46 protein-coding genes (1 of these 46 only partly in view) are annotated in these 57,671 nt (G+C 38.2%); 23 read left to right on the top strand and 23 right to left on the bottom strand.

The window, feature by feature from the left end:
* Nucleotides 1-972, top strand: partial view of a response regulator gene (locus ATS74_RS07820; RefSeq protein WP_058548355.1) — the final stretch only. It extends 1,788 nt beyond the left edge of the window; only the last 972 of its 2,760 coding nucleotides appear in the window; its start codon lies beyond the left edge, outside the window; it ends in the stop codon at nt 970-972.
* 26 nt (nt 973-998) lie between these two features.
* Here the strand turns inward: ATS74_RS07820 and ATS74_RS07815 are convergent, their stop codons facing one another.
* Entirely contained in the window at nt 999-1,688 is a 690-nt protein-coding gene (locus tag ATS74_RS07815; protein WP_058548354.1) for a DUF1826 domain-containing protein, read from the bottom strand.
* A complete protein-coding gene (zigA, locus tag ATS74_RS07810; protein ID WP_058548353.1) occupies nt 1,688-2,887 on the bottom strand; it encodes a zinc metallochaperone GTPase ZigA in 1,200 nt (399 codons plus the stop codon). The genes ATS74_RS07815 and zigA overlap by 1 nt, the downstream gene beginning before the upstream one ends.
* 223 nt (nt 2,888-3,110) lie before the next feature.
* Between zigA and ATS74_RS07805 the strand changes: the two genes are divergently transcribed.
* Nucleotides 3,111-5,246, top strand: a complete 2,136-nt coding sequence (locus tag ATS74_RS07805; RefSeq protein ID WP_058548352.1) for a TonB-dependent siderophore receptor — start codon at nt 3,111-3,113, stop codon at nt 5,244-5,246.
* Between the two features lie 109 nt (nt 5,247-5,355).
* Here the strand turns inward: ATS74_RS07805 and ATS74_RS07800 are convergent, their stop codons facing one another.
* Together ATS74_RS07800 and ATS74_RS07795 are read right to left on the bottom strand one after the other, a co-directional pair.
* Nucleotides 5,356-6,435, bottom strand: a complete 1,080-nt coding sequence (locus tag ATS74_RS07800) for a mechanosensitive ion channel family protein (RefSeq protein WP_058548351.1) — start codon at nt 6,433-6,435, stop codon at nt 5,356-5,358.
* Between the two features lie 164 nt (nt 6,436-6,599).
* Nucleotides 6,600-8,024 carry a sugar porter family MFS transporter gene (locus ATS74_RS07795; protein ID WP_058548350.1) on the bottom strand — a complete coding sequence of 475 codons (1,425 nt, stop codon included), beginning with the start codon at nt 8,022-8,024 and terminating at the stop codon, nt 6,600-6,602.
* Nucleotides 8,025-8,586: 562 nt separating this feature from the next.
* Between ATS74_RS07795 and ATS74_RS07790 the strand changes: the two genes are divergently transcribed.
* Together ATS74_RS07790 and ATS74_RS07785 are read left to right on the top strand one after the other, a co-directional pair.
* The gene (locus tag ATS74_RS07790) at nt 8,587-9,141 is read left to right on the top strand and encodes a DUF2971 domain-containing protein (protein ID WP_235591996.1); all 555 of its coding nucleotides are present in this window, start codon (nt 8,587-8,589) and stop codon (nt 9,139-9,141) included.
* A 111-nt stretch (nt 9,142-9,252) separates the two neighbouring features.
* The gene (locus ATS74_RS07785) at nt 9,253-9,654 is read left to right on the top strand and encodes a hypothetical protein (protein WP_152996112.1); all 402 of its coding nucleotides are present in this window, start codon (nt 9,253-9,255) and stop codon (nt 9,652-9,654) included.
* Between the two features lie 105 nt (nt 9,655-9,759).
* On the opposite strand, the gene ATS74_RS07780 is transcribed toward ATS74_RS07785, so the two are convergent.
* Nucleotides 9,760-10,254 carry a phosphatase domain-containing protein gene (locus ATS74_RS07780; protein ID WP_058548347.1) on the bottom strand — a complete coding sequence of 165 codons (495 nt, stop codon included), beginning with the start codon at nt 10,252-10,254 and terminating at the stop codon, nt 9,760-9,762.
* Between the two features lie 89 nt (nt 10,255-10,343).
* On the opposite strand from ATS74_RS07780, the gene ATS74_RS07775 reads away from it, so the two are divergent.
* The 3 genes from ATS74_RS07775 (at nt 10,344) to ATS74_RS07765 (ending at nt 14,881) form a co-directional block, all read left to right on the top strand.
* On the top strand, nt 10,344-12,581 hold the full coding sequence (locus ATS74_RS07775; RefSeq protein WP_058548346.1) for an exonuclease domain-containing protein: 2,238 nt from the start codon (nt 10,344-10,346) through the stop codon (nt 12,579-12,581).
* 136 nt (nt 12,582-12,717) lie between these two features.
* Nucleotides 12,718-13,599, top strand: a complete 882-nt coding sequence (locus ATS74_RS07770) for a hypothetical protein (protein WP_058548345.1) — start codon at nt 12,718-12,720, stop codon at nt 13,597-13,599.
* A gap of 328 nt (nt 13,600-13,927) precedes the next feature.
* A complete protein-coding gene (locus ATS74_RS07765) occupies nt 13,928-14,881 on the top strand; it encodes a hypothetical protein (RefSeq protein WP_058548344.1) in 954 nt (317 codons plus the stop codon).
* Here ATS74_RS07765 and ATS74_RS07760 read toward each other — a convergent pair.
* A complete protein-coding gene (locus tag ATS74_RS07760) occupies nt 14,865-16,211 on the bottom strand; it encodes a S8 family serine peptidase (RefSeq protein ID WP_058548343.1) in 1,347 nt (448 codons plus the stop codon). The genes ATS74_RS07765 and ATS74_RS07760 overlap by 17 nt on opposite strands.
* 140 nt (nt 16,212-16,351) lie before the next feature.
* Here ATS74_RS07760 and ATS74_RS07755 point away from each other — a divergent pair, with 140 nt between their 5' ends.
* The 3 genes from ATS74_RS07755 to ATS74_RS07745 are packed head-to-tail and all read left to right on the top strand — an operon-like array spanning nt 16,352 to nt 18,118.
* Nucleotides 16,352-16,843, top strand: coding sequence for an RNA polymerase sigma factor (locus tag ATS74_RS07755; protein ID WP_058548342.1), 492 nt, complete (start codon nt 16,352-16,354; stop codon nt 16,841-16,843).
* Entirely contained in the window at nt 16,840-17,580 is a 741-nt protein-coding gene (locus ATS74_RS07750) for an anti-sigma factor family protein (protein WP_058548341.1), read from the top strand. Before ATS74_RS07755 ends, ATS74_RS07750 begins: the two co-directional genes overlap by 4 nt.
* Nucleotides 17,581-17,605: 25 nt before the next feature.
* A complete protein-coding gene (locus ATS74_RS07745; RefSeq protein ID WP_058548340.1) occupies nt 17,606-18,118 on the top strand; it encodes a CC0125/CC1285 family lipoprotein in 513 nt (170 codons plus the stop codon).
* A gap of 17 nt (nt 18,119-18,135) precedes the next feature.
* On the opposite strand, the gene ATS74_RS07740 is transcribed toward ATS74_RS07745, so the two are convergent.
* Nucleotides 18,136-19,020 (bottom strand): DMT family transporter, encoded by an 885-nt coding sequence (locus tag ATS74_RS07740; protein ID WP_058548339.1) that lies wholly within the window; start codon nt 19,018-19,020, stop codon nt 18,136-18,138.
* A 103-nt stretch (nt 19,021-19,123) separates the two neighbouring features.
* Here ATS74_RS07740 and ATS74_RS07735 point away from each other — a divergent pair, with 103 nt between their 5' ends.
* Nucleotides 19,124-19,648 carry a sel1 repeat family protein gene (locus tag ATS74_RS07735; RefSeq protein WP_058548338.1) on the top strand — a complete coding sequence of 175 codons (525 nt, stop codon included), beginning with the start codon at nt 19,124-19,126 and terminating at the stop codon, nt 19,646-19,648.
* 2 nt (nt 19,649-19,650) lie between these two features.
* On the opposite strand, the gene rsmS is transcribed toward ATS74_RS07735, so the two are convergent.
* The 7 genes from rsmS to ATS74_RS07705 form a co-directional block, all read right to left on the bottom strand.
* Nucleotides 19,651-19,803 carry a pleiotropic regulatory protein RsmS gene (gene rsmS / locus ATS74_RS19670; protein WP_082660570.1) on the bottom strand — a complete coding sequence of 51 codons (153 nt, stop codon included), beginning with the start codon at nt 19,801-19,803 and terminating at the stop codon, nt 19,651-19,653.
* A complete protein-coding gene (locus tag ATS74_RS07730) occupies nt 19,787-20,068 on the bottom strand; it encodes a late competence development ComFB family protein (RefSeq protein ID WP_058548337.1) in 282 nt (93 codons plus the stop codon). The genes rsmS and ATS74_RS07730 overlap by 17 nt, the downstream gene beginning before the upstream one ends.
* A 35-nt stretch (nt 20,069-20,103) precedes the next feature.
* On the bottom strand, nt 20,104-21,012 hold the full coding sequence (locus ATS74_RS07725; protein ID WP_058548336.1) for a histone deacetylase family protein: 909 nt from the start codon (nt 21,010-21,012) through the stop codon (nt 20,104-20,106).
* Nucleotides 21,012-21,620, bottom strand: a complete 609-nt coding sequence (locus ATS74_RS07720) for a primosomal replication protein (RefSeq protein WP_058548335.1) — start codon at nt 21,618-21,620, stop codon at nt 21,012-21,014. Before ATS74_RS07720 ends, ATS74_RS07725 begins: the two co-directional genes overlap by 1 nt.
* A gap of 1 nt (nt 21,621) precedes the next feature.
* On the bottom strand, nt 21,622-22,398 hold the full coding sequence (locus ATS74_RS07715) for a TSUP family transporter (RefSeq protein ID WP_058548334.1): 777 nt from the start codon (nt 22,396-22,398) through the stop codon (nt 21,622-21,624).
* Nucleotides 22,398-24,473 (bottom strand): ATP-dependent DNA helicase DinG, encoded by a 2,076-nt coding sequence (gene dinG, locus ATS74_RS07710; RefSeq protein WP_058548333.1) that lies wholly within the window; start codon nt 24,471-24,473, stop codon nt 22,398-22,400. The genes ATS74_RS07715 and dinG overlap by 1 nt, the downstream gene beginning before the upstream one ends.
* A gap of 84 nt (nt 24,474-24,557) precedes the next feature.
* Entirely contained in the window at nt 24,558-26,285 is a 1,728-nt protein-coding gene (locus tag ATS74_RS07705; RefSeq protein WP_058548332.1) for a sulfotransferase family protein, read from the bottom strand.
* Between the two features lie 60 nt (nt 26,286-26,345).
* On the opposite strand from ATS74_RS07705, the gene ATS74_RS07700 reads away from it, so the two are divergent.
* The 3 genes from ATS74_RS07700 (at nt 26,346) to ATS74_RS07690 (ending at nt 33,500) form a co-directional block, all read left to right on the top strand.
* The gene (locus ATS74_RS07700; protein WP_058548331.1) at nt 26,346-28,688 is read left to right on the top strand and encodes a DNA polymerase II; all 2,343 of its coding nucleotides are present in this window, start codon (nt 26,346-26,348) and stop codon (nt 28,686-28,688) included.
* A gap of 244 nt (nt 28,689-28,932) precedes the next feature.
* Nucleotides 28,933-31,791, top strand: a complete 2,859-nt coding sequence (locus tag ATS74_RS07695) for a TonB-dependent receptor domain-containing protein (RefSeq protein ID WP_058548330.1) — start codon at nt 28,933-28,935, stop codon at nt 31,789-31,791.
* A gap of 59 nt (nt 31,792-31,850) precedes the next feature.
* The gene (locus ATS74_RS07690) at nt 31,851-33,500 is read left to right on the top strand and encodes a tetratricopeptide repeat-containing sulfotransferase family protein (RefSeq protein ID WP_058548329.1); all 1,650 of its coding nucleotides are present in this window, start codon (nt 31,851-31,853) and stop codon (nt 33,498-33,500) included.
* Between the two features lie 617 nt (nt 33,501-34,117).
* Here the strand turns inward: ATS74_RS07690 and ATS74_RS07685 are convergent.
* Complete coding sequence (locus ATS74_RS07685; RefSeq protein ID WP_058548328.1) at nt 34,118-35,905, bottom strand: putative 2OG-Fe(II) oxygenase; 1,788 nt, start codon at nt 35,903-35,905, stop codon at nt 34,118-34,120.
* A gap of 55 nt (nt 35,906-35,960) precedes the next feature.
* Complete coding sequence (locus ATS74_RS07680; protein WP_058548327.1) at nt 35,961-37,139, bottom strand: DUF547 domain-containing protein; 1,179 nt, start codon at nt 37,137-37,139, stop codon at nt 35,961-35,963.
* Between the two features lie 382 nt (nt 37,140-37,521).
* Here ATS74_RS07680 and ATS74_RS07675 point away from each other — a divergent pair, with 382 nt between their 5' ends.
* From ATS74_RS07675 to ATS74_RS07660, 4 genes are all read left to right on the top strand, one after another.
* Complete coding sequence (locus ATS74_RS07675) at nt 37,522-40,176, top strand: TonB-dependent receptor (protein WP_058548326.1); 2,655 nt, start codon at nt 37,522-37,524, stop codon at nt 40,174-40,176.
* A 316-nt stretch (nt 40,177-40,492) separates the two neighbouring features.
* Complete coding sequence (locus ATS74_RS07670) at nt 40,493-42,433, top strand: alpha/beta hydrolase family protein (protein WP_058548325.1); 1,941 nt, start codon at nt 40,493-40,495, stop codon at nt 42,431-42,433.
* Nucleotides 42,434-42,614: 181 nt separating this feature from the next.
* Nucleotides 42,615-42,917 (top strand): H-NS histone family protein, encoded by a 303-nt coding sequence (locus ATS74_RS07665; protein WP_058548324.1) that lies wholly within the window; start codon nt 42,615-42,617, stop codon nt 42,915-42,917.
* 120 nt (nt 42,918-43,037) lie between these two features.
* Nucleotides 43,038-44,789: a DEAD/DEAH box helicase gene (locus tag ATS74_RS07660; protein WP_058548323.1), complete on the top strand. Its 1,752-nt coding sequence runs from the start codon at nt 43,038-43,040 to the stop codon at nt 44,787-44,789.
* A gap of 20 nt (nt 44,790-44,809) precedes the next feature.
* Here ATS74_RS07660 and ATS74_RS07655 read toward each other — a convergent pair whose 3' ends face one another.
* Nucleotides 44,810-45,145, bottom strand: a complete 336-nt coding sequence (locus ATS74_RS07655; RefSeq protein ID WP_058548719.1) for a ribonuclease E inhibitor RraB — start codon at nt 45,143-45,145, stop codon at nt 44,810-44,812.
* Between the two features lie 213 nt (nt 45,146-45,358).
* Here ATS74_RS07655 and ATS74_RS07650 point away from each other — a divergent pair, with 213 nt between their 5' ends.
* Genes ATS74_RS07650 through ATS74_RS07640 form a run of 3 tightly spaced genes read left to right on the top strand, consistent with a single transcriptional unit; the run spans nt 45,359 to nt 51,669 of the window.
* Nucleotides 45,359-47,086 carry an autotransporter assembly complex protein TamA gene (locus ATS74_RS07650; RefSeq protein ID WP_058548322.1) on the top strand — a complete coding sequence of 576 codons (1,728 nt, stop codon included), beginning with the start codon at nt 45,359-45,361 and terminating at the stop codon, nt 47,084-47,086.
* Complete coding sequence (gene tamB, locus ATS74_RS07645; protein WP_058548321.1) at nt 47,086-50,775, top strand: autotransporter assembly complex protein TamB; 3,690 nt, start codon at nt 47,086-47,088, stop codon at nt 50,773-50,775. The genes ATS74_RS07650 and tamB overlap by 1 nt, the downstream gene beginning before the upstream one ends.
* A 27-nt stretch (nt 50,776-50,802) precedes the next feature.
* On the top strand, nt 50,803-51,669 hold the full coding sequence (locus tag ATS74_RS07640; protein ID WP_058548320.1) for a peptidylprolyl isomerase: 867 nt from the start codon (nt 50,803-50,805) through the stop codon (nt 51,667-51,669).
* A gap of 57 nt (nt 51,670-51,726) precedes the next feature.
* Here ATS74_RS07640 and queF read toward each other — a convergent pair whose 3' ends face one another.
* Complete coding sequence (gene queF, locus ATS74_RS07635; RefSeq protein ID WP_058548319.1) at nt 51,727-52,572, bottom strand: NADPH-dependent 7-cyano-7-deazaguanine reductase QueF; 846 nt, start codon at nt 52,570-52,572, stop codon at nt 51,727-51,729.
* Nucleotides 52,573-52,631: 59 nt separating this feature from the next.
* Between queF and syd the strand changes: the two genes are divergently transcribed.
* The gene (gene syd, locus ATS74_RS07630) at nt 52,632-53,171 is read left to right on the top strand and encodes a SecY-interacting protein (protein WP_058548318.1); all 540 of its coding nucleotides are present in this window, start codon (nt 52,632-52,634) and stop codon (nt 53,169-53,171) included.
* A gap of 64 nt (nt 53,172-53,235) precedes the next feature.
* Here the strand turns inward: syd and ATS74_RS07625 are convergent, their stop codons facing one another.
* The 3 genes from ATS74_RS07625 to ATS74_RS07615 all read right to left on the bottom strand — a co-directional run bounded on the left by ATS74_RS07625 (nt 53,236) and on the right by ATS74_RS07615 (nt 54,631).
* Nucleotides 53,236-54,009: a Zn-ribbon-containing protein gene (locus tag ATS74_RS07625; RefSeq protein ID WP_058548317.1), complete on the bottom strand. Its 774-nt coding sequence runs from the start codon at nt 54,007-54,009 to the stop codon at nt 53,236-53,238.
* A gap of 13 nt (nt 54,010-54,022) precedes the next feature.
* Nucleotides 54,023-54,289 (bottom strand): hypothetical protein, encoded by a 267-nt coding sequence (locus ATS74_RS07620; protein WP_058548316.1) that lies wholly within the window; start codon nt 54,287-54,289, stop codon nt 54,023-54,025.
* A 105-nt stretch (nt 54,290-54,394) separates the two neighbouring features.
* Nucleotides 54,395-54,631, bottom strand: coding sequence for a DUF2789 domain-containing protein (locus ATS74_RS07615; RefSeq protein ID WP_058548315.1), 237 nt, complete (start codon nt 54,629-54,631; stop codon nt 54,395-54,397).
* 257 nt (nt 54,632-54,888) lie between these two features.
* On the opposite strand from ATS74_RS07615, the gene ATS74_RS07610 reads away from it, so the two are divergent.
* A complete protein-coding gene (locus tag ATS74_RS07610) occupies nt 54,889-55,521 on the top strand; it encodes a GNAT family N-acetyltransferase (protein WP_058548314.1) in 633 nt (210 codons plus the stop codon).
* Between the two features lie 777 nt (nt 55,522-56,298).
* On the opposite strand, the gene ATS74_RS07605 is transcribed toward ATS74_RS07610, so the two are convergent.
* Both ATS74_RS07605 and ATS74_RS07600 read right to left on the bottom strand, forming a co-directional pair.
* Nucleotides 56,299-56,598 carry a DUF3301 domain-containing protein gene (locus ATS74_RS07605; RefSeq protein WP_058548313.1) on the bottom strand — a complete coding sequence of 100 codons (300 nt, stop codon included), beginning with the start codon at nt 56,596-56,598 and terminating at the stop codon, nt 56,299-56,301.
* Nucleotides 56,598-57,626: a DUF3549 family protein gene (locus ATS74_RS07600; RefSeq protein WP_058548312.1), complete on the bottom strand. Its 1,029-nt coding sequence runs from the start codon at nt 57,624-57,626 to the stop codon at nt 56,598-56,600. Before ATS74_RS07600 ends, ATS74_RS07605 begins: the two co-directional genes overlap by 1 nt.
* Between the last annotated feature and the right edge of the window lie 45 nt (nt 57,627-57,671).

The following is a 57,671-nucleotide window of genomic DNA, read 5'->3' as shown; positions in this document are numbered from 1 at the left end:
AAAAGTGCTCAAAATTTATTGAAAATCTTAAACGATATTTTAGATTTTTCTAAAATTGAGGCTAATGCAATGCAAATTAGCCCGCGTCCTACAAATTTAGCGCCTTTTATCGAAAATATTAAATCGTTGTTTTCACCCATTGTAAGCTCTGACGACGTGCAGTTTATAGTTCAGTGCAGTAACACCTTGCCAGATTGTATTAACGTAGATGATTTACGCTTAAACCAAGTAATTATTAATTTATTATCTAACGCGTATAAGTTTACTGAGCGCGGGTTTGTACGTTTATCGTTTGATTACAGTGGCCAGCAGTTATTTGTAAGTGTGTCTGATAGCGGTATAGGCATAGCAAAAGATCAGCAATCGTTATTGTTTAGCGAGTTTACACAAGCTGATGTAGGTGTTGCACGTAAATACGGTGGTACCGGGCTTGGTTTGGCCATTAGCCAAGGGTTAATTAAAAAAATGCAGGGTGAAATATCTTTAAATAGTCAGCCCGGTAAAGGCAGCATGCTTAAGTTTTACATTAATGCGCCTAAAGCTGAGTTTATAAAGCACACAGCCGCAGTACAGTCGCAATCAGTACCTAACCTTGGTAGCAAAAAATTACTCTTAGTGGAAGATAACCCCATAAACCGCCAAGTAATTGCAAAAATGTTAGAGCCAACTCATGTACAACTTACAATGGCTAACGATGGAATTGAAGCGTTAAAAGTGCTTAAGGGTAATACCTTTGACTTAATTTTAATGGACTGCCAAATGCCAAATATGGATGGTTACGAATGTACCCAAACCATACGTGCTAACGAAGTAAACACTAAGGCACATGTGCCCATTATTGCAATTACCGCTAATGCCTACGAAGATGATAAACAGCGCTGTTTAAGTGTAGGTATGGATGACTTTGTATCTAAACCTGTAAGCACACAAGGTTTGTACGAAGTAATCGCTAGGGTGATAAACGCGCATTAGCTTAGCGTTTATCACCACAACAAATTTTAGATAAAATCGAGCGTAAGTAATAAGCGTTGCTCGTTTTCAGCCACCGGGGGTGAGCGATGAACAAGCCCTGCACCTTCGTTTTCATCCCAGTACTCGCCTTTAAGCAGGGCAACATCGCCTTGCTGGAGTTGATTAATATTATTTAGGCTTTTAAATAAACCAGACTCTTCATCGGGTTTACCTAAATTACCAGTACCTAGCTTTGAGCGGTTTACATCGCTGTGATTTAACCACTGCGTAGCAACACCTTGATAGGTAGTAACTAGCCGGCACGGAATTTTGTCTACATGAAAACGCGGGCACATAGGTTTATCTAATATTTTTAGCCTTAAACCGGCGCGTTTTAAATCAAACAGGCAGCAAAACATTTCAACCAACAGTGCGATATCTTCACACAGAGCTTTAACTTCATCGCGGTTATTATCTTCTGGCTTAAGCGCTTTTATTAATTGATCAAATGCATCATCGGGCGATACCGCAAGTTCAAGTGGCTTTAAAGCATTTGCACTAATGAGTGTATTAACTGCATTTGTTAATGTTTGCTCAAGGTCTCTTTGCCAAATAACAATGTTAGTGTCTTGGTTATAAATTTGTGGCAATACATTGGCGTCACACTCTTTAGCTGCTTTTCGGTACAGCGGTTCCGCAGGCTTTATTTGCGCAGTTATTGGGGCTAGGGCATTCATTACTCTTCCTCCCAAATAGGAAACGGGTCGTTATAGGTTCTCCAAAAGTCTTTACCTTTAAGTACGGCATCTGCCGGGAGAAGGCAGTCATCAAGCGCTTTAATCATGGCTTTTTTATCTAACGACTGACCAATAAAAACAAGCTCTTGGCGCATATCACCAAAGGGCTCTACCCATTTACTGTTTATATCAGCAAGTAGTTCGGGGTCTGTGGGCCAGTCTTTTTTAGGTATTGCTTTATAAAACATACCTGCAAACCCGTAATGAGCTATACCGCCAGCTTGGCTCCACTGCGCGCAAAATAAAGGGCGCGTTGCTAACCAAAAATACCCTTTAGAACGAATGAGCTTGCCAAATTGCTCGGTATTGTGCAAAAAGTTATAAAACTTTTCTGGGTCAAATGGGCGGCGCGCAGTGTAATTAAAGCTGCTAATACCATACTCTTCGGTTTCGGGAATATGTTCACCACGCATTTCTTTAAGCCAACCCGGTGCTTGTTGGGCACGTTCAAAATTAAATAAACCGGTGTTTAGCACTTCGTTAATATTAATATGGCCGTTTGAAATAGGAATAATGTTAGCTTGAGTATTGAGCGTATTTAAAATGGCAGTGAGTCTATTTAATTCATCGTTTGTAATTAAATCAGTTTTACTAATTAAAATAACATCGGCAAATTCAACTTGGTCAACAAGTAAGTCGGCTACGCTTCGCTCGTCGTCTTCTCCTAATGATTCGCCGGTATCTTGTAAATCATTTGCTTGTTCGTAGTCGTTTAAAAAGTTAACCGCGTCAACCACTGTTACCATGGTATCGAGGGTGGCAACATCACCAAGTGAAACCCCGTTTTCGTCGGCAAAGGTGAATGTTTCGGCAACTGGGAGGGGTTCAGATATACCGGTTGATTCAATAACGAGGTAATCAAAACGCCCATCTTTGGCAAGTTTGCCCACTTCAACAAGTAAATCTTCTCGTAGGGTGCAGCAAATACAACCGTTGCTCATTTCGACTAGTTTTTCGTTACTGTGATTGAGCGATACACCACTTTTAATAGTGGCTGCATCGATATTTATATCGCTCATATCGTTTACTATAACGGCGACTTTTTTACCTTGTCTGTTATTAAGAATATGGCTAAGTACAGTGGTTTTACCAGCCCCCAAAAAACCTGATAACACTGTGACGGGCAGTTTATTTATCATTTAATAATCTTACTAAATTACAATTTTGAGTATGTTATATTATATCAATTGTGTATTCCAGTAATGCTAATTAATTTATTCATAGCTGAGCTGCCAATTTAGTGTGTTGCTTAAATACTCTTCATTCGAAAAATAAGGATGAATATGAAATTATTTACATTGCACATGTTAATGATAGTCGTTATCATTCGCGGTGTTTTATACACCTCTTTTCAGGATCAACATGTTTAACCAAAAATACTTGGCGCTTAGTATTGCTGCGTCTTTTTCTGCTTTTTCTAATGTGGCATTTGCCGAGCAAAATAACGATATTGAAAAAATAGAAGTAACAGGCCGCGCTCAGCAGTTTTACCTAGAAACCGAAAGTAAAATTGGTACTAAAACGGATTTAGATCTTATTAAATTACCGCAATCTGCGCAGGTATTAACCGAGCAACTTATTATTGACCAAGCCGCGCGCGACATTACCGATTTATACCGCTCAATAGCAGGGGTAAGTGAGTACAGTTATTCAGGCGTTACTTTTCGTGGTTTTAGAGACGATGCCAATGTATTTTACGATGGCGTACGTGGCGATCCGTACTCGGGCTTTGGTGTACCGCAATTATTTAATGTAGCGCGTGTAGAAGTATTAAAAGGCCCAGCCTCTGCGTTATATGGTGGTGGTGAGCCAGGCGGTATGATCAACTATGTGATTAAAAAGCCTTCGTACACGCAAAGCAAAGAGCTAAAGCTAACGCTTGGCAATTACGACACACGTGGTGCATCACTTGATATGACCGGCGGTTTAACCGACACCATGGCGTATCGTGTAGGTGGTTATTACGAGGAGCAAGACAGCTTTCGTAATAATGCAGATTCAAAAAACACCGAGTTTACCGGTGGTTTATTATTTGATTTAACAGATTCAACCACACTAACCACAAGTGTTGACTACATCAAACAAGACTTAGGCGGTAACCGTTTACGTGGTGTACCGGTAGATGACAACGGTAATTTTTTAGTTGACCCAAGTTACAACGCAAACGAAGCATTTGACTACCAAAACATGGAAGCGTTAGTGCTGCAAGCCGAGCTAAAGCATTACTTTAATGATGATTTTTCGGTAAGTAGCACGCTGCGTTACATGGATAACGAACGCGACCAAGCCTACCATGAGTCGCAAAGCTGGGTAGATGTAAACGGCGATGGTGAAGCAAACATTGATGACGAAACCATTAAACGCGAATACCGTAATCAATACCGCGCAAACGAAGAAACAAGCTTAACCACCGACTTTGTTTATAGCTTTGAGCAAGGCCAATTAGCACACCAAGTATTGTTTGGTGGCGACTACCACATAGTCGATACCGAGTACGATTACTTACGCGCCCGTTATGAAGCGGACGGCGTGGCTAACTTAAACATATTTGACTTAAATTACGGCGAAACCGACCCAAGTACTTATAACCTTACCGACATGAACCGCGATGGTGTTGATACTGACCGTTTTGGCCTATACGTACAAGATGTTGTAAGCATTAACGAGCAATGGACCGTGATTGCCGGCCTGCGTTACGATTATTTTAAAGAGCTAAACAAAGAAACCGGTTACAGTTACTCAGATAACGATATAACCCCGCGCGTGGCTGTTACATACCAACCCGTTGAAAACACATCGGTATACATAAACTACTCAGAAAGCTTTAACCCAGCATCATCGGGTGACCAAGAAGATGTAGAAGGCGAGGGCAACTTAACGCCAGAAACCGGTAAACAAACCGAAATTGGTATGAAAAACAAATGGCTTAATGGCAAAATTATGAGCACCTTTGCTATTTACCAAATTAATAAAGAAAACGTAGTAATGAGCAACCCTGACGACACTGGCGCGGGTGATGGCATTGCAGCACTTTTAAATATTGGTGAGGTAGAAAGCCGTGGGTTTGAAACAACGCTGGTGGGCGATTTAACCGAGCACTGGACGCTAACTGCTAACTACGCATATAACGATACACTGGTTGTTGAGGGTGTAACGGGCGATACTATTTCAAGCACCTACGGTGATGGCTCTCGCTTTGCTAATGCCCCGCGCCACCAAGCTGGTTTATGGTCGCGTTTTGCGCTTGATAGCATCGACTCGTCTATTGCATTTGGCGCAAATTACGTAAGCGAGCAAATAAGCCAAGATGGCCAAAAAGTTAAACCCTTTACTGTATTTGATATGAGCTGGACTACGCGCTTTGACGATGTGTTATTAAGCGTAAATATCAATAATCTATTCGATAAAGAATACGCAGTAAGTGGCTTTAGTGAGCGCAACGGTCACTTCCCGGGCAGCCCGCGTGAAATAGTAGGCCAAGTAACCTATAAATTTTAAAACACGTAAGTAAACGGCTACTTATGCTTTATTACACAGCATAAAAGCGCGTAACTATACGTGTAGTAAAATAATTAAACCGAGGTAGGCGCATGCTTACCTCGGTTTTTTAATGTTCAGCGTTATTAAAATTAGCCGCTTCTTGCGATGTATTAATGGCTGTAATAGGGAAGGGGATCACAATACCTTCTTGGTTATAGCGTTTATGCAGCGCTTTAATAAAAGCAGATTTAACCCAAAATCGATTAAAGTACTCTTTTGCGCGCAGCATTACGGTAAAATTAATACTTGAGTTATCAAAGGTGTGATAAACCACAAAGGTATTGTAATCATCAACACCCCATTCATGGTCAATTAGTACTTGGCGAGCAACTTCAAGCGTTACTTGTTCTACAAACTCTAAGTCTGAGCTGTAATGAACGCTTACATCAACAGGTACGCTCAGTTCTTTTTCGGGGTAAAAGTAATTAATAATACGCGATTTAGAAAGCTGACTATTAGGAATAATAATCATATTATTTGGCAGCATTTTAACCCACGTAGAGCGCCAACCAATTTTTTCTACAAAGCCTTGCTCCTTTGACTCAAGCTCAATAAAATCCCCCACACGTATGGGTTTATCTATAACAAGCTGTACGCCCGAAAAAAAGTTTTCAAGGGTGGGTTGCAGGGCGAGTGCTACAGCAAGCGAGGTAATACCCAATGAGGCAATAATAGGTGTAATAGAAATACCTAAAGTCCCCATTAAAACTAAAATCCCAACCGATAAAACGCTAACCCTAATAACGCCTTTAATAATACTTTGCGAATTAAAAATTACCGCCGATTCTTTGCTGTAGTAATTAATAGTGCCAATAAAAAAACGGTCAAAAAATAAAATAATGGCCACTAAACCCAAAATAATATTAATGGTCGAAAACGAAATAAAGTGCGCTATAGACTCATTTTTTATTAAAAGGCCTTGCTCTATAATGGTGAGAAGCACAATTATTGTGCAAAGAGTGAGCGGTTTAGAAATTGACTCTATAAATAAGCTGTCAAAAATAAACTTAGTATGAGAGGTCCACTTTTTAAGCCAGTACATTATAAAAAAGCGGATACAAAACAAAGCTATAGTTATAGAAACTAAACAAATAGCAATAACAACCCAAGGCTGCTCTGTTAGGTTATAAAACGTATTAACAGACATTACAGATCCCTTTTTTAAAAACTTAAAGGGTAAAGCAGCAAGTTATGTACCTATATGAGTAGAGGGGCTGTATTTATAAAGTAACTCAGGTTATTAAAAGGTAATATAACTGGCAGCCAGAGCGTGCCAGTTATATTTTTAGTATGGCTTAATTTAGCTTTAGATTACATAGACTCAAGTGTTTTACCACGGGTCTCTTTAATGTATTTAACAACAAAAAATATGCTAATAAGTGCCGATAAAGCATAAAAGCCGTACGCACCGGCAAGGCCAATGTTAGCCAGCATAATAGGGAAGGTCATGGTAATGACAAAGTTAGCAATCCACTGTGCGCTTGCAGCAACAGCAAGCGCTGCACCGCGAATACGGTTATTAAACATTTCGCCTAATAACACCCACACAACGGGGCCCCAACTTAATCCAAAAAATACCACAAATAAGTTAGCCATTATAAGCGCAAACGTACCCATGTTATCGCTAAGTGCAAGCTTGCCTGCTTCATCAAGGCCTGCGCTGCCAAATATATAAGTAAGCGCGCTTAAGCTAATAAACATACCCACACTGCCTACAAGCAATAGTGGCTTACGGCCAATTTTGTCAACAAGGGCAATAGCAATAAAGGTCGATACAATATTAGTAGTACCCGCTAATACATTTATAAATAGCGATTGCGACTCATCAAACCCAGCAGCTTGCCAAAGCTCAGAGCCGTAATAAAATACCACGTTAATACCTACAAATTGCTGAAACACACTCAGCGCAACACCCGCCCAAACAATTGGGTGTACTTTTTTACTGCCATCAATAAATAAATCGCGAATACTCGGCTTTTTATCGCTATGCAAGGAGCTTTTAACATCGCTTATTTGCGCAGCAACGTTGTCGTTTGAAATTTTACTAAATACCGTTTTTGCATCGTCTACTTTACCTTGTGCCACTAAATAACGAGGCGACTCAGGAATAAACAACACACCCACTAAAAAAAGTATTGCAGGCACAAGCTCAGCCCAAAACATCCAGCGCCAAGCGGCTGTATCAAGCATTAAAATATTTTGCGCGCTGCCTGCTGCATCAGCAATTAAATAGTTACTTAAAAACGCAGCAAATAAACCCAATACAATAGCGAGTTGTTGAAGTGTAGCTAAACGACCACGAAGGGCTGGTGGCGCAACCTCCGCAATATAAGCCGGCGCCAATACCGATGCAGCACCAATACCTAAGCCACCAAATAAGCGGTAAAAAATAAACTCGGCCGAGCTTTCGCTAATGCCTGAGCCAAACGCACTAATGGCAAAAATAATCGCGGTGATGATCATAATTGCACGGCGACCAAACTTATCAGCCAGCGGGCCCGCAGCAAGTGCCCCCACGGCGCTGCCTAATAATACCGAGGCTACGTTAAACCCCGTAGCCACACTGCTTGAATTAAACGCATTACCGAGTGCCGACACTGTGCCGTTAATAACGCCCGAGTCAAAACCAAATAAAAAGCCACCAATAGCAGCCACGGCAGAGATAAAAATTACGTAAAAAAGAGAGGTGTTTTCAGCTGTGTTGGCTGAGTGGGAAGGCGGTGTGTGCGTTGTCATTATATGCCCTGAAAGTTAATTTAAATTTAAAGGAGCATAATATCGTAAAGCGCTACAGCTGAATACATTTGTGCGGGTATAAAGGGTTTGGCGTGTATAAATTAAGCAGTGCTTTGAAGGTTTTAATTTAAGGGATTTAGTTTAAAGGTATTAGCTTAAAGGCTTTAGATTCAATACTTTGCAATTGCATAAACTGATATGAGGTTTAGTATTTGTTTACAGGTGGTTATTTGGGGGTTAAGGTAAATGCATTGAATATAGGAACATTGTCGGTTTATAAAACGACAAACGTCGTCGATTAAGTTGCTATGCCAATTCTATTCAGGGTGTGTGGAATTTGAACAATTATTTTAAGTATTGCCCAATCAATTCTCATGAAGAATTAGATAAAGAATACTCCCTGACTAACTTGTTTAATAATCAAGTAACATTTTCACGGAGAAATAACTTTAATGATCTTTTTGATTCGAGAGTCGAATTTAGAACACCGTCTCGAACGCGCGTAAGGAATACTTATAAAAAGCTCTCTGGGAGTTCAAAGCTAACATTCAAACAACTTTACATGGGTAAAGAATCAAAACACAATTTTGAATTACTTCATACAAAAATGAATGAAATATTGGATAGTTACCTTTTTTACTGCATTACGGATAATCCCACTAATAATTTAATGTGGTCTCATTATGCTAATTCGCATAATGGTTTTTGTATTGAATGGGATAAGAGTTATGTAACCCCAGATAAGGTTACATACAAAAAAACATTAGCAAATATTGATATTTTAGAATTAATAGAATCAACACTAGATTTGAGATCAAAAGATGAATTAGGTATTCAAGCGTGGGATGCTCTAAAGGTGAAATTAAATGAATGGGAATATGAAAACGAATTTCGTTTAAAGTTAAGTAATGATTCTAAGCACCTCATTAAGCAAGACTTTAAGGACTTTGCGTTAGTTAAATCCCAACCTGAGTGGATTAAATCTATTATATTTGGGTATAGAATGCCTATGAAAACAAGAGAATATATTCGTGATAATGTTAATAGAAACATGGTATTCAAAGAGATAGTTATTGCATCAGATAAATGTAGTCTTAATCTTCGAACATTGGGATAACAAGCACTTTATCGGGTGAAGATCAACAAAAATAGTTGGCTACGTTTCGCTCCGCTACACATTATAGTCAACAATTTTTGTCCGCTTAAGTGGGCATTAAAAAGAGAGACGATGGCAATGGTTAAGAATTTTTTTCTTTTAACATTACTACTTTTATCCGCATGTTCTTATGTAACAAATGAAACTGAAGTTGAGCGTAGGTATAAAAATGCAGGCTCATTAATGGGAACAGCCTTGGCCTGCGAGGACAATTTGCAAATTATCAACTCGTCAAAAGCACTGGAAATGTATGTTTCAAAGCAGGAGCTATCTAAGTATTACACGAAAGAAAAACTAGACTACTTCTTAGCTGTGCATGACAGAGTTGCGATGGAAACATGGCAACATTTAGATGAAATTAAGGAAAAAATAGGTAAGCCACATACAGTCTGCCAAAGCCCTAGCTTTAAAAATAATACTACAAAAAGTCTATATCGTTGTATTCATATGGGTGAAGCGACGGTGTGCCTGTAGTGTTGGTAACATAACAAGTGGTTAATCCCATCAACGCTAATCCATAGCTAGCTTAAAAGTATTTTTAGCACTATTCATAGTGCTAAATCTCCCCCAGTTTCTCCCTCACACCTCAAAGTTATTAAAGTACTCTTTTTGTAATTTTATAGTAAGTGCTTTAGGGCGAATACCTTGTACTAAGCTATATACCTCATCTTTTGTGTAACCTGCCGAATTTAAAATAAGCGCAGCAACCAACCCTGTGCGGCCAGTGCCGCCTTTGCAATGAATGGCAATGGTTTGTTTTTGCTGTATGGCTTGTAGTATGTCTGTTTTGTGGGTGTTCCAGCTTGATGTAAAGGGCTGTTTGGGTGCTTCGTCGTCATTTATAGGTAAGTGAAACCAGGTTATATCGTGCTTTTTGCACTCAGTATTAATTGTTTGTACGTTGTTTTTTTCAAGCTCCTTTTGCGGCATAAGCGATAGTAGCATGTGAGTGCCTGCGGCTTTTAATGTAGCGATTGAATCCGCTAGGTTTTGCGTTTTTGTACCAGGGCAAGGCGTAAAAATAATATTTGCGCCGTTATTGAGTGATAAAACATCGTACGGGTGCGCGCTCATGGTAAGTCCTTTATTTTTAATAAATTTACTTTTATACGCTCACTATAGCGTGTTTTAGTTACAAGTTTAAGATTGAATAATAAGCATAAATGCTAGATACTGTTTTTATATACAGTTGTGGCGATGTTATGAAAAAAGAATTACCAGCAAAATACTATTTAGCGCATTTTAGAGAGCTTATTGAGTTTGTAACAAGTAAATGTATGCATTTACTTGAGCCTAAACATAGTGAATTTATTAGTAAAATTAACCAACTAGATGAGCAAAGCCAATGCATGTTGGCGCGTGTATATTCGCGCAGGCCTTATTTAGTGCAGGCGCAATCGCTCAATTATGAAGAAATAACTTCGCCGCATCAGGCTATTTATACGCTAAAAACAGCGGGCATTTTATATGAGCCAAACGCACAGCATTACAAGCAGCTTATAGCGCATTTAACCAAGCCTATGTTGGTGGAGTTACTCAGTAATTACAGTGAGCAAGTAAACTTTAAAAAAAGCGCAGCTAAAGGTGAGTTGGTCACTATTGCGTGCCAATTTTTTAGTGAGCGCGCAGATGATTTAGCCCCTTTATATAGCCAGTATGTGAGAAATAACCGAGAAGATTATTACGAGTATTTTGAGTTTTTATTTGCAGGGCGCTTAAGTAGTGGCGATGTAAACCACCAAAACCGCTTTGTTATGCGCGATTTAGGGTTAACCGCTACCCGCGAAGGGCACAGCGAGAGCTTGTCACGCTTTAATACACTCGCTGAGGCGCAATCTAATTACGTTTTAAATCGTCACCGTTTAGCGTTTAAAAACATCGGCAAAACAGCCGGTAATACAAAAGATGAAACCTTTGATGACAAAACCCCTTACACCGAGCTTGCGCATTTAGTATTAGTGCAACCGGCGCACGGTGCACAAGCGCACGACATTAAAAATAAATTGCTGGTTAGGCTGTATAAACAACTTAAAAATACCGATAGCGAACTTGCCTTTAGCCTACTTGAAGGCTGCACCGATTACGCCGAAGCACAAGAAATTCAAATAAGAGAGCAATACCGCCTAGGTAATAAAGCGTGGGTTAAAGCGCAGCTAGAACAAATTATAGAAAACCCGCTCACCGACGATTTACTGTATTTTGCTGATGACTTTTTAATGCGTAAGTTTAATAAACAAACGCGTTCGCGCTTAAGCACCATGCTGGCCGACACCCAGTGTGTGCTTGAAATTGACGAAATTTACCGAGGCGATGTAGAGCAAGGTGTAAATGAGCATTACAGTGCAAAAGGGTTAACGGTTTTTAACACCGAAAACACCTTATGGCAAAGCTTGTTTGGCTTAGTATTTTGGCACGAGTTATTTATTGAATCGCCTTACCCACCGTGTAATGAATTTGATATTTACCCGCAAGTTTTACAGCTTGGTAATTTTTATGAAGCACAAAGCACGCAAATTGACGCACGTTTAAAAAGCTGTAGCACTAATCAGGCGCTGCTTAATTTGGTATGTAAGCATGCCGCGCAGTATTTTGAGCAGCCCAATGGTTTATTTAGATGGCGCAGCAATTTATTAGAGCCACTAGAGGCACTTATTTTAAACAGCCCGCTTGAAGCGTTAATTGCGCACTTAACGGCTATGAGCAAACACTATTTACAGTTAAAAGATGGTTACCCCGACTTAATGGTTATTAATAATGGCCAAGTACATTTTGAAGAGGTAAAAGCCCCAGGCGATAAACTTAGGCGCAACCAATTAACCACCATTGATAATTTAAAAAATGTAGGTTTTACAGTACATATTGCTGCAGTTAAGTGGTTTGTAGACCCTAACCGTATTTACAGCGTGGTTGATATAGAAACCACGGGTGGCTTAAAAGGCGGTAACCGTATTACCGAAATAGGCGTAGTTAAAGTGCAGCACGGTAAAGTGATTGATACCTGGACGACACTTATTAATCCGCAGCGCCATATCCCAAGCTTTATTACTAAATTGACCGGCATAAGCGATGGCATGGTTTACAACGCGCCTGTATTTGCCGATATAGCACAGCCACTACTAGATAAACTTGCAGGCAGTATTTTTGTAGCCCATAACGTAAACTTTGATTACGGTTTTATAAAAAAAGAATGCGAGGTTGCAGGGCACTTTTTTAAAATGCCAAAAATGTGCACCGTGGTTGAATCGCGCAGAGCGTTTAAAGGGCTAAAGTCGTATTCGCTTGGTAACCTTAGCGCGCATTTTAATTTAAACTTAACCAGCCATCACCGCGCATTGGCCGATGCTACCGCCACTGCCGAGCTGTTATTGCTGATCCAAAACAGTGAAACGCTAACGCAGTAAACGAGTAATTTATATTTAAGGGTATGAAACTTAAGTAATTAAGTAACGTTATTATAATTTTTTATTTATTTTTGGAATAAAGTGTTTTTGTAAATCGTCTTCTTTATGTCAATCCGACAAACTAGAGGACAAAACAATGACTAAATTAAATAAAATTGTAAGCGTAATGATGTTAAGCGGTGTGTGTACTTTTACAGGTGCAGTGCATGCCGCTGATATTGAACTATCTCAGTCAACGTCGGCGCAGCAACAAACATCTACATCTATTACGCTTTCACAAAACGGTTTAACAGCCAGTGGTAGCAACGAGTCAAACGTATCTAACGATACACAAGTAACGGCTGATGATTCGCAAGCTACAGATTCAACGGCAAATAACACGCAAACTCCAGCGCAAGAAAGCAGTGAGGCCGCAGAGCCTGCAAATTCATTAGTTGCATCTGCTAGCTCATCTTTAAATAATGCATTAAATGCATCGGCCTCGTCTTTAAATACCACAGGCATTACCACAGTCAACACTGCGCTCGATGCAACAGCGCAGTTAACCTCATCGGCGGGTAATTTAACAACCGCTGTGAGCCAGTCGTTATTACTTTCTGTTACCTCTGAACAAGGCGCTCAGCCAGACACCACAGATACACCAGCCGATGCCTCTTTACTTTCAAGTGTAAGTAGCGCTACCGATTTGGTTACCCAAGCTGATGCAACAAATGCGCTTAATGCGGGTGAGCTTACAAACCAATTAGCAATTACTAATACGGCTGCAAACTCAGTGAGTTCTGCACTGCAAATGGGTGATGCAATTAATACCAGTAATGAAGTAGTAAGCAGTGTTCAGCAATCTTTAATTGCCAGTGTGCAAGACAGTACGGTTAGTAGTTTACAAAGCACGGTACAGCAAAGTGTTAGCGGGCAGGTGAGTGCGGCGGTCACTGATCAAATTAGTAACGATGTAGCACTTAGCACCGCAAGTGAAGTAGTAACCAACATTACTAACGATTTAGACCTAGGCCTTTAGAGCGTGTTGAACTTTGCAGATTGAAATTTGTTCAATCTAGGGGCGATTAAACTGAGCAAAGCTTCCGCATCTTGCTCTCGCTCTTTATCTGCATCCATGTAGGCAACAAATAGCTTATCGCCCCTAGACAGAACCCGAAGGGCAGCGCATGTTCGGCATTTATGCTGCGTTATCGCCTATTTATGGGGAATAACCACACTTCATAGGCTCTGCCTTGCCTAAAAACCAAACATGCTGCTGCAAATTCAACCATCAAAGATCAACACGCCCTAAGCGTATTTGCAAAATGCCGAATGGGGAAACCTATTCGGCCTGTTGGAGAATAAATATGAAAGCAGTTATAACCGCCACATTGTGTGTTTTTAGTGCCCAAGCGGTGCTTGCACAAACCAACCACGTTAAAACAGCTGAGCAAAATAAGCCCTTTAAAAGTAGCTTTGAGCTAAATGCAGATGCAGAAGTTGGAGTATTAAGTAACTCGGCGCTGTCTGTTCAGGAGCTTGACGATATTTCGTCGCAAAGCGACAGCGGCATAAAAACCGCAGCCGGTGTAAATGCAAAATGGCAAGTAACCAAAAGCGCTAAATTAACCTCAAGCTATAAGTTTGAACAACAAGACTACGATGAATTTGATCAATACGATTTAGACCTGCATCAATATGGTTTAGATGGCAGTTATAGCTTTAATAGCCATGAGGTAGGGGTTCGTTACGATGGCGCAAAAGCAAATGTAGATGGCGAAACATTTTTACATTTTAATCAAGCCAGCGCCTACTATGGCCATTTTTTAAACCCGCATACGTATTTGCGTATGAGCATAAAAACCAAAGCTAAACGTTTTGCTACAGCAAAAGCACGTAATGCCGACGGCGTAGGTGGCGATGTAGCGCTTTATCATTTTATAAATAATGGGCAAACCATGCTAATGGCAGCGCTAAGTGCCGATAAAGAAAACGCCGATGACAACCAATACGACTTTAACGGCTACGGCTTTACTACTAAAGTTACGCACAAATTTACGGCCTTTAATATGGCTAACAAAGTGGGGGCAGGCTGGCGTTATCATAATAAAGATTACGATGAGCAAACAACGGATGATATTTTTGAGCAAATACCGTCGCGAGATGAGCACCGAAATGTCGTTAATGCGTTTTATAACCTAGCTTTATTTGAGCACGTAACATTAATAGCCGAGGCTGAATATGGCGATTATCAATCAAAGCTTAGTAGCAATACCTATACGCAATCGGTTTTATCGGCGTCAGTTAAAGTGCATTTTTAGGTGGGTAAATGGCACCATAACCAAAGGTGGTGTCTTTGCCATGCTCGCCTAAATCGATGGCAAGCGATGTAAGCTCGTTAAGTGCTTTGGTTTTATTATTACCATGCTTTAACAATAAACAACTTAATGCCGCGCTAACATGCGGCGCCGCCATTGACGTACCCGACTCCCTTCCAAATTTTCCATTGCCTTGGCTTGTAACAACATTTACACCAAGGGCTGCAAAGTCTATGTAATCGCCTTTATTTGACCATCTATAAATTTGGTTTGTTGCATCAATAGCACTTACCGCTATCACGCTTTTATACGCACCTGGGTATAACGGCTGCGACGCCGGCCCTTGGTTACCTGCAGCAGCTACAATTAACACGTTTTGTTTTATTGCTGCAGTAATACTTGCTTCTAAAACTGCGTTATTTGGCCCTGTTAGGCTCATATTAATTACGGGTATTTTATTACTAACTAGCCAGTTAAGTGCTTCTACTATGGCAAATAATGTAGCCCCTTGTGCATATTCAGATTGCCTATAAAACACCTCGGCACTGTAAAGCTTGGCATTGCCTAAAAGCGGGTTAAGTTTTGCGCCTTTACCTGTAATTAGCCCTGCAATGGCGGTGCCGTGTAAATTTGGCGAGCTTAACCCTTGTGGTAAAAAGCTTTGCGTAGTGATATTTGCGCCTTTAAAAGCATTGTGTTTGGTATTAATGGCGCTGTCGATCATGCCAATTTTTACGCTTTGTGTGCAGTAAGGGGCAACAGACTTATTTGGTGTTACTTTTGCGGTAGGCTCGCCTGTTTGCGCTTGGTAAATGTGGTTTCGGTCAAGTATTGCAGACTCATCTAAGTTAAGTGCTTTTAATAACTCACTTTTAGAATTAACACCTTGGGGCACGTTAAAGCGCACTAAGCTCATGTTAAGTGCGTTGTAATTTTTTACCGATACAATGGTTACATTTTGCTGCTTTAGGGTATTAAGTTGTTGGCTATTTGCCATTAATAACCATTGGCGCTCTATTGCCCTAAAGCCGTTTTCTAGCTCTATTTCTACAAATGCGGTGTTTTGGCTATTTATATTAATGTTAAGCACATTGGGTAAGCTGCTAATTGGCTCACTAATTTGCGCTTTTAGTTCATCAATCGATATTTGTGGAACAGGCACCGGAAGCGGCAGGCGTTGTGCGCGCTCTATAGTTTGTTCAATACGCTGCTCTATTGGGTTTAACTGCCCAAGCACTTGATCGACTTTTACTATATTGGCAGAGCTCGTTGCGCTAAATATGCAAAGCGAAGCGGCTATTATGTGTTTAACGCGTGTGTTTTTAATATTCATAGTGGGTTACTTCTATTAAATTTATCATGCTTGTTAGTTAACGTTTAACACATAAAAATATTTCATTATTCAAATTATTTTGATTATTTGGGAATAAATGTTTTTTTGAATCGTCTTCTTTATAAAAGGGGTAAAAATCAATGAACGAAACATTAAAAACCTTATTGCCCATGCTTAGGCGTTTTGCCTATTCGCTAACGGGTAGTAAAGCAGATGCAGACGATGTAGTGCAAATAACAATTGAAAAACTATTAGTAAAAGGCATTCCGGATGACGTTGAGCCTGCTAAATGGGCGTTTAAAATTTGCCGCAATGTGTGGATAGACGAATACCGCTCACGCAAGGTAAGGCAAAATACGGCCCAGGCCGATGTTTTACCAGAGCCAATTACAAGTAATGAGCACCAAACGCTAGAAAACAAACAAATGCTTAAAAATGTAAATACCGCACTTGGGCAATTACCCGAAGAGCAACGCGCCATCGTATCGCTGGTGGCATTGCAGGGCATGGCCTATAAAGACGTAGCACATACACTCGATATACCTATAGGCAGTGTAATGAGTAAATTATCGCGAGCACGCAGTACACTTTATAACTTAATAAAACCCGACTTTAAAAAGGAGCAAGTATGAACATTAACGACGAAACACTTAGCGCCTTTTTAGACTCAGAGCTAAGCGAGCACGAAATGGAACAAGTGCGTAAAGCCCTTGAAACGGATGATGAACTAGTAATGCGACTTGCAGAGCTAAGCGAAGTAGACATGCGAGTAAAAGAGCACGCAACAAGTATTGATGACGCCCCCCTTAGTGACTCATTAGCTAAAACGGTTGCAAAGCTTGATACAGCAACGACTAAAAACACGTCGAATAGCAATGTAGTGGCGTTAACGCCTTGGCAAAAGGCTAAGCACTCGGCTAATAAAAGCTTAGCAATAGTTGCAAGTGTTGCCGTGGTATTTGGTATTGCAATGACTAGTTATTTACAACCCAATGGGTCGCAAAATTTAGTAGCCAGTAGCATAGCCTCAGCCCTTAATACACAGCTAAGTAGTGGAGAGTATGAGCAAATTGATGGCTCAGTATTTAGCGCGCAGCTTAGTTTTAAAAATCAGCAAGGTGAGCTTTGTAGGCAGTATGCGCTAAGCTCAAACAATACCACGCAAACAAGCATTGCTTGTAAAACGCAAAGCGGTTGGCAAATAAAAGCGCAAACAGCCGCGCAGCAAAGTGATAATGGCGCGCAATATCAAACGGCGTCTAATAACAGTGAGTTAGATGCTGTTATAGATAGCATGATCAGCGGCGCACCACTAGATAGAGCGCAAGAGCAGCAAGCAATTAGTGCAAAGTGGCAGTTAAACCAATAATAGCTTTTATAAAACGAGGTGAATGATGAAAACATCTATTTTAATTATCAGTATTTTACTTATGGCGGGTTGCGCATCTAAACCCGACTACCGCCCAGCTAATAATGGATCACAAGGTTATAGCGAGCAAAAAATTAGTGACGATCAATACCGCGTCGAGTTTAAAAGTGTGTCAAACAACGTAGCCGATGCCGGTGATTATGCATTGTTACGCGCGGCTGAACTTACCCAAGCGCAAGGCTACGACTGGTTTGTTGTAACAAATAAAGAAACCTTTGTTGAGTCTAAATCGCAAGCGCCCGCGTCATCTATCAGTGCATCACACAGCCAACAATATGAGCGAAACTGTGGTTTATTAACCTGCGAAACACGCGTACGGCCGAGCAATAGTGTAGGCGTACAAGTGAGCAACAGTGATAAACGCAAAGAAGTGCACACCCTGATTGATATTAAAATGGGCAAAGGCATTAAACCCAGCGACAACAGCTATAGCGCACAAGATTTAATTGAAAACTTAAGCAAAAAAGCACAAAAGTAAGCGCTTTGTAAAAGCACTTAGCTTGTTTTAGCTAAGTGCTTTTTTCGTGGTAAAAAACCAGTAACCAACATAGTACCCACAATAACAAATAATGCGCCTAATAATGTATTTGGCCCAATTTGCTCATCTAAAATTAAATGTCCCCAAAAAATGCCAAATAGCGGAATTAAAAACGTGACAGTGAGTGCTGAAGTTGGGCCTATATCTTCAATAAGCTTAAAAAATAAAATATAAGCAAGCGCTGTACACACTACGCCAAGGGTTAAAACGCCGAGCATAACGTTGGTGGTAGGAACTTCACGCATTGGCATAAATAAAATAAGGGGCAGTACCATAAAACTTGCTGCCCACATTGAGCCGTGTGCGTTATCGAACGGTGCAAGCTTTGGCGCATTTTTTGTGTAATGGGATGCAATGGCATAGCAAAGCGAAGCGCTCAATGCTGTTACTATGGCTATTATTGATTGACTATTTAATACAAAATGGTTTTGCCCAACTAAAATTGCTACGCCTACTAAACCCAACAGCAAGCCTAAAACCATACTCTGAGTAGGCTTGGTTTTACTCCAAATAATACCCACAACAGCGCCCCAAATAGGGGTTGTTGAATTTAAAATAGATAACGTAGATGCGCTAATAGTTTGTGCGGCATAAGCAAAAAGTAAAAAAGGCAGAGCAGAGTTAAGTGCGCCAATTATAAAAAAGTGCTTTTTGTGTTGGATAAACGCTAATCGGCGCTTTAAATACAGTGCAACTATAAAAAGTGTGAGTGCCGCAAAGCCGACTCTAAATTCTATTAACACCGCGGGCCCTAAACTATTAGCAGCCATTCGCATAAATAAAAATGAGGCGCCCCAAATTGCAGCCAGAAAAAATAACCTAAGTAAACTTGCTAAGCTCATGATAGTATTTTAATTATACAAATTAGATTACAGAATAACAGGCTTTGCAAAGAGTGTAAGCCAGATTCGGTACTCGCATATAAAAATAATAAAAGGACTAGTTATGGCTAGGTGTTTAGGGGTTACAGCAATTTTGGTTGTGGGTTTACTAAGTGGATGTGGGTCGACCCCAGTTAACCTATACAGCGACAATACAATGAAGAAAAAAGAATACAATGGCATTAAAGCGTATAAAAAGGGGCTGTACGAACAAGCTTTTTATGATTTAAAAGAGCCCGCAGCACTTGGTTATAAAAGTGCACAATACACGTTGGCATTTATGTTTTTAAAAGGCCAATACTTGGAGCAATCTACTAAACTCGGGATGGGCTGGCTAGGCGTTGCAAAAGAAGCGGGGGTTGAAAATTGGTCTGCGCAATACGATGCATTTTACAGTGCAGCGACTACGCAGCAAAAACAACAAATAGACCAAACAGTGGCGTTGTATATAGTGCAATTTGGCGTTAAAGCACAAAATATGACCTGTCGACGCTCAACTTCGCCTAGGCGTACATTTGGTGAAGTTAAAATTGATTGTACTAAGCACGACGGTAGCGTTACCGAGCACGATATACAAACAATAGAATAGCGTTATGGCTTTTCTAGCTTTTTTTCAAAGTCGCTTTTTACAATATCGAGTGCTTTTAAAACCTCTTCTGGGGCAACGTCGTGTTGCTCCAAAAGCATAATTAAATCTACTGCCAGTTTTACATGTGTAGGGGCTTGATCAAGTGGATTGTTCATTTAGATCTTTCTTTTTAGATATTTGACTAATGGCGACATCAATAGCAGTTTGAACGCGCTCTTCCATATGAATTCGCTCACTTTGTGGCAAATAAAAGGCCATATCTACATCGTAGCGAATATAGCGAGGGGGAAGTTGATTGAGCACCGTACAACAAAAGTCGGCCATAACATCTTCGTTGTAAACTTTATCTAGTTTACGTTTAAGGATTTCTTCAACCACTATTTTTTCGTAAAAGTTATGTATGTCTTCATGTAATCGCATCTTGCTTCCCTAAATATCCATTGCATTTTATGAGTTTATACTAAGGCTGGGTATAAATCGACAGCAGCTTTAAATAGTTGTTTATGAACATTAATTAACGAATTTACATTACGCTGATAGCCCCCGCCAAGTACACACATGAGTGGGATGTTATTCATTTTACAATAATTGAGTATGTAATAGTCGCGATTGTAAACTCCCTCAAGGGATACATTAAATAGGCCAAGCTCGTCTTTTTGGTAAATATCTGCCCCTGCGTTATATAAAATAATGTCGGGGTTGTGAATGCGAACGCAAAATTCGAGTGCCTGTTTAAGGGTAGTTAAGTAGTCGGCATCTGTAGTGTTGGCCGGCATTGCAAAGTCGTAATCGGATTGCTGCTTTAAGCGCGGAAAGTTTTGTTCACAATGTATAGAGCAAGTGATTATATTACTTTGGTTTTGCGTTATTTGTGCGGTGCCGTCGCCTTGATGTACATCGCAATCAAAAATTAAAATAGTGTCGGCTTGATCTGTATTTATTAAATGAGCTGCTGCAATAGCAAGGTCGTTAAAAATACAAAAACCGCTGCCGTAATAACTGTATGCATGATGATAGCCACCACTTAAATTAGCGCTAAAACCATGCTTTAGCGCGTGTTCGCTACCTTGAATACTTGCACCAACCGATAATAAAGTGCGCTCTACCAATTGTTCTGAATAAGGAAAACCCATTTTTTTAATGGCTTTATTATTAAGTGACCCGTTTAAAAAGTCATTAATATAAGCTTGATTATGGCAAAGCGAAAGCTGAGCAGGCGTTGCTTTTATAGGCGAAGTAAAATGATTAGCCGTTAAGCCTAGATCTTCAATTTCTGCTTTGAGCAGTTGGTATTTCTGTATTGGAAAGCGATGGCGCTCAGGAAGCGTTAGAGCAGAATAAAGCGGGTGATAAAAAAACTGCATTAGCGTAATTGTTGTTTTTCGACTTGTTGAATTTTATCTTCGGTGGCCGAAATTGCTTTTCGGCATCTGCCTAATCGAGCATGTGTTGTTAAAATTTCCATATTAAGCTTTTGTGCTTGCGCTGGTGTGGCTTTTTCCATTTGCAGCTTACGCTCTTCAATCATTAATACCAGGCGGCGTTCAAATTCATGGTTTTGTTTAAGCTCGTCGTATAGCTCGTGCGACGATTGCATTATTTTTTGCACGGCTTGTTTATAAACTTTATTTTTTGGGCGTGGTTTAAAGTGGCTTTTGTTTTCTTTTGTCCAAATAGGCGTTGATTTAATAACACTAAACACGGCTTGCACTTGATTACCTATGCGCTCAAGAGCGTAAGTATATGCGTGGCGATGTTCACTTGGCGGTAGGCTTGCTATTTCATCTTCTATTTCTGTTACGTAGTCGGCAAGGTTCATGCTTTTAGTGCTAAATACGCCGCGATCAAACAAGCTTGGCTGCGCTTGCATATAACGGTTTTTAGAAAACAATTTAGCTTTATCAAATTGCTCGGCTTGTTGCTTCAATGTGGCAACTTGTTGGCGTAATTTATCTAAAGCGTTTGCTAGCATTTTATAGGTAAGCCTCGTAAATAAGTTTTAATGCTAAAAGTATAACCATTGTATTAAATACCGGGCGTATAAATTTTCCGCCAAAACGGATGGCTGAGTGTGCACCAATCCAAGCGCCGAACATAATAAATAAACCCATAATTAAGCCCAGTAAAAAGTTTACGTGGCCAAGCGCTATAAAGGTTATGAGCGATATAAAGTTAGATACAAAGTTCATTGAGCGAGCCAAACCACAATTGAGTAAAAGGCTCATTTTATATAGTAAGCTATTTGAGGCAGTCCAAAACGTACCGGCACCTGGGCCTGCTACGCCATCAAAAAAACCTAAAGCTAATCCTTGCAACCACTGTTTAACTTTTAAAGCGGGGCTTTTTGAAGGTAGTTGGTCGCCTTGCGTGGTACTTAAGCTGCCAAATAAGCTATAGCATGCCACCATAATTATAATGATAGGTAAAAGCTTGTTTAAAAAATCAATACTTAAATGATCAACAACAAGTGTACCAATTAAAGCGCCTATGCCTGTGGCAATAATAGAGCTTGCCCAAAACTTAGGACTAAATAGGTTTTTTTTATAATAAGTATAGCTGGCGGTTAAAGAGCCAAAGCTTGCGGCAAGTTTATTGGTACCAAGCGTTACATGCGGCGGTAAGCCTGCGGTTAATAGTGCGGGTACGGTAAGCAACCCGCCGCCACCGGCTATTGCATCAATAAAGCCAGCAGCAAGTGCCGCTGCACATAAAACTGCCAGTGTGGTTGGATCTAAAGCAAGTTCAAACATTAATAATCTATTTGTCTTTTAAAAGGTGGTAAGGTGTCGAGCATGGCTTTGCCGTAGCGCTTGGTAATTAAGCGCCTATCGAGAATGGTTATACAGCCTTCATCGCTCTCTTTTCGCAGCAGTCTACCACAGCTCTGTACCAATTTCTTTGCGGCATCGGGCACTGTGATAGACAAAAACGGGTTACCGCCTTTACTTTGTACAAATTCTGCTTGGGCTTCTTCTATTGGAGACGTTGGCACAGCAAACGGTATTTTTGTAATAATTAAATTTTCTAAATATTTACCAGGTAAATCAAGCCCTTCTGAAAGGCTTTGCGTACCAAATAAAATACTGCCTTTGCCAGCATCAATATTTTGAGTGTGCTTTTTAAGCAATGCTTCTCGCGACATTTCGCCTTGTACTAATAAGTTAAAACCTTTTGTTCTAAGAAACTTAGCCACATGGTCCATTTGCCAGTACGAGGCAAACAAAACTAGGTTAGCTTTTTTAGTACTTAAATACTCTGGCAGAGTTTGCGCTAAATGGTCGCTAAACGCTTTGTCGGTTGGTTCTATTTTACTAACCGGAATTCTAAGTGTTGCTTGTTTAGGGTAATCAAAAGGTGAGGGGACCTTAATAAATTTAACGCCTTCTTCTTTTGCTAAACCACTTTCGTAAGCAAAATGATCAAACGAACCTAGGGCACTTAAAGTGGCAGAGCATAAAACTGCACCGGCGCATTCATTCCACAATTTATCTTTTAGGTAGTAGCCTACTTCAATTGGGCAGTCGCTTAATAAATGATCGTGATGGCTTTTATACTCTAAGCGCTTTATCCACCTAGCGTGTGGTGTGCCTTCACCTTTATTTGCATAGCTATACCAAAGTTTATTTAACTGCTCTAAGCGGTTTATGTATTGTCCGCTTTCGGCTAAGACAGGGTCAGCAACGTAGGGTTTTATGTCACCATCGCTTACATCTTGGGTGAGGGTGTCGTGCATTTTGTTTAAGCAACGCAGTGCATCTAGTGTGGCATCGCTTATATCTTTAGCTTTGCTATGCAATGATTTAGGGATTTCGCCGTGCTCAAACCGGTACGTATCGTCTTTTGAGTATTCAAAGTCGGCGTTATCGAGAATATCACGCACTACTTTTAAATCTTTATTGGCGTCGTTAATGCTGTCGCACAGTTTGAAGTTTTGACCAATGGCTTTTTGACCAACTAATACCTTAGACATTTTGCCACTAAATTTGGTGAGTTTATCTAGCCAGTCTATGGTGCCTTTAATAGTGGCTGCCGCTGATGAAAAGTCGCGGGTAATATGCGCAAGGTGATGCGCTTCGTCTATTACATAAATAGTATTGTCGGGCTCGGGTAATATTTTACCGCCACCTAAATCTAAATCAGCTAGTAATAAGGAATGATTAATTACGAGTACATCCATTTGCATAAGCTGATTACGAGCAAGCTGAAACGGGCAGGTTTGGTGGGCTTTCATTTGGCGCTGACAGGCATGTTTATCACATGCAATTAAATTCCAAACTCTGTCGGGAATGGTGTCGGCCCAGCTGTCTCTATCGCCTTGCCATTTTTTATTAATGTATGCATCGTATAAATCTTTGAGGCACTTGGTTTCCATATCACTTAATGGTGAGGTAAGTGTAGGCATAAACTCCATTTGCGTTTGGCTATCACCATTAACTGCGTTATGTAGTTTATGTGCACAAATGTAGCGCTGCCTACCTTTTACTAGGTCAAACTTAAAGTCGAGCCCAGAATGCTTTTTAAAAAAAGGCAGCTCTTTAGCAATTAATTGCTCTTGCAATGCCACGGTAGCCGTAGAAATTACCAGCTTCTTTTTTTGTGCAAGGGCAAGCGGTAACGCACCTAAACAATAAGCAAGTGATTTACCTGTACCTGTGCCTGCTTCAATTACGCATATGCGCTGCTTTTTATGGTATTCGCCGGCAAGCGTTTTTGCTATTTCGGCGACGAGGTAGTTTTGGCTACTACGCGGACGATAATCAGTTAGGTTATTAGCCACATGCTGGTGTACTTGCCTAATTGTTTTTTTTAGTGAGTCAGAAAGCATGGGATGATTTGCCTAAACTATGTATATAATTACAGTGCTATGGATTTTAGAGTCATAAGAGTGTAACTACAAGCAACGATGAGATTAATTTAGTAATTTAATTAATGGTTCTAGATACGGCTTAAATTTTTTCCAGTCGTTTATGGCGTCTTTGTAGATAGGTTGCCTTACCTGTTCTGAGCTGGGTGTTAAAACAGGGCGTTTAGAATTATAAAAAGAGTAACAGCTTTCTTCTATTTCAATAGAGCAAAAACTCATTATTTCTTTTACAGTTGAGTCAAAGTTTTTGATTATGTGCTCATATTGAACGCTCAGAATATCATCTGAGTAAAGCGCCTTCCAATGCTCCATAAGCTCACAGTGCTTATTTATATATTGAGCTAGATTTTCAAAGCTATATGAGTATGTATGGCCTTCTGAGAAAGTATGTTTGTATAGGCTCCATGCTGTTGCTTTGTTATCTCGTCTAACATCAATTATTTTAGCATTGGGGAATAAAGACTTTATTAACGCAATATGTTGATAGTTAGCAGGAAGTTTATCAATAAAAATAGGCTTTTTGTTCCTTAAGGGCTCAATAAATTTAAGGTAGCGCTTTGAAAGATCTATAAGGGCTTGCTCTGTAATATTGTCTAAACCGTAAGGTGTTGTTGAAGTGTTTTTTTGCTCTAATAATTTAGCAATAGATATAATTTCAGTTAACTCATAGCTTGCATCTACCTTTGAGTGGCTAGCTAATATTTGTTCTATCAATGTAGAGCCGCTTCTTGGCATCCCAACAATAAAAACTAATTGAAAAGGTGGTGATGGAATGGTTGGTAGTTTTGTAATTAGATCTTTATTTATCGATTTTACACAGCGTGTATCAAATTTACTTTCGCGATATTTAATGTGTTTATTTTTTATTAAGTTACCGGCTTTATAATGATTAAAAGCAGTCTTACAGTCGTTTTTTTGCTCATACGCTTTACCTAGTGCAAAGTGTATGAATGCTTTTTTAGTTGGTTGAAGTAATGAGGTTGAGAGGGCTTCTAAGTCTTTTATTTCGTTATCTGTAAACTTATAAGTTTTTAAGTTAGCTAAGTTCCAATAAGTTTCTGTATTAGTGTTATCTTTTTTTAACGCTGCTTTATATAAGTCGATTGCTTGAGCTGAATCACCAATAATTTTTTTAATATTGCCCATTCTCAGTAAGCAAATAGAAGGGTGGAAGTTTTGCTCTTCTAATACAGAGAAAAGCTCAAAAGCAAGTTCAAAGTTCATTTGCTTAACATGACATGCTGCTAAGAGGCTCGTCATGCGAGGTGAAAGATCCACATTATCTAACTCTGATGTAACTTGGATAAATTCACTAAAGTGCTTTGTATTAAAAAGCGTTTCTAAATAATTGAAAGTAACAGTGATAGAAGTTGGATTACAATTAAAGTTATATTGAGATACTTTAAAATATGTTTGCAAATCACCTGCTTTAAATGCTGCTTCGCTTAACAATAGTAAGCATCGCTTTTCGTTTGGAACTAATTTTAATAAGTCCTGTATTATTTTTTGTGTGTTTTTAAAGTCACTCTTACGTAACTCTTCTTTGGCTTTCGATAATTGCTGATTAAACCATGATATCATTTCGTACTGTTTATAGGCTTCACGTTGATTACTTAACTCTTCTATCTCTTCATAGCACTTTGATAAGTGGAGCCAAGCTTGGTCTAATTCTGGTTGGCTATTAGTGATAGTGGTTAGTAGAGGAATAGCTTCTACATATAGTTTTTTTTCAATTAAATTTAATGCTTCTTTAAGCAGTTGCTCGTTAATCATTTTTACTCTTTTATTTATTGATTTAACTTACATTTACATAAAACTTATAAAGGTTCTATCGTGTATTTAACGTCAGGTTTTGTACTTTCAGCTCAGGCTAATGATACAGCACATGGTTTACAATATGAAATTTGGTTAACCACCGAAAATGGACCAATTAAGACCGTATCTGATAGTGAAACGGCTCTGTTTTTTATAAAAAGCGAAGATACAAATATAGTTAATAATGTTTTAAATGCAGAATCGGTTAACTTTTATATAAAACCTCTTGCTTTAAAAAACTTTCAGCAGCAAAAAATGAGTGCATGTTATTTTAAATCTTTAAGGCAATTTTATAGTGCAAGTAAAGCTTTAAAAAATAGCGGGATTACCTTATTTGAGGATGACATAAGACCAATTGATCGCTATTTAATGGAGCGCTTTATTAAGGGGGGGGCGTGGGTTACTGGTAATCATTTTGAGTATGAAAGTTATAGTGTAATTTTAAATGCTAAATTAAAAGCTAACTCTGATTATTCCCCCTCGCTTTCTAAGTTATCACTGGATATAGAATGTAATGAGAGCGGTGTATTGTTCTCTATTGGCCTGGTTGGGTGCGGGTTAGATTGTATTATAATGATAGGAGAGCCACAGCCGTTTGAACCAAGTGCAGGGTATACTATTATCTGGTGCGAGGATGAAGTTGCACTATTAAGATTGTTTGTAGAGCTAATTACAGAACATGACCCTGATATAATTATTGGTTGGAACGTTATTGAGTTTGATTTTTCCGTGCTTTATGAACGCGCGGAGGCTTTAGGGTTAAAATTAGCAATAGGTAGGGGAAAGCTTCCATTATATGTTCGTAAAGGTCACTTTACCCGTGTATCTATTCCCGGACGCTGTGTTATTGATGGGATCGATACGCTAAAAAATGCCACGTATAGCTTTGAAAGTTTTTCGCTCGCTAATGTTTCAAAGGAAATATTAGGGGAGTCAAAATTAATTGAGTCGAATAATAGTTTACAAGAAATTATTCGGCAATTTAATGAAGATAAGCTGTCACTTGCTGCATACAATAGGCAAGATTGCATACTTGTAAATAAAATTTTTGAAAAATTAAAGCTCCTCGACTTTGCTGTTATTAGAACCCAGTTAACAGGGCTTGAACTTGAAAAAAAAGGTGGCTCTGTTGCCGCTTTTATTAATATGTATTTACCACTTTTACATAGGAGTGGCTATGTGGCACCTAATATGGGGGACCACGGATTAACATTTGAAAGCCCAGGTGGCTATGTAATGGAGTCTTTACCTGGACTCTATAAAAATGTAATTGTTCTCGATTTTAAAAGTCTATACCCCAGTATTATGCAAACCTTTTATATTGACCCTCTTGGATTAATAGAAGGGTTAGCTAACCCTAGTAATAGTGTCGAAGGTTATAACTTCGCTAAATTCTCTCGAGAAAATCATCACTTACCTAAACTTATAAAAAGTTTAGCTTTACAGCGTCAGCTGGCAAAAGACCATAATGATCCTATGCTCTCTCAGGCAATTAAAATAATAATGAATAGTTTGTATGGCGTTTTAGGTTCTAAGGGATGCAGATTTTATGACCCAAGGCTGTCAAGTTCTATCACTCTGCGTGGGCACGAAATAATGCTACAAACTAAAAAGTGGATAGAGGAGTTTGGCTACAGTGTAATTTATGGAGACACAGATTCCACATTTATAAAATTAGACGATGAGTTAACTCATGATGAGTGCAATGAAATTGGAAAGTTTTTAGCTGATAAAATAAATACGGCTTGGGTTAGCGAGATTAAACAAACACATAATCTAACAAGTCATTTAGAAATAGAGTTTGAATCTCTTTATAGTCCTTTCTTTTTACCTACAATCAGAGGTAAGTCAGTTGGCTCTAAAAAGCGCTATGTTGGTCAATTAATAAAACACAATGAAACAAAACTTGTTTTTAAAGGATTAGAAACAGTAAGAAGTGACTGGACTAAATTAGCGCAGCAGTTTCAATTTGATTTATTCACCCTCCTTTTTAAGCAGCCTTCTAAAATTGATATTCTAGTTAAAGAGTACATTAGTAACCTTATAAGAGGGGAATTTGATCATTTATTGGTTTTTAAAAAACGGTTAGGTCAAAATTTAAGCGATTATAGAAAGAATATCCCTCCTCACGTACAGGCAGTAAAAAAGTTCCAGAAAAAAAATAGTGAATTTACTCTAAATAGAGGCGAATTTGTTACATTTGTTTACACAACTAATGGTGTGGAACTGTATCAAGGCTTACATAACTACGATTACCAAATATATTTAGAGAAACAAATAATCCCGTTATTTGATATGGTTTCGAGTTTTTGTAATTTAAATGTAAACTCAATATCCTCTGGACAGTTCAATCTAATTTAATAGTACCAATTAAGTGCTTAATCCATGTTTGCTTTCCTAGGATACAAAACTTTGTTATTAAAACCCCCTGCGTGTACCTGCTTTATTTACATTTGCACTTTTATTTTAAAAAATGATTAACATTAGTTGGCTTTTAAAGCGTTTTTGTTTAGTATTTGTATTAGTTGCAGTTAACATGCTGTAACAAAAATAAATAATTAAATAATAAGTCGCTTCTAACAAGTGGTGACCCAGGGAGAATCAAATGTTAAATAATCAAGTTTCAAAAGCGGTGCGTTTAGCCCTTGCTTTTGGCGCAGCCTCTACAGCTGCTTTTTCTGCAAGTACTTTCGCTGCAGAAGAAGAGTCAGCTGAAAAAGTAGAACGCATTGAAGTTACCGGTTCACGTATCAAACGCACAGATATGGAAACGGCTAGCCCAGTACAAATTACAACAGCAGAAGAAATCGCGGTTTCAGGTTTTACACGTGTAGAAGACATGTTAAACAGCTTACCTCAACTTGAAGCTTCATCTACTGCTTTCCAATCTAACGGCGCTACGGGTACTGCAACCTTAGATTTACGTGGTATGGGTTCGCAGCGTACTCTAGTTCTAATTAATGGCCGTCGTGCACAAGCGGGTGGTATTTACACTCAATCTGCTGATGTTAACCAAATTCCAGCTTCATTAATTCAACGTGTTGAGGTATTAACCGGTGGTGGTTCATCTACATACGGTGCAGATGCTGTTGCAGGTGTTGTTAACTTTGTAATGAACGATAAATTTGAAGGCTTTGCTGTTGATGTAGGTGCAACTGCATATCAACATGACAATGACAATGACTATATCCAAGGCCTTATGGATGACAAAGACTTTGATTACCCTACAGGTAGCTCAGGCCTAGATGGATCATCTTTTGACTTTAGTGCTACATTAGGTGGTTCTTTTGACGGTGGTAAAGGTCACGCCGTTGGTTATATTACTTACAACAAGCAAAATGAACTTCGCCAAGGCGCTCGTGATTACTCTTCATGTGCTTTAAATGCTGCGGGTACTTCATGTGGTGGTTCAGGTAATGCTGTTGTTCCAAACTTCTACGTATCTTCACCAACTGATGATGGTGCTTTTGATTGGTCTGATTACGACTACTGGACACTTGATGGTACAGGCGGTTTTGAAAATTCAGTTGGCAATCTATACAACTACGCTCCTATAAACCACTTTATGCGCCCTGATGAACGTCATACATTTGGTTTATTTGCTGATTATGAAATAAATGATAATTTCCACCCATACGTGGAAGCTATGTTCATGCGTGACCGTACTACAGCACAAATCGCTGAATCAGGTACGTTCTTCAACGAAAACTATAATATTGACTACGACAGCCCACTTTTAAGTGACCAACAACGTCAAGACTTAACTGACCGCTTTGGTTTAACATCGGGTGATCAATTTGCTACTTACATCGGTAAACGTAATGTAGAAGGTGGCCCGCGTGCCGACCAACTTGAACATAACTCTTTCCGCTTAGTACTTGGTACTGAAGGCGAAATCAATGACATGTGGTCATACGATGCATTTGTTCAGTATGGTTCTACATCATCTTCTTCGGCTTATATAAATGACTTCTTTGGTCCACGTATAGCAACAGCTCTATCTGCAAATGGTGAAGATTGTGCAACTAGCGATGGCTGTATTCCTTATGAAGTATTTGAGTTTGAAGGTATTACATCAGAAGCGGCTGGCTCATTAACAGGTACGGCTATTCTTAACGGTGTAACAGAGCAATTTATTGTTGGTGGTTATGTAACAGGTGAATTTGATTTTGGTTTACCAAGTTCAGATTACCCAATTGCAGCAGTATTTGGTACAGAGTACCGTGAAGAAACATTTAGCCGTACAGCTGATGAAGTATACGCACAAGGTTTATTACTAGGCCAAGGTGGTACTACTAAAAGCTTAAATGGTGAATACGACCTAACTGAGTTCTACACAGAAGTTAGTTTACCTATTCTTGAAGATGCACCTTTTGCTAAAAGCATTGCTGTTGATTTAGGCTACCGTTGGTCTGATTACAGTACTTCTGGTGCTGAACCTACTTACAAGTTAGCACTTGATTGGAATGTAACGGATGATTGGAAAGTTCGTACAAGCTATAACCGTGCGGTACGTGCTGCAAATAATGGTGAATTATTTGCTAACCAGAGTACTGGCTTATGGGGCGGTACAGATCCTTGTGCTACTGATTCTCCTTCATTATCTGCTGCGCAGTGTGCTAATACAGGTGTTTCTGCATCTCAGTACGGTAATGTTTCTGCGAGCCCAGCATCTCAGTACAATGGTTTCTTCGGTGGTAACCCTGACTTAGACCCTGAAATTGCAGATACAATAACGTTTGGTATTGTTGCGAACCCATTTGAAGGGTTTAACTTCTCAGTTGATTACTGGGATATTGAACTTGAAGATGCGATTGGTAATATCAATCCTGAAGAGATTGTAACTAACTGTGCACTTACTGGTGATGCTGTTTTCTGTGATAACGTACAAAGAACATCTGGCAGCGGTAGCTTATGGATTGGTGATGGCCAAGTAGTAGCTACTAACGTTAACCTTGGTAAATTGCACTGGGAAGGTGTGGATTTAAGTGCAAACTACGATGTTGAAATTGCTGGTGGTATGTTAAAAGCTAACCTAATCGGTACTTACATGCTTAGTAAAGAGTACGATAACATTCCTGGTGTAAGTGAAGCTTATGACTGTGTAGGTACACTTGATAATAGCTGTTTTGCTCAACCTGAATGGCGTCATGTTTTAACTCTTAGCTACGACATGGATACTTTCTGGCGTGCAACTGCTAAATGGCGCTACTTCGGTGAAGTAAGTGATTACAGCGGTGACGATACTCTAGCTCAAGGTGGTATTAGCTCACAAAGTTACCTAGATCTTAAAGGTAGCTTCACTATTAATGAATACACTTCATTGTTAGTAGGTGTTAATAATGTTTTAGATAAAGAGCCACCTCTTTTAGGCGGAAGCTTATCAACAAATGCTAACGCTATTGCTGGTTACTACGACACGTTAGGTCGTTACTTCCATACAACTATATCATTCAAATTCTAATCATTTGTGGTATAAATAAAGCGAGCTTAGGCTCGCTTTTTTTATGGAGAAATTTAAGAATGACGCAAGTTAGCTTATCGCAAGCTTTAAAGGAGCTAAACAGTGGTCAAATCAATAAAGGAAAAGCAACACTTAATATATTAGCTGCTGATAAAAATACTGCAGAGCAGGCTCTAATTCTATTATTCAAGGTTGCAATGAGTGAAAAAGACATTGAAGAGGCAAAGCTATTTAGCGACAAGCTAGTGTCTATAGCTCCGAGCAAATTTGACTATACAAATACATTGGTTCAACTATATTTGTCGACCGATGATTCTGATATGGCAATCAGTAAATTAAAAGAATTTATAAATATCAATTCTGACCACGCAGGTGCTCATTTCTTACTTGGCAGCTTAGCGCGCAAATTTGGTGATGGATATTTAGCTAAACAGCATCTGAAAAAGGCTCAAGAAAATCAATTCCAAGATCTTTATTTGTTAAAATTAGAGATAGCATTAGTTTATTCTGAATTGCTAAACGACCATAAAAACGCAATATTATGCCTAGAAGAAGCTATAAAAATTCAAAGTGATAATGTAAATGCTTACTTTAATTTAGCTAATATTTATGAGCAGTTGGGCAATAAAAGCAAAAGCTTAGAGTTATTCCAGCAAGTGCTATTTATAGAGCCAGGGCATGGCTTAGCGCACGCGAGACTTGCTGACATAAATACATTTGATCCTGCTTCAGCGCTGGAGTATGAAAAAATGAGTCTAAAAATTATAAAGCAAGAAAAGGACAATTTAATAGTTGCTGATTTATATTATGCCCTTGGAAAAGTATTTAATGATATTGCTGATTTTAAAAAAGCTTGGGAATATTATTTTAGAGCAAATGAGGTTAATCGCTCGTACATACCAAAATACAATAAATGTGATATTAAAAAACTAACAGAATCAACTTTAGAACGCGGGGAAGAGTTAGTTACTAGCAATGGAAATAGTGAGTTAACACCAATCATAATTTGTGGCATGTTCCGCTCTGGCTCTACTTTAATTGAGCAAATACTTGCTGCATCTGATTATATTAGTGCTGGTGGCGAAATTGACTATATTCACAAAATTTTATTTAATTTAATTGCTAATCCAATTGAGCTTGCAAATACAGCGAATACAAGAGAGTTTAAAGAGGGCTACAACCGTGAGTTAACTCTTAGGGCTAATAATAGGGCATTCGTCACAGATAAAAGGCCTGAGAACTATCTCTACATTGACCAAATCAAAAATATTTATCCGAACGCTAAGATTATATGGACAGAGCGTGATATTCGAGATAATAGTTTATCGGCATATTTTCAACATTTAGGGCCTAGCTTAAATTATGCTACTAACCTTAGCGATACACTCCATTACTATACAGCGCAGCAAAAAGTTAAAAGCCATTGGTTAAAAAAATATACCAATGATATTTTTACGGTCAACTATGATGAATTAGTTTCAAAGCCTGAGAAAGTTCTTATTCCGTTGTTTGATTTTTTAGGTATTGAATATAAAGATGAAAATAGCACATTCCATGAGAAAAAAAATATTGTAAGTACTGCGAGTGTTTGGCAAGTTAGAAAGCCTCTCTATACTTCTTCATCTGGTAGATATAAAAACTTTAGTGAGTACGTTAAGCAAAATATATCTGAAAAAGAGTTTGAAGCGTTTTATAACTTGTCGCTTTAATAGTTATATTTACAGCTCTCAGTAGAGAGCTGATATACTTTAATTCTGCGTTAGCAAATCTTTTATCTCCACAGAGGCTCTGCTTTTTCTCTATTAACTTTGAGCTTATAAAGCTTGCTTAGAACAGTCGAACAAAATCGCGTTTGAGACTCTATGTTCTATGAAAAAGAACTTGCTAAATAGCTCCCATTAACAGCACCAGCACATTGCACGGCACTATGGGAAGTCCACTCAATAGTTTTTCAATCATGGCAATATTATATAAGTTTAACCAATAGGGGAGCTGTTCATCTAGGCTGAGATCGTTCAGAGGGGCTTGAACTGGCACATTTTCTAGACTTAAACGAATTTTTTAAATCCACTTTTAAGACCTGTTTCAATAACCTCTTCAAAATAAAAGCGAATGGTTTCTAATGCTGTACGCTTATTTCTAGTTGATTTTATTCTTGTACCTATAGACTTCATTGACTTAAAGCCGTTCTGTCCTACATCCATCTACAATTGTTAAGTCGAGGAGCTGGTCAAATCAGTATAATAAACCTTCATACCCCTATTTAAGCTAAAGTCAGAAAACTCTTCTTGAAGTATAAAGCCATCGGCTAATACTGGGTTTTAATCTAAAGTATAGGCATAACATCGCATGGAACGGTTAAACGTGGTTGTGTACTTTTTAAAGGATATGTACCGTGCCATATATAGCTAGGAAATATAATCATTTGACCTGTCTTGGGACAAATACTTCGCGCTATCTCTTCTCTTTCTTTGAGGTTTAAACACGTTTCCCCTAGTTTTAACCAGCCACTTTTATTAGTGTCATTTTCATTTAATTCATTGGGCAAAGAAATATAACTTGGTGCAGATAACCAGCCAGCAGGGTGTATATGGTTTGCATGAAACCCTTTGTTACCTAGCTTGACTGACCAACTTCCATTAACTTTAAATGCATTATTATTTCTCGAACATAGAGGGTGGCTTTGGTCTTTTGGCAGATTAGCTAAATAGCTTGTTATGCAATTATTCATAGAATGCTTAAAGTCGTTTATTAGCTTGTTACTTCTAAATAAGAGGTGCCCCTCTGTTTGGCTACCACTTCTTACACTTTGATCAAGCAATTGTGTACTGTGTGCGTGTAAATTGAGTAATAAATCAGTGAAGTTTTCAAAAAATTGTCCGCTAGTGCTATAACCTTTTGGTTTTTTAAGCTCAAAAACTTTTACGTATTGATCGTAATTCGTCAGCCAATGATATTTATCGTTAGCTGATAAGCGCCACGCGGTGCTTAAGTAAGCCCAAACTTCTTGATTAAAGTAATCGTATTTTAAAGCACTTTCTAATTGTACAATTGCATTTATGTAGTCTCCATTCATTATGAGATAATTTGCTAAATCTATACGGTATCTACTTTCATGTGGTGCTTTTTTAACAAGCTGATTCAATAAGTTAAAAGCTTTCTCATGGTCATTTAGCTTTCCTAAGACAACGCTATGCGCATGAAGTATTGCTTGATCATTGGGGAATAGTTTTAATGCATTGGTTGAAACATCTAAGGCAGACTCATAGCTATCAGATTTAATAAGCTGTGATATAAAAGAATGTTCAATTACAGGGTGAGGTTCGTACTTCTGCTTTACTAATTTATAGCTACTTAAAAACAATTTGTTGTTTTTCGTTGAGTAGTAAAGTTTATTAAGGCTTTCATGTGCAGGGACATAATAAGGAGCAATTGTTAAGCATTGATTTAAGTAGCGTTCACACTGCTGGTTATTATTTAAATCTTTATAAATACAGCCTATTAAATATAATACTTCTGGTGTGGTACTTTTCTTTATTTCTATATTTAATAGTAGATCTAAAGCCTCATTAAAGCGTCCCATATTTCTTAAATTACAGGCTCTTTTATAGCTTATATAAACGTTATTTTGTTGTGCTTCAGGTAGCTTATTAATAATATTTTCAATTATATCTAACTCGCCTAATGCCTCATGCAGCTCTATTTTTAACCATAAAAACCTAAACTCTAAATTAGTTGGTGTATTTATTAATTGCACTAATTTTTTAGCTTCAAGTAAGTGACCTAATTTTATTAATGCTTCTAGTTTATTTAAAGTGAGCTTAGCTGAAACGGTTGTTGCTGTTGTGTTTAATAGATTTAAACAACTTATAAAATCGCCTAACTTACAAAGTAGTCCGGTATAGTTTTCTAGTAATGGAGTGCTTTTAGGGCTTTTTTTTAGTGCGAATTGGTATATTTCAATGGCTTTATCATTTTTATTCAAAGCAGTTAAACTAGCTGCTTTTAGTAAATGGGCATCCAGATTTGAAAGTTTAAACTCATCAATTATATCAAGAGATTTTTGGAAGTTTTTTGTATTGTACGCAGTAAGAGCAGCTTTAAAGTTCTGCATATAAATTACATCCTGTTTATTTTTATATTAACAGGATGTAAAATAAATTTGAATTTTAATTTTCGCTTTTATCAGTCGATAAGTCTTTAATATTGACTGTACCCGAATTACTTTCAGTTTTTAGTTTTAATGCTTTTAATTTTTCAATTTGATCAGCAGAAAACCGACCAAAATCCATAGTTTTATTGGTGATTGAGTCAGAAATAAAGTTGAGGTTTACAGCTCCAACACCAGAGCCACTTCCATCGGCGCCCTTTGGATAAGTAGAGTTACTTACTACCGCATTAAGCATAGCTGCGTTATTAGTTGCTGAAGAGCCGCCGATAACTCTCTCAGTTCCAAATATATCTGTAATGCTCCAATCTTCAATTTTAAACCTAATCGACTTAGCATTTTTTACGTCGTATCGCATACCTGTATCTACATATTTTTCTAGGTGGTAATGCAGATCAGTCTCGAAATTTTTAAATAAAGGTTTTGTTTGTTCGTAATATCTAGAAACGTAAAGTCTATTTTTTTTCCCAATGTATAAACCTCTATTAGAATTCACAAATTCGTCACCATTATCTTCAAGCTGATGAAATACCTTATTGCCATAGTAAGCTTCTGCTCTTAAGTTAGGACTGCCAATATTACCCTGGTAAAAGCCATACATAACAATAGGTTTATTAGTGAATTTTTTAAAAACTATTTTTTGAATATCATTTAGAGACAATGCATGCCCTGAGACGGATAAAAACTTTTCTTCTAAAATGCTATTTTTACCAAAGAGTAACTTTTCAGTGTCTCTAACAGGGTAGTGTTTGAGTAGTTGTTCAACTACTGCGGTGTTGTAGAGGTTTAACCAATAAGCTAGCTGTTCATTTAGTGATAAGTTATTCAAAGCTATCTCATTGGGTAAGCTTTCAAGGCTTACACGTATTTTATTAAATCCTTCACTTATTTCAGACTTACTAACTTCTTCAAAGAAAAACCGATTAGCTTCGTTCTTTGTATTTTTCTTTTTTGACGAACGCATTTTTGTGCCAATTAACGCTTGTGATTTAGACGCTTTTTTTCTATCCGAACGGCCAGTATCTACAACTGTTAACTTTAAAAGTTGGTCTAAATCATCATATGAAATAGTGATGTCATTATTAATACTAAAGTCAGAGAACTCTTTCGCTAAGCTCTCATCTTTAGCAGTTGCTAAGTTACTTAAAACCAAGCATGTAAGCAAAATCCACTTGTACATAACTACTCTCCTTAGGTTTTTTAAAATACAATCTTAAACAAAAAACATTCAGTAAACAAATTGCACACCTAAAATAAACAAATTTAAATAATATATTCACAAGTTTTATTTTAGTCGCGATTTTTCGTTTGTTGATCGCGGACTTTTTTTCTTGGCTAAGATTGTCCTTAAATTGAGTTTGTTGCTCTTTATGCAATAGTGATTAAATAGGGATGTGTTAATTATATGTTTATGTAAGTAATTGTAAACAAACGGTTTTTTTGGTTATTGTTTTGTTGACCTTGTGCTTGAAATGATATTAATATGCGCCAAGCAGTTAATTAAAAGTATTCGCTGCATACATATAAAAATAAAATTATTCGAGTATTCCAGGGAGAATCGTATGTTAAATAACAAAGTTTCAAAGGCTGTTCGCTTAGCGATTGCATTTGGCGCAGCATCTACAGTTGCATTTTCAGCAAATACAATTGCAGCAGAAGAAGGCGCAGAGAAAGTAGAGCGCATTCAAGTAACAGGTTCACGTATTAAGCAAGTTGATTTAGAGAACAGTTCTCCAGTTACTGTAATTACTGCGGCCGACATCAACCTTTCAGGTGAACCATCTGTAGGTGATGTATTAAATAACTTATCTTCAAACTCATTTGGCTCTTGGACGGGTGTATCTGGTTACGGTGCAGGTTCTTCTGCAACTTCAAGTATTAACCTTCGTGGTTTAGGTTCTGACGCAACACTTGTATTATTAGATGGTCGTCGTATGCCTGGCACAAGTACTTCTTCAGGTGCTTCTGCTGATACATCTCTTATCCCTATGGCTATCGTTGAACGTATTGAAATTTTACGTGATGGCGCATCTGCAGTATATGGTTCTGCAGCGGTTGCTGGTGTAATTAACATCATCACTAAAAAAGATTTTGATGGTTTAAATCTTAAATATGAATTCAACCAACCAAGCGTTGACGGCGGTGATAGCAGTACTTTCTCTGTATCGTCAGGTTTTACTGCTGAAAAAGGTAATATTGTTTTCACTTTCGAACACTCTGAAAGCGATGCTATTTATGATAGAGATATTTGGGCACTTGATGACGAAACATACGGTGCATACAGCTCTTACAGCCCAGTATCTAACTACTTAGATAGTACTGGCTACCATGCAAATTCAGATTTATGTGATGCAGAACCTAATACTGTAAACACTATCGATGCTGATGGTAATGGCCGTTGTACATATAGCTACGGTGAAGTGACTAAGTTTTACCCAGATACGAACAAAAACTCATTTTTAACTAATTTTACATATGAGTTATCAGACGACATTCGTTTTATTGGTCGCGCTATGGCGAGCTTCAACGAAACTGATGCACGTTATGCTGGTACTCCAGTATCTACTACACCTATCTATATGAGCGAAGATAACCAATACAATCCTTCTGATGAAGAAGTACGTATTTTCACTCGTGCAGTACCAATCGGTAACCGTGATACAACAACTGAAGTAACAACAACTGATATTTTAGTTGGCCTTGAAGGCTTTACAGATATTGGCAATGGCCTTGATTGGGAAATTAACTTTCAAAATAGCGTATCAAAAACTAACTCATTTGGTAAAAACTTAGTAAATGATGTTGCTTTCCAAGCTGCTATTGATAGCGGTGAATACGATGTATTTAATGTTTCAGGCATGAGTTACGATGACTGGAGTACAAGCATGACTGAGCTTTACCAAGAAGCAAATCATACAGGTACGTACGAAGGTCGTTACGAAAGTAAACAAATCGATGGTTTAGTTTCAACTACATTATTAGACGATGGTGAATTTATTGTCGCGGGTGTTGTTGGTGCTGAGTTTGAACAAATCGACTTCACTCAAATTAGTGATCCAGAGTCTGCAAACGGATTTATTTCTGGTGGTTCTGGTGGTGATGATGTGTATGCAGATCGTGACCGTACAGCTGCTTACTTTGAAGTACAAGCTTCTTTCCCGCACGATGTTGATTTAACTGTTGCTGGTCGATATGAAAAATATGACCAAAGTGGTACTACTAACCTTGGTGAGAAAAGCACTACGTTTGATAAGTTTGTACCTAAAGTTGGTTTAACTTGGCGTCCAACAGATACTTTATTACTTCGTGGTTCTTGGGGTGAGTCATTCCGTGCACCAAACATGGGTGAGATGTTCCAATCTTACGCACTAAGTTTCCCAACTGTTCGTGATACAGCATGGTGTACAGCTAACCCAAATCAAGAACTTGATGGTTACTGTGCTGATGCCGGTGAGCAAGTGGCAACATGGTTTGGTGGTAACACTGAGCTACAGGCTGAAGAAGGCGACTCTACTACATTAGGTTTTGTTTGGGATGCAGTTGAAGACCTTTCAATTGAGTTAACTTACTACTCAATTAACTACGATGATAAAATTGATAGTGTAGATAATGATGAGCTTCTTCGTTTAGAGTTAGAGCAAGGTGGTTTAAATGCTACACCAAGCACTATCGAGCGTAATGCAGTTACAGGTAAAATCGATTACATGTACACTGGTTATATCAACAAGAGCTCACTGTCTACTGATGGTATAGACTTCACAGCTAGATACCGTTTTGATACAGAGTTTGGTAACTTCTCAAGTACATTAAACGTATCACGCGTTTTATCATTTGAAGAAAAAGCTGATGCAGATGCTGAAGTATTTGATTACGCAGGTTTACAAGACTACCCTGAGTGGAAATCAGACTTAGCTGTTAATTACGCTTATGAAGATTTCTCGGCTACATGGACTATGTTCTATGTTGGTGCACAGGATTCTGGTAACGAAGAGTATGGCGTAGATTACTATGCTGATATTCCTAGCTACTTCAAACATAATGTTCAAGTAAGCTATGTTGCACCTACAAATACTAAAATTGCTTTAGGTGTAAATAACTTGTTCGATAAAACAGCTCCAAGTATTTACGATGGGTTCCGAGATTACCGTGACTCTACATGGTCGCTATATGATCAAACAGGGCGTTCATTGTACTTACGCTTAGAACAATCGTTCTAAACATTATATAACTTAGTTATTAAAATAAGCCCTGCTGGTTAGCGGGGCTTTTTTATACCAACTCTCTTAACTAGTTAGCTATTTATGTTCAAGCTGTGTCGAGAAAAACGCAGTCTATTATTTAATTTTGTCGGTTATGACTGCTGAATATTACTACTTACTATATCTATACCGCCATAAAACTAGAGTTTTTCACTCCCTAAATTAGACATAAATTAAAGCTATAAATAAATGTTATTGAATTGGAACTATATCAAAAAGTAAGTTTTACTACGTAGCTTGCAGCAGTGAGTTAAATGACTAATAAGGAAATATTATGTCAACATTATTTAAGTTAATAATAATCTCTTATTTGTGTGTTATTTCTTTTGAAATTAATGCCCAAAAACCCCAACCTACAATTGAAGATTTTTTTAAAAATCCTAAGTTCTCTAATCTACAACTTTCACCTAATGGAAAGTATTTAGCGGTACTTTCGCCAATTAACGATAGAAAAAATATTGTAATCCTTGAAACGGAGGGCTTAAAAAATGCAAAGCCAGTTACAAAATTTGATGATCAAGATATAAATAACTTTTCTTGGGCTAATGATAATGAAATCGTTTTTGACCTTGATAGTAATGGCAATGAAGCTTTTAGCCTGTACAAAATAAATGTAAATACTAAAAGGGCCAAAGTAATTGAACTAGTTGGTTCCAAAGTCGGCTCATCAGGTATTCGCTCTGCAAGCATAGTACATATGTTACCTAACGACCCAGATCACATTATTATCCAATACAATGGCAGGAATATTAAAGCGCCAGATTTATATAAATTGCCATTAAATAGTAAATGGGATCGTAAGCATGAAAGAAATTACAAAATGGATATCATTGCTAAGAACCCCGGTGGTTATCAAGGTTGGCTCTTAGATCACGACGGCGATGTCAGAGGGGCGCTCTCAATTGATGGACTAAGAGGTAAATTTTATTATAAAAATAAAGATGAAGAAAAGTTCCGAGTTTTACGAGAGTATAATATTGAAGATGAAAATATTACTCCATTAGCATTTGATTTTGATAATAAAACACTTTTTGTCTCTTCAAATATAGGTAGAGATACGTCTGCTTTATACTACTTTCATCCAGAGAAAAATGAATTGGGTGAATTAATTTTTGGCATGCCAGAGGTGGATGTTTCAAATTTAATGCTATCGATAAAACGTAAAAAGTTGTTAGGAGTGAAATACTTAGACGAGTATCCTGAGGTAGTTTATTTCGATACTGAAACAGCACAAATGATGGCCTCTCTTGAGAGCGCTTTCAAAGATAAAGTGGTCAATGTTACCAGCAGGTCGAAAGATGAAGTGCTTAATATTGTCTATGTAGGAAGCGACACTGATCCAGGCCATTATTATTTATATGATAAGGCAAAAAACACGCTTAAATCATTAGTTTCGCCAATGGACTGGCTTGATAAAAGTCAGTTATCCCCAATGAAACCTATTAAGTTTAATAGCCGTGACGGTTTAACGATTAGAGGCTATCTTACAATACCCAAAGATAGCAACGGTAAAAGTTTGCCTTTAATTGTAAACCCTCATGGCGGCCCTTACGGTATTCGAAACACTTGGGGCTTTAATCCTGAAACACAATTTTTTGCGAGTCGAGGTTATGCAACAGTACAAGTAAACTTTCGTGGCTCTGGTGGTTATGGCCGTAGATTTCAGCAAGCAGGATACGGCGGTAAGTGGGGATCCGAAATGCAAAATGACTTAACAGATGCTGTTAAATATTTAGTAAGTGAAGGGGTTGTAGACCCAAAAAGAGTATGTATTTATGGTTCTAGTTACGGTGGCTATGCAACTATGGCCGGACTTACTTATACACCTGAGATATATAAGTGCGGTATCAATTATGTGGGCATAACCGATGTAAGTTTACTTTTTGATTCACTTCCTAAACATTGGGAACCTCAAAGAGAGTTATTAAAAAAGCAAATAGGTGATCCTGATGATGAAGCGCTAATGAAAAAAATATCACCGCTTTACCATGTTGATAAAATAGTGGCGCCTTTGATGATTGTACAAGGAGCTAAGGATCCTCGGGTTGTTAAAAAGCATGCTACAGATCTAAGAGATGCTTTAGAAGATCGTGGAATCGTGCTTACTGATGATGAGTGGATTATGAAAGATGATGAAGGGCATGGATTCCAAAAAGAGGAAAATAAAATAGAGCTTTATACAAAAATAGAAAAGTTTTTGAATAAGCACTTATAGACTTGGCAGGCTATATTTTACTCTTAATTAAAGTATAGCCTTTTAATTATGCTTATACTTAATATAAAAGCATTGTTTTATATTAAGTATTCCACTTTTTAGTTTGTGGTAAAAAGCAGTTTATATGTTTATACTTGCCTTGAAACTTAAAGGTTAATACCAACAAGCAAGAGAGATATAAATGAAAGAAGTCCGATCTTTTATTAAAACAGCATCATTAACAGAGCTCGAAAAAGCACAACAAATAATTAGTGATGCAATTGCAAAATATACTGAGCAGCTACAAGCTAAACAGGAAGTGTTGGATCTTTTAAAAGAAAAAGGACTTACGTTAGAAGATTTACAAGACACATCAGCAGATAAGCGTACTAAAGTTAAAGCTAAATATCGTATAGAAGTTGATGGTGAAGTTATTGAATGGACTGGCCGTGGCCGACGTCCAAAAGCGTTTGAAGGTGTTGATTTACAAAAGCACTTAGCCTAAAAATATAAAAGAGAAGCCTAGCTTCTCTTTTTATTTTCCTGCCAATAATTCAAAAATAAAGCTGAAAAATTTCAGCCATTATTTGCTAAAATATCCTCATTCAAATCCAATTGTTTTCCTATGAGCTATAAATTAAGACCTTATCAGCAAGAAGCAGTAGAGCGTACTGTTTTACACTTTAGAGTAACAAACGATCCTGCGGTAATTGTATTACCTACTGGTGCTGGTAAAAGCCTCGTCATAGCTGAACTCGCTCGTATTGCAAAGCAAAAGATTTTGGTACTGGCTCACGTTAAAGAACTTGTAGAGCAGAACTCACAAAAATATAAAAGTTTTGGTTTAGAGGCTAGTATATTTTCAGCAGGTTTAAAAGAAAAATCATTAAACCATCAAGTAACCTTTGCTAGTGTGCAGTCTTTATCGCGTAATTTAAATAAACTAAATGAGCATTATTCTTTACTTATTATAGATGAATGCCACCGAGTCAATGGTGATAAAAAAAGCCAATACGGTAAAGTTATAAACGCTCTAAAAGAGTATAACCCTCATTTAAAAGTATTGGGTTTAACGGCTACACCTTATAGATTAGGAATGGGGTGGATATATCACCATCATTACCATGGTTTTGTTAAAGGCACGAAAGAAAGCCCATTTAAAAGTTGTATATTTGAGTTACCGCTGAGGTATATGATTAAACATAATTACTTAACGCCGCCAAATGAAGTTGACGCAGCAATTAGTCATTATGATTTTTCGTCTTTAGAGTCTAATGCATTTGGGCAATATACGACTGACGATATGAATGCGCTTTTAAAAAATAGTGAACGTGCTACGCAAGCTATATTGAAGCAAGTAATAAAATATAGTGAAGAGCGTGAAGGTGTTATGGTCTTTGCGGCTACGGTAATGCACGCCCAAGAGATTTTAAGCTATTTACCTGCAGCACAAAGTGCACTAATAACAGGCGATACCCCTAATACTGAACGCGATAAAATTATAAAACAGTTCAAAGCAAAGCAGCTCAAATACTTGGTTAATATATCGGTGTTAACGACTGGGTTTGATGCACCTCATGTCGATTTTATTGCTATTTTAAGGCCTACAGAATCAGTTAGTTTATATCAGCAAATTGTGGGGCGAGGACTCAGGTTATCTGAATCAAAAACGGATTGCTTAGTAATAGATTATGCCGGAAATGGTTTTAATTTATTTCATCCTGAAGTGGGCGATAAAAAAGGTGATAGTGATAACGAGCCTGTACAAGTGCTTTGCCCAGGCTGTGGCTTTGCTAATATTTTTTGGGGAAAAACCGATGCTGATGGCAAAGTAGTTGAGCATTTTGGCAGGCGCTGCCAAGGCCTTCTAGAAGATGATGAAGGTAACAAGCAGCAATGCGATTATCGATTTAGGTTTAAAGAGTGTGAGCAATGCGGCGCTCAAAACGATATTGCAGCACGAAAATGCCATGATTGTGGTGCCGTTATGGCCGACCCTGACGACAAGCTACGTAACGCTCTTAATTTAAAAGACGCGTTAGTACTGCGCTGTAGTGGGTTATCAGTGGTTCAACTTAAAGACGATTTAATTAAGTTAACGTACTTTGATGAAGATGGCGCAAGCTGCGATGAAGTTTATAACCTTGCCAGTAAAGGTGGGCAGTTTGTATTTAATAAGCAATTTGGTAAGCGAGTAGGGCAAGGACAAACACCTATAAATTTTAAAAATGCAGAGCAGGTAATCAAAGCGCAGTATGATTTAGTGCCACCCGATTTTGTTATTGCACGCAAAAGTAAAAAGTATGGGTGGAAAGTGGCTGATAAACTGTTTGACTACAAGGGAAGCTTTAGAAAGGCAAATCAGTTAAGTCGTTAAACTTAACTGATTATAAAACATTAGGCGGCGTCTTCGTCCATTAATCCCCAACCATCACCGTAACCGTTATAGCTGTTAGCAATGCTTTCTAGGTATTGCTCAGCTTGTCCTAGCAATGTGTGCTCTGGCACCATTTGGACATGAGTAATTACTTCCCATACGCCAGTATCTTTGCATTTTTCAACATCAGCGTTTTGAACTAATGCATCAGAGATTATTTCTTTGGCAAACTTTTCTGCATCTGCTTGCTGCTCAAATAAAATGAAAAAATCGATTTGGTGCATTTTGCTTAAATCAACGCCAGCAGCGGCTATTTCGGCTAAAAGTAGGCCGTTATCATCATCAGGGAATTGCATTAAAAACTCATTTAAAATTAATTTTGTATTCGTAGGCACTATTGTAACCAAAATATTGTCTTAACGCGTACAAATTTTAATTAAGCTGATGCTTATTCACAGTTAAATTTACGCGCTAGATTGTCATTAAGTTAATGTGTTGCTCATTATGGCTATGCTAATATGCGCTTAATTGGTCGTTATGTATAAGATATTTAAAGTAAGGATATTTACTTGTTTATTAAGTTTTTACGTTGCATGTGTATTGTGGGAGCCTTAATCTCGGCAAACAGCTATGCAGCAGAAAAAGTCATTGAAGATTACGAAATTAAAGGAATTAGTGGCGATTTAGAAAATAATGTTGCGCTTTACCTTAAGCAATTAATTGGCGAGAAACCAACGCGTACGCTTCGTCGCTATGCACAAAAACAAGTACAAAACAGTATTAAAGCGCTTGGGTATTACAGCCCAACCGTTGAAGTTGAATACGATAAAGACGATAGCGAGTTAATTGTTAAAGTTGAGCGTGGGCCTGCAACTCGAATAGAGGCAATTAGTATTACCTTAAACGGTGAAGGTAAAAACGATACACAGCTGCAAGCACTAATAAAAAATACTAGCTTAAAGCAGGGTGATGTTTTAAACCACGGTAGGTACGACTCTGCACATAAAAAAATAGAGTCAATGCTTTTAGAGCTTGGCTACTTTGACGCTAAATGGCCTGCAAGAAAGTTAGAAGTGTCGGTGAAAAAAAATAGTGCCGTTATTACGTTTGTGATTAATACCGGAGTACGCTATCAGTTTGGTAATATTGAAATTGCGAGTAATACCCCAGCTGAAAAATACATACGTTCTTTAGCGCCATTTACTCAAGGGCAGCCGTATAAATCAACATATATAGCCGACTATAACCTTGATTTATCAAGTACTCCTTATTTTGCAAGTGTTCGTGTTTATGCCGATATTGCCGCGCGAAAAAATAGCCAAGTACCTATCAAAGTTGATGTCCTGCCCAAACCCGCAAATAGCTATGAAGTTGGGGGGGGGTACAGCACTGATTTAGGTCCAAAAATACGTTTTAAATGGAGCAAGCCCTGGATCACTGAAGATGGCCATTACCTAGAGACGAACTTAAATGTAGCGCAAAAGCAACAAGATATTTCAATGGCTTACACCATTCCAGTTGACGATCCTAATGATGACTTGTGGCGGTTCTCTGTAGGTTACAAATTAGAAGATGAACTCACAAATGATACCTACAGCGAAATACTAACGGGCCAATTACAGCGCCAATGGCTGACCGAAAATAAGTGGGTGCGTACAGCTTTTTTACGCAGAGACCAAGAAACATATCGCATTGGTGATGAGCCTGAAGAAAGTACTGAAATGCTAATGCCTGGTATTAGTTACGCTCGCAAAAAATCAAAAGGCGGGACGACTCCTTATTGGGGAGAGCAGTGGCTAATTTCGGCTGAATTTGGCCTAGATGATGTTCTCTCAAGTACTAATTTAGTAAGAGTACAAATGCAACATGCGTGGCTACGTACCTATTTAGATAAGCATTTGGTGTTTTTAAAAGCAAATGTAGGTGCAATGCTCGTTGATGATATAGAAAACGTACCTTACTCACTGCGCTTTTACGCCGGTGGTGACCAAAGCGTTCGTGGCTTTGCATACCAATCAATTTCGCCAGAAAATGATGATGGCGACCTCATAGGTGGTAAATACTTACTAACCAGTACAATAGAGTACAACTACCAATTTGCTCAAAATTGGCGCGCGGCTTTATTTGTTGATGGCGGTACGGCTACAAATGATTTTTCAGATGATTTTGAGGTAGGTGCTGGTTTTGGTTTTCGTTATTTAACACCTGTTGGCCCTGTGCGTATAGACCATGCTTGGGGATTAACAAAAGAAAGTAAAAGTACACGCTTGAGTATTACTATAGGGCCAGAAATTTAATGTCAGTATTTAAAAAAATAACAGCCGCCGTTAGTGCTATATTAATCACGCTGCTTATTATCGTTTTTTGTTTATTATTTACCGCCCCGGGTAATCAGTTTATTGCCTACAGTGCAAATAAAGCAGTCGATGGGTTACATATTGAAATTAAAGATGGTCGCTTTATTTACAACGATGCTTTTAATGTTCGTTTTAAGAATAACGGTTTAGATTTTAATGCTCAGCAATTAAAAATAGATTTATTTTGGTGGCAGTGTGATGGTATCTGTATTGATAATTTAAGCGCTAAATCTATAAAATTAACCTTGCCAAAAACAGTTGAGGCACAAGAGGAAACACCCTCTGAGCCCCTTGAAAAAATTACCTTACCCTTTAATGTTTCAATAAAAAATATAGCGGTTAATGATTTTACATTAAACCATCCTAGTGCAGATGTGAGTGTTAATAATTTTAAACTATCAGCTAAAGCTGAAGGTTCAAAGCTCACAGTAAAAAGCTTAAATATTCCTAGTATACTTGTTGCTTTAAAAGAGCAAGAACAACCTATCAAAGCACAAACAGCTCAAAACAATAAAGCCGCACTTACACAATTACCAGCACTTCCTGATATTGAATTTACATCACCAATTGATTTAGCCATTGAAGCGTTTGATATTGCAAAAGTAACAATTGAACAGGGCGCGGCGCAGTATAATATCGAAAACATCTCGCTGCTATTAAGTGTAGAAAACGCAGTTATTAATTTGCAGTCGCTTTCAGCGACATATGAGCAGTGGCAGCTTAATACCCAATTAGATGCCGAGCTTGCAGGTAACTTGCCTGTAAAAGGCCAAGTAACTTTGCAAAGTGATTTACATCAAGCAAATTTACAGTTAAATGGTGATTTAGCTGACTTAAATTTAAATTTACAAACGAGTGGGCAATATCCGCTCACGTTAACCGCGAACGCTAATTTAAAGAAAAAAAATTACCCATTTGAACTAAGCGGAAAAATTAATCAATGGCTTATTGATGCACAAAGTAACGAACTTAAAGTTAAAAATGTAAGCCTTAACGCAAATGGTAATGCCGATGACTACCAACTCAATTTGCAGGCAAACAGCCAATTAGGTGCTTATCCGGCTGTTAATCTTAATACTCAACTAACTGGCGGTTTAACTCAAGCTGCGCTTAAAACATTAAGTATAAAAGCTAACGAAAGTAGCGCGATTATAAAAGCTAATGTTGATTGGCAAAAGGGTATTAAAGCGAGTTTTAACGGCTCTCTTTCAAACCTAAAAGCGCAGTATTTTACGGATGCTGCAACTAGCGATATTTCAGGGCAATTTAAAGGTTCATTTAATGCTGCAGAAGGCTCGTGGCAACTACAAATGGATGATACTAAGTTAAACGGATTACTAAACGAGGTACCCCTTGAATTTGCGTCAAACTTTAAGCTTGATGATGCATTAAAAGCAAATATCGATAGCCTTTATTTAAGTAGCGGCACTAATAAATTAGTACTCAGTGGGCAAGTTGATGATACCTGGAAAGTTGACGGTAAAATAACACTTCAAAGTAATGCAGAGGCAAACATGCCATTTATTGCCGACGGCAACGCCGATTTAAAAGTAAGAGGCGAGAGGTTAACACCTTCTGTCGATTTAGCGTTAATACTTGATAGCTTCATTTTTAATGAAATCAATATAAATAAACTTACGGTAAAAGGGCAGTTAGATACAGCAGCTGATTGGCAAACTGACGTATCGTTAAGTGTAGGTTCTGCGCTTGTGGCTGATGAGCAAATTAATAGTGTTAAAATTGATATTAGCGGCGATAAAACAGATCACCAACTTACAGCATCAGTAGATGCCGAACAGGGCAGTGTTGAGCTTGAAGTAAATGGCAAAATTAATAACACTACCTGGAACGGTGAGCTTAGTAATGTAACGCTCAGTGACAAAAAGCTCAGCTTTAGCAACACTAAAAATATTGCTGTTATGTTTAACTCGCAAAACGGTAATTTTGATGTGAGTGCGCACTGTTGGGCTTCTCAGCAAAGCGAGCTTTGTATAGACACGCTTGCCCAAACTAAAGAGCTAGGTCAGTTAAATGCTAAGTTAAATAATTTAGCCCTTGAAGAGCTTAAACACTTTTTGCCAGATAACATTCGCACACGCGGTGATATAACGGGTGACGTTGCCCTTAATTGGCATGCAGGCGCACTTAAAACACTACGTGCCAATATAAACTCTACAGATTTAACGGCTGTATTAACTTCAGAAGAAGACCGCTTTAAATTACCCGTAGAAACACTCAGTATTAGTGCTTTTTCAGACTCTCAAAAAGGTCAGCTCGAAGCTAATTTAGAATCAAGCGTATTAGGCAAAATTAATACACAAATTAATATTGATGACATACAAAATACGCAGGCGCTTGATGGCACTATTAATATTGATAAAATATTACTTTCAGACTTACAACCATTTCTTGAAACACTCGAGCAATTAAAAGGTGATATTAGCGGTAAGGTAGCACTTGCGGGTACGTTAAAAGACCCACTATTAAATGGTGAGCTTAACGTAAACGATATAAACCTTGAGGGTGAACAGCTTCCTATTGCGCTACAAAAATCTAATATAAATATATTGTTTGATAAAACGACTGCCACAATAGAGGGTAATTTAAAAGACAATCAAGGTGGCAAAATAAAGCTAACAGGTGATGTTGATTGGCAAGGTGAGCAACCTAAAGTAAATGTAAATGTAGCGGGCGAGCAGTTTTTTGTACGCGCACAACAAGGCGTTACATTTAAAATATCGCCAGATTTAAAAATAGGTTTAGCCAATAATGCGCTTAAATTAGCAGGTGAAGTGGTTGTACCTTATGGCCGTATAATGATTGAAGAGCTCCCCGAAGGGGCTGTGCAAGTAAGTGACGACGAAATTATTGTTGATCAACAAACAGAAGCAACTGAAAAAGTACCGTTTGATTACGACATAGACTTAAAAGTGATTGTTAAAAATGACGTAAAGGTAGAGTCGTTCGGATTAGAGTCTAAAGTGGCAGGGGATTTAGCGATTAAAATGAGCCAAGGTGCGCCGATTATTGCCACCGGCGAGCTTAATTTGATTGACGGAACTTATTTAGCGTTTGGCCAAGATTTAATAATAAGTACTGGACAAGTCGGTTTTAGTGGCTCAATTGAGCAACCGTACTTAAATATTAAAGCAATTCGTAACCCTGATAACACCGCAAATGACGTAATTGCTGGGGTGACACTAACAGGCAATGTTGAACAACCAACGCTTAAAGTGTTTTCTGAGCCTGCAATGGATCAAGCGCAAGCATTAGCGTATTTACTAAATGGTCAACCTTTAGGTGACGGGGATAGTTCCTCTAGTGATGCAATGCTCACCCAATTACTGCTTTCTCAAGGGGTTAGCCGAAGTGAAGGCGTGGTATCAAAAGTAGGTGAAACGTTTGGTCTTTCCGATGTTAGCTTAAGTTCGTCAGGTAGCGGTGATAGCACAAAAGTAGAAATATCAGGCTATGTAGCTCCAAGCTTGCAAGTTAAGTATAGCGTAGGTGTATTTGATTCATTAAGCGAAGTGGCTGTACGGTATCAATTACTCTCGCAATTATATATAGAAATAACCAGTGGATTATACCAAAATGTAGATGTGCTATATAAGTTTGACTGGGATTAAGCCTACACTTTGTATTATAAGGATTATATGAAAGCGTTATATTTAGCTGTGTTAATGACAGCATTAACTGGATGTGCTCAGCACTCCCAAACCACAGCAATAGCCGTTAGTGCAAGTGATGTAATAAAAAATGCTAAGGCACATGAATGGCAAACGGTAAGTACACAAAATATTTTAAAAATAACGCTGCCCACGGGCTCAGCTTATATTAAGCTCAACCCTGAGCTTGCACCTAAACATACCGCACATATAAAAGAGCTAGCACGAGAGGGTTTTTATAAAGACACCAGTGTTTATCGTTTTGTTGAAGGTTTTGTAGCACAAGGCGGCGACAGTTCAGGGAATAAAAAAATACAAACAGCGAATAAAACGGTACCTGCAGAGTTTTATTTAGAAACGACTCAGCCATTTAAAATTACTGAGTTAAAAGGCGATGGTTACGCGCCTGTTACGGGTTTTTTAAATGGTTTTGCAGTAGCGCAAAATCAAACACATACACAAACCTGGCAAGTTCATTGTAATGGTGTATTTGCCATGGCGCGTGATAACGATATAAATAGCGCGAGTACGGAGTTTTTTGTAACCATAGGACAAGGGCCGCGCTACCTCGATAAAAACATTACAGTGTTTGGCCGAGTACTTGAAGGTATGGAGCATTTTAACCGCTTGCAGCGCACACCAACCGATGGTGTTGCATTTAACCCCATAACAAATGTGCAAGTATTGGCTGATGTTAAAAACGATAAAAGTGTATTTAAAGTAATGAAAACAGATTCTGTATCGTTCAAGCAACTCATTGATGCTCGTAAAAACCGAACTGAACCATGGTTTGTGCAGTCTTACAATTATGTGGATGTATGCGCGATGCCTATACCGACTAAGCGTATCGATTAGCTAAAAACCAATATTAAAAAAGGAGCCTAAGCTCCTTTTTTAATATAAATTCAAGATTTACTGACGATTAATCTTAACGGCAAACGGTGTATCATTATAGTGCGTTGAACGGTACGGGTTAATATCTAGTCCACCTCTGCGAGTGTAACGTGCATACACTTCAAGCTCTTTAATGTTTAGTTGCGTGGTTAAGTCGCTATAAATGCGCTCTACACATTGCTCATGAAACTCATTATGCGTTCTGAACGATATTAAATAACGCAGCAGCGATTCGCGACATATTTTCTCGCCTGTGTATCTAATAATAATGCTCGCCCAATCAGGCTGAGAGGTTATTAAACAATTTGATTTAAGTAAGTGGCTATGAAGTGTTTCTGTGACTACAGTGTCACTTTGTGCTTTTAGAGAGTAAGCGTCAATGTCGTAATTATCTATCTCGATGTCTAAATCATCAATACACTCACCAGGAAGCGCAGTGCAAGGCAGGCAATTGTAATCATCAGGGCTGTATAGCGTTACTTTTACAGGGCTATTAACAGCATTCGATAAATCGTCAATTAAATGCTGCTTAACCACTTTATTACTTTCAAAGCGAGTTTGATTAAAGCTATTTAGATAAAGCTTGAATGATTTAGACTCAATAATATGGCTGCTTTGACATTCAAAGGTAAATAAAGCCACTGCAACTTGCGGTTTACCTTTAGCATTTAACCACGAAAGTTCGTAACCTGTCCAAATGTCTTGGCCTTTAAATGGCAGCTCGGCTTCATCAATATTTAAAGCATCACGATTTAGCTTGCGCGCAATAGGGAAAAGCAAGCTTGGCGTATAGTCGTCTACATACTCAGTAGATTGCCCTAATACACTGCCTTTAAGGTCTGGAGAATTGCTGTAATCTGTCATGTTTGCTCTTAAATAGTTACAATGGGAACATTATATCTAATTTAATTGAGTTTCACAGTATGTCTGTAGTATTGCTTTTAGAACAACTTCACCATAAATTTATCGAAAATACCCTTAAAAACACCGCTAAGTATCCACTTATAGTGCATGATGAGCAATGGCCAAGCCCGTGTGAGCTTGGTGAGGTTGATGAGCAAGGCAATATTCAATGGCAAGGCGTACGCCAGCAGCCAGCAGGCTCATTAAACGATTTAGCTAAGGCATTGGAGCTTGAATTTCCAAAAGCGCTTAGTGAGCTTTATGGTCATATGTACGGTGGAAGTATTTTGGCAAGTATTGACGGCCATCAAGTCGAGCTATTACAAGCTTGGAATACTGATGATTTCGACATGCTACAACAAAACATAACTGGTCACGTGTTAATGAAGCGAAAGCTAAAACAACCCGAAACAGTGTTTATTGGCTTAACAGATCAAGACGATTTATTGGTAAGTGTTTTAATTCATAGTGGGGAAGTTTGTTTAGAGCATGTTGGCAAAAAAACACATCATGTACTTGCACCAAATATAGAGTCGTTTTTAAAAGCGCTTGAGATTTAAATTATAATTAATAAATCAGCTTAGCGTAATCACTAAGCTGACTTTAAAAACGCATTAGTAGTGGCTACTGAAAATCCCACGACACATTAGACACTAAACCGCACGGCTCACATCTAAAATCAAATAGCCCAAACCAAGGCTCATCTAGTTTCCAATCACTATTACAGCTTGGGCATTTACGTTCAAGTTCAGAGGCTTTATCAACGCCGCCAACACGGTATAAATAATAGTAAACTGGCTTTTTAGTTAAAAAACTTATGCGTTTAGTTATGTCTTTTCCGCGGCGGTATAAATCACTTTGTGTACTCGATATTTCCTCAAGAGCAGGAAACTCACAGCGTGTTGCACCATTAATTTGTATTTGATCGCATGCTTGCCAATCTTCTTGCCACTTAATTAGCGTTTTATAATCGCCATTGGCTATAGCGGGTATATTAAATAGCGGCACGGGTAAAAAGTCATCACCACAATAAAGCGGGCTACAGGTATGCACGTAAGTTGTGTACAAAATATAGCTTGATGGTTCTTTACAGCAATCAGCCCCATTTGAATGAATATCCTGGCCGATAATTTTAACTTTTGGGGCAAGCAAACCTGCACTATTAAGTAGCTCAATACTGTGCTTTACAAACGGACTGTTATTTAGAAGATGCATAGCATCCTCAGTAGGGCACATAACACGGGTGATGAAGTAACCGTCTTTTAACACGGTTGGAAATTCTTCCCCCATTATTTGGCCATTAAAACGCAGGGCATTTACTAAGCGGTTTATTGCTTGTTCGGCTTGTTCTAGGGTGGTGTCTTGGTAGCAATCAAATGTTAAATCAACAACGAACATTTATAGTCTCAAATTATTTTTGCTCTAGCATAGCGAGTAACCTATCAAGCTTTTGCTCAATCCTATCTAGTTGACTAGTTTTAGGTTCGTTATCGCTGGTTTGCTGTGGGTTTTTCATTAAGTTATGAATAGATTCAGGGTTATTTTTATATTGGCTTACTGCAGCAATTATCATTGGCATTGGCACTGATTGAGCTAAGCGGCCTTTTGTGAGCGCAACAGTGGGAGTTTTGCCTTCTTCAAGAAGGACTTTAATTGCATCAAATACAACTGAATTCATTGGGTTATAACTCTTTAATAAATAAATGCGCAGCTAGTAAAGCTGCGCGGGTGCTATGTTAGCAATAAATAGGGGAGGGCACATTAATTAATGTGCCAAATACGATTAGTTACTTTGTCTAATTCTTACATCTAGCTCATCAATTACTTCACTCCACGCGCCATCTTCTTCAAGTGACTCAGCCAAAAAGTGTTGCTGTGCTTCATCCCAAAATGGGGCGTTTTGCAGTAATGTAGTGTCCTCGAGCTCATGGTTGGCAATAAATTCATCTATTTGTTTTTCAGAGTTTGGTAAACCAAGCTGTGCAAATAGGGTGTTTATGTCGTGCTTTGTTGTATCCATAATATAGCTCCATGTAATGATAACAATTTGATTAAATATGCATAGTGCTCAGCTAGAGTCGGGGTTGACTAAGTTAAGTAGTTAGCAAATTTAATGTAATCGATATTAAATTCATCCAAAGTTAGAACATAATTATAAGCTTGGCTAGCTAAACTCTGGCTGAATTGACGCTTTTTTTACTTTAGGTATATAGTTAACTTTAGTTTAATGAGTTTTATTGTTCGGCGTATTTAAAATCAATAATAAGAGGAAACACGATGACTGTAGACACACAAACAGACACCTTTAGCGTGCAGTATTTAGCCGCAGAAGACATAAGCATTGCTGCGAGTCTTATTTATCAGGCTTATCATGACGATCCTATGTTGCAAACGCTGCTTAACTATATTGAAAATAACAAATCCGCTTATGAGAAAAAACTTCGTTCTCTTATTAGAGAAGAGCTCAGTACTTTTTGGCAAGAAAAACAGCCCTTGATAGGCTTATACCGTAATGAAAAGTTAAAAGCTGTGGCGTGTGTATTTGAGTCTAATAGTCAACTGCAAGCCCAGCGCTATTGGCATTGGCGTTTAAAACTTATGCTCAGTGCCGGTTTTTTGCAAACTAACCAATTAATAGAAAAAGAAAAAACTATAAGAGATGCATTAAAAGAGCAGGGTAATTATTACTTTTTAGCATTTATAGCTGTAGATCCACACTTTCATGGCCAAGGGCTCGGTCGATATTTATTAAGAGGGTTAAATGACTTAGTAAAATCAAATTTAAATGCAACAGGCATGGCTGTTTTTGTTACACGTAAAGAGCACTCCGAGTTTTTTAAAACCGAGGGATTTAAAGCACTAAAACAACTTACATTTAATAAAATTGAAGGTGATTTGCTGTTTAAATAAGGGTTTAGATGAATAGTTTGTAAGATTAATTGAATTTTTAGCTATTCATGTGTGAGTAAATACGCCAAAACGGACATTAGGCCGTGAGATATATCCTACATTGACGTGAGTATTAATAGATAAAGGCCTGTGCTAACAGGCCTTTTTTAATTTAAGTTGTTAATATATCTAGCTTATTTTATTTTTGCATATTTATTACACTCATTTATTTTTTGTTAAGTGCTATTACCAAGCCACTTTTGCTTTAAACTTTACTTTGTCAAGACGACATAGCTTAACGATTAAGCTACTGCCAAGGATACGGAATAGGCAACATAGCAGGCGCTAGCAGGAAGCACAAAGGACAAGTTAAAACGGATACAAGGATGAATTAGGAAGTGCAAGAGGCACTTAGTAGCTAGGAGCTACTTTAGGATATTCACGGATGACGCTACAGGAAGTAGCAGGAACGTTAGTTTACGTAGGATGGCCAAGGCGGCAAGAGGAAAATGCAGGATGCATTAAAGTGGCAGGAGCTACTTAAAAGGATTACCACGGATGATGCTACGGTATGTAGCCACGCGTTAGATTACGCAGGTTGACCAGGAAGGTTAAGGATATTGCAGGATGCAATGGGAGGGTAAACAAGGTTGTTTGCTCGTTCAGGGGATGATAATACGGATTTATAGATAAAGGATATCTAGCAGGATGCAGTCCAATTGGGGCGTAACTTTAGTTACGCCTTAGTTTTTTGTATTAAATTTAGTTTTAAGCATTAAAAAAGCGCTTAAAATACTTTTATATTTTATGCGGCGGAACAACCACACTTTTCAAAAACTCATTTTCCATTATAAGCACACCTTGATAAGCATTCTCACCATCGCTTGAAAATTCAAATATAAATTCACTTTTAATACCTGGCTTACCGTTTTTTAAAAAACCAAAACGGCGCTTAGTGCATGCAACACTCATTAGCTGTACTTGTAATTGATCGCTTTGGCGCTTTGCATGAACGTTCGCTGCTTCAGCAACTTTTCGGCTAAGCCAAAATAAATAAATTACACTACCAATAAGTATGAACGTCCATAAGCTTGCCATTAAGAGAATAACCTTCCAATTGCTCGTGCGAGAGTTTCGCTACGATTTTCTTTTCGTAATAAACCTAATAAATGAGGGCGAATAGTGGGTATTGCAACTAAATCGGCAAACACACTAGGAAACAGCTCCGCTATTTCTTGATGTTGTGCACAATTATCCATAAATATGTGTAACCGCTCTGGATCTTCTAACTGCACAAAACAGCGCCCTGCAATGGTTAAAAGTACGTCCGAATCATTACCAAGTGATGAGCTTAATGCTGCATCAACCAGTTGTGTGCTTAGCCCTTGCGCTTGCCCTTTAGACAATGAGCGCAGTGCAGCGGTTAAAGCTATGGTATCGTTATTTTCAATTGCAGCTTGACCATATGCTAATAAAAGTTCACTCAAAGATGTGGGGATTTCAACATGTTCAAGCATTGCGCTAAGTGGTTGTAATACTACAAGCGGTAAATGCGCCCACGCATTTTGTAAGTTGCTTAAATTTGCGTCGTTATCTAGACGTAGTGCAAAATCTGCAATACCTTGAAGTGCAACACTTTGCCAGTTATCAAAGCCAATTTTGCCGCTAAAGTATAATTGTGCGTGTTCGTAATATTGCGAAGCCGGTTGTTTTAATAGCACTTTAAGCTGTGCGTTAAACGCAGCTAACTTATTTGCGTTTGGTGTAAAAACATACGGGTTATTATCGAGCTTACCATCGGCTTGTTCTCCCGTAATTTCAGTGCCTAATGCTTGAATAACCATATCGGCAAAGTGATCGCGACTAGCACTTACAAGCATGCTTTGTTCATCAAGTGGAAACTTTAAAAACCACACGTATGGTTCTTTGCTTGCTTTACTATCCCAAAATTGAATAGCTAGCCATGCATGACCTGCCAGAGGATAAGGGTATGGGATTTGAGCTTGCTCAATGGCTAAAAACTGTTTTTTATCAAGCTTAGTTATATGTCTGCCAATATCAAAAGCACGCCACTGAGTACCTGCACCGTCTAAAAGTTGGCCTAATGTGGCTATGTGTTCGCTCATTGTATTCTCAACTGTTTTTACTGCTAAATTGCCCTAATTATACGC

It is taken from the genome of Pseudoalteromonas sp. H103 (assembly GCF_001469205.1).
GTDB lineage: Bacteria > Pseudomonadota > Gammaproteobacteria > Enterobacterales > Alteromonadaceae > Pseudoalteromonas > Pseudoalteromonas carrageenovora.
This window is presented reverse-complemented; position numbering and strand designations above follow the sequence as displayed.

Bases quoted from the DNA above. Each gene is read 5' to 3' on its own strand.
- ATS74_RS07815 (WP_058548354.1), bottom strand. From the start codon at position 1,688: ATGAATGCCCTAGCCCCAATAACTGCGCAAATAAAGCCTGCGGAACCG.
- zigA (WP_058548353.1), bottom strand. From the start codon at position 2,887: ATGATAAATAAACTGCCCGTCACAGTGTTATCAGGTTTTTTGGGGGCT.
- ATS74_RS07805 (WP_058548352.1), top strand. From the start codon at position 3,111: ATGTTTAACCAAAAATACTTGGCGCTTAGTATTGCTGCGTCTTTTTCT.
- ATS74_RS07800 (WP_058548351.1), bottom strand. From the start codon at position 6,435: ATGTCTGTTAATACGTTTTATAACCTAACAGAGCAGCCTTGGGTTGTT.
- ATS74_RS07795 (WP_058548350.1), bottom strand. From the start codon at position 8,024: ATGACAACGCACACACCGCCTTCCCACTCAGCCAACACAGCTGAAAAC.
- ATS74_RS07790 (WP_235591996.1), top strand. From the start codon at position 8,587: ATGGGTAAAGAATCAAAACACAATTTTGAATTACTTCATACAAAAATG.
- ATS74_RS07785 (WP_152996112.1), top strand. From the start codon at position 9,253: ATGGCAATGGTTAAGAATTTTTTTCTTTTAACATTACTACTTTTATCC.
- ATS74_RS07780 (WP_058548347.1), bottom strand. From the start codon at position 10,254: ATGAGCGCGCACCCGTACGATGTTTTATCACTCAATAACGGCGCAAAT.
- ATS74_RS07775 (WP_058548346.1), top strand. From the start codon at position 10,344: ATGCTAGATACTGTTTTTATATACAGTTGTGGCGATGTTATGAAAAAA.
- ATS74_RS07770 (WP_058548345.1), top strand. From the start codon at position 12,718: ATGACTAAATTAAATAAAATTGTAAGCGTAATGATGTTAAGCGGTGTG.
- ATS74_RS07765 (WP_058548344.1), top strand. From the start codon at position 13,928: ATGAAAGCAGTTATAACCGCCACATTGTGTGTTTTTAGTGCCCAAGCG.
- ATS74_RS07760 (WP_058548343.1), bottom strand. From the start codon at position 16,211: ATGAATATTAAAAACACACGCGTTAAACACATAATAGCCGCTTCGCTT.
- ATS74_RS07755 (WP_058548342.1), top strand. From the start codon at position 16,352: ATGAACGAAACATTAAAAACCTTATTGCCCATGCTTAGGCGTTTTGCC.
- ATS74_RS07750 (WP_058548341.1), top strand. From the start codon at position 16,840: ATGAACATTAACGACGAAACACTTAGCGCCTTTTTAGACTCAGAGCTA.
- ATS74_RS07745 (WP_058548340.1), top strand. From the start codon at position 17,606: ATGAAAACATCTATTTTAATTATCAGTATTTTACTTATGGCGGGTTGC.
- ATS74_RS07740 (WP_058548339.1), bottom strand. From the start codon at position 19,020: ATGAGCTTAGCAAGTTTACTTAGGTTATTTTTTCTGGCTGCAATTTGG.
- ATS74_RS07735 (WP_058548338.1), top strand. From the start codon at position 19,124: ATGGCTAGGTGTTTAGGGGTTACAGCAATTTTGGTTGTGGGTTTACTA.
- rsmS (WP_082660570.1), bottom strand. From the start codon at position 19,803: ATGAACAATCCACTTGATCAAGCCCCTACACATGTAAAACTGGCAGTA.
- ATS74_RS07730 (WP_058548337.1), bottom strand. From the start codon at position 20,068: ATGCGATTACATGAAGACATACATAACTTTTACGAAAAAATAGTGGTT.
- ATS74_RS07725 (WP_058548336.1), bottom strand. From the start codon at position 21,012: ATGCAGTTTTTTTATCACCCGCTTTATTCTGCTCTAACGCTTCCTGAG.
- ATS74_RS07720 (WP_058548335.1), bottom strand. From the start codon at position 21,620: ATGCTAGCAAACGCTTTAGATAAATTACGCCAACAAGTTGCCACATTG.
- ATS74_RS07715 (WP_058548334.1), bottom strand. From the start codon at position 22,398: ATGTTTGAACTTGCTTTAGATCCAACCACACTGGCAGTTTTATGTGCA.
- dinG (WP_058548333.1), bottom strand. From the start codon at position 24,473: ATGCTTTCTGACTCACTAAAAAAAACAATTAGGCAAGTACACCAGCAT.
- ATS74_RS07705 (WP_058548332.1), bottom strand. From the start codon at position 26,285: ATGATTAACGAGCAACTGCTTAAAGAAGCATTAAATTTAATTGAAAAA.
- ATS74_RS07695 (WP_058548330.1), top strand. From the start codon at position 28,933: ATGTTAAATAATCAAGTTTCAAAAGCGGTGCGTTTAGCCCTTGCTTTT.
- ATS74_RS07690 (WP_058548329.1), top strand. From the start codon at position 31,851: ATGACGCAAGTTAGCTTATCGCAAGCTTTAAAGGAGCTAAACAGTGGT.
- ATS74_RS07685 (WP_058548328.1), bottom strand. From the start codon at position 35,905: ATGCAGAACTTTAAAGCTGCTCTTACTGCGTACAATACAAAAAACTTC.
- ATS74_RS07680 (WP_058548327.1), bottom strand. From the start codon at position 37,139: ATGTACAAGTGGATTTTGCTTACATGCTTGGTTTTAAGTAACTTAGCA.
- ATS74_RS07675 (WP_058548326.1), top strand. From the start codon at position 37,522: ATGTTAAATAACAAAGTTTCAAAGGCTGTTCGCTTAGCGATTGCATTT.
- ATS74_RS07670 (WP_058548325.1), top strand. From the start codon at position 40,493: ATGTCAACATTATTTAAGTTAATAATAATCTCTTATTTGTGTGTTATT.
- ATS74_RS07665 (WP_058548324.1), top strand. From the start codon at position 42,615: ATGAAAGAAGTCCGATCTTTTATTAAAACAGCATCATTAACAGAGCTC.
- ATS74_RS07660 (WP_058548323.1), top strand. From the start codon at position 43,038: ATGAGCTATAAATTAAGACCTTATCAGCAAGAAGCAGTAGAGCGTACT.
- ATS74_RS07655 (WP_058548719.1), bottom strand. From the start codon at position 45,145: ATGCAATTCCCTGATGATGATAACGGCCTACTTTTAGCCGAAATAGCC.
- tamB (WP_058548321.1), top strand. From the start codon at position 47,086: ATGTCAGTATTTAAAAAAATAACAGCCGCCGTTAGTGCTATATTAATC.
- ATS74_RS07640 (WP_058548320.1), top strand. From the start codon at position 50,803: ATGAAAGCGTTATATTTAGCTGTGTTAATGACAGCATTAACTGGATGT.
- queF (WP_058548319.1), bottom strand. From the start codon at position 52,572: ATGACAGATTACAGCAATTCTCCAGACCTTAAAGGCAGTGTATTAGGG.
- syd (WP_058548318.1), top strand. From the start codon at position 52,632: ATGTCTGTAGTATTGCTTTTAGAACAACTTCACCATAAATTTATCGAA.
- ATS74_RS07625 (WP_058548317.1), bottom strand. From the start codon at position 54,009: ATGTTCGTTGTTGATTTAACATTTGATTGCTACCAAGACACCACCCTA.
- ATS74_RS07620 (WP_058548316.1), bottom strand. From the start codon at position 54,289: ATGAATTCAGTTGTATTTGATGCAATTAAAGTCCTTCTTGAAGAAGGC.
- ATS74_RS07615 (WP_058548315.1), bottom strand. From the start codon at position 54,631: ATGGATACAACAAAGCACGACATAAACACCCTATTTGCACAGCTTGGT.
- ATS74_RS07610 (WP_058548314.1), top strand. From the start codon at position 54,889: ATGACTGTAGACACACAAACAGACACCTTTAGCGTGCAGTATTTAGCC.
- ATS74_RS07605 (WP_058548313.1), bottom strand. From the start codon at position 56,598: ATGGCAAGCTTATGGACGTTCATACTTATTGGTAGTGTAATTTATTTA.
- ATS74_RS07600 (WP_058548312.1), bottom strand. From the start codon at position 57,626: ATGAGCGAACACATAGCCACATTAGGCCAACTTTTAGACGGTGCAGGT.